Source organism: Hungatella sp. SL.1.14 (assembly GCF_024460495.1).
GTDB classification, from domain to species: domain Bacteria; phylum Bacillota; class Clostridia; order Lachnospirales; family Lachnospiraceae; genus Hungatella; species Hungatella hathewayi.
This window is the reverse complement of the sequence record NZ_JANFYJ010000022.1, coordinates 57291-114961: the sequence shown is the minus strand read 5'-3', so window position 1 is coordinate 114961 and position 57671 is coordinate 57291. Positions and strand designations below refer to the sequence as shown.

Sequence of the window (57671 nt, the reverse complement as noted above, 5' to 3'; positions counted from 1 at the left end):
GCTGACTACAGGAGGTTGTGAAGATGAAGGAACGCGTATTTTTTGAAGAATTTGAATCTCTGTATTATTTTCATGGCAGTACACAGAACTGGGCGATGCAGGGCTTTCATTTTCACAACCAATATGAGATTATTCTGTTCTTAAATGACGGTGCGCTGCTGGAAATCGGTGATCGAGTCTACCATGTAATGAAAGGTGATCTGTTTTTTATCAATAACAGGGAATACCACCGTACCAGCGGGGCGGAGGGAAAAGAGTACAACCGCTATGTTCTGATGTTTGAGCCGGAACTGCTGGAACCGATGACAAAGGCGTTCGGATATGATTTTACCATGTTTTTTGAGAACAGGGGAGATGACTTTGTCCACAGACTGTATCTGGAGGGAGAGAATCTGAAGCGGGTGGAACGGCTGCTGGCCAAAATCGAAACGAATATAGGAAGCGGCAGCAGCGAGGAGGCATCCGTAAAGATCCGCCTTTCCATTTTAGAGCTGATTACCGCAATTAACGAGATGTACAAATTTTTTATGAAGGAGAAGCACACTGCAGCAGATTCTGAGGAGCAGAAATGGAAGGAGGAGGACAGAAAATTCCGGGATCCGATTCTGTATCGGGAGCGGGTAGAGCAGATAAAAAAATATATTACCGCCCATGTGGAGGAGAAACTGGATCTGGATGAGATTGCGGGGAAATTTTATATGAACCGATATTATTTGAGCCACTATTTTAAAAAGGAAACAGGGTTTACGGTTCTGCAGTATGTGACGAATCAGAAGATCATTGCCGCGAAAGCGCTTTTGAAGAAAGGAACCTCAGTCACCGATGTGGCGCTCAAGCTGTCCTACAACAGTGACAGCCATTTTATATCGGTATTTAAAAAGAATACAGGAATCACACCGAAAAAGTATGCGCAGAATAAAAAGAACAATAATGTATGATTTTTGATGATTTATCTGCGATTAATTGTGCAAAATAACTGATAAAATGTAAGTATTAAGAGTAAAGGAGAGGATCTTATGAAGAAATGGTTATCAGTTCTGCTGGCAGGGGCTATGGTATTGGGGACGCTTAACGGCTGTTCCGGCGGGGGCAAGAAGGCCGAAAATGAAGTGAAGACGTTGGATGTCGTCTGGTTCAGTGATGGAAAAGAGGGGGAATCCTTCATGAAACTGGCCGACAAGTACATGGAGGAGAATCCGTCTGTCAAGATCGAGCTGATTGAAGTTCCGTATGCGGATCTCGAAAACAAGATTAAGAACATGATCAATGGTAAGGAAGCCCCGGCATTGGCCAGGCTTACGAATATCGGGCCGTTCCAGAATCAGCTTGTGGATTTGGGCCAGTATGTGTCGGATAAGGATGCGTTTCAGAACAGCTTTGGCGAGGGCTTAAAGTTTGTGTTTGACGGAAAAATTCTGGCGGCTCCCATGGATGTGACAGCCAATGGATTGATCTATAACAAGACGGCGTTCGAAAAGGCAGGCGTGGCTGTGCCGCAGTCAGAGGATGAGATCTGGACCTGGGACGAGTGGAAGGCAGCTATGAAGACCGTTATGGAAAAAAGCGACTGTAAGTATGGACTGGTCTATGACAAATCTCCACAGCGTTTTACAACGCTTCTGTATGAGGCGGGAGGCAGTCTGTTAAACAATGATTTGACAGCTTCCAATTTCAATACAGATGAGACAAAACGCGCAGTAAGCTTCTTCAAGGAGCTGCATGACGAGGGAATTATTCCGACATCGGTATGGCTGGGATCGGAAAACCCGAATAACATGTTCCGTACCGGCCAGGTTGCCATGCACTTTGCGGGAAGCTGGATGATTGCAAACTACAAGGAAGAGATTACGGACTTCGACTGGGGAGTTACCTACCTGCCGAAGGAAGCCATGCGATCCTCAGTGCCGGGCGGTAAATATCTGGCGGCTTTCCAGAACACCGGCGTGGAAAAGGAAGCGGCGGATTTCATCGAATGGATCTCAAAGGCTGAGAACAATGCCCAGTACTGTGTGGAGAACAGTTATTTGTCTCAGGTGAAGGGGAACGAGAGCCTGGATTATGAGTATGGAAAAGACTTCTTTACTATCTTTTCACAGGAATTGGCAGCTACCGGGCCGCAGCCGGGAGCTGAGTGGGGCTATCAGGCATTTACCGGTGCGATTCAGAACGATTTGAGAGATAAATTGATTGAAGTGCTGGCAGGCCAGCTGACGGTGGATCAGTATGCGGAAGATATGGATAAGCTGATTACCGATGCCCTGGAGGAACTGAAATAGTCTGTATCTGTTAATAGAGGAGCTGCCGTACCGGATGAGGGATTCAGATGGGACGGCGGCTTTTTTGAGGAGAGATAAAACGGAAAAGGTGATGTGGCATTCTGGACTTGTAATTTATAGATTGCAAAAAATATGTTTTTGTACTAAAATGATAAGTGGAAAGCACTCGCGACAGGAGTGGAAACCTCCCAGCCTTAAACCGGTTCGCCGGAATACATAGGAAGGAGGTGGCGCCCATGACAGTATACGAGATTATTACGATATTCATAGGGATATTAACCTTATTGATGTCTTTTGGCTGCTGGATTGTAGCGTTAATCGCCTTTCTCGATAAGAGAAATAAGCGTAAAAAATAAAAAGCCCACCCTGTCGGCCAACAGGGTGAGCGGTGTCCGTTAAGGACATGTAACTAATCATCTTGGGAGCCTCCACTTTTGGAGTGGGTGCTTTCTTTTATATTTCTATTATAAACAATACCTTCTTAAAATTCAAGTAATTTCTAAAAAAATCCCAATACAGTAACGGGCCGTGAACGGTAACTGGCACGGTTTCTTGTTTGACTTCCTGACACTTGATGTATTCTGATGACTTATTAATCTTATTTTAATATCTTCTGGTACAAAGGCCGGGCAGTACGTTTCGGGTTACGGCTTTATGCAAAGGCTGCTGTCTTTCGACAGATTGCTTTTGTGATAAAGAAAGAGATTAAATAAAATATAACTTATTAAAAATGTAAAAACAAAGTGCAGTTGCCATTTGCAATAAAAAACTGCAATACAATAGTGAATAGTATTGTATTAGGCGATTATTACAAAATAACTTTGTCTGTTTTGTTGAAAATATTGAAAAGAAAGATATTAAACTTAATTTAATAAATGCTATTGACAATGCTGATAAAGTGGCGTATATTAAGAAACAGGAAGAGTATTGAAACTTCTGACAAGTGAAAATTAAACTTAATTTAATGGAGGAGAAAGGCATGAGGAAAAAACTGATCGGATTATCAATCGCCACAGCACTTGGGATTATGAGTCTGACTGCATGCAAGAGCCAGCCGGCTGAGAACGCGGACACAAAGGGTGCTGCAGATACAACGGTTCAGGCGGAGGGGACAAAAGAGGAAGGCACGGCAAAAGAGGCCTCGGGGGATCGCGTTAAACTGGAAATATGGGACTGGTGGGGAGATGGTCAGTACAAATACGTCATTGAGCAGCTCTGCCAGAATTTTAACGAATCTCAGGATCAATATGAAGTAGTGCATGTCAACTATCCATGGGGGGATGTATGGACAAAAGCGCTGGCAGCTACCGCAGCGGGAAATCCTCCTGATGTGATTATTCAGGATATCCGCACCGTCACTCACAGGGCGGAAGCGAAGCAGGCGACAGATTTAACGGATCTGATCGCGAAAGAGGGCGATGGATTTACGGATCAGTTTTATCCTCAGTTGATGGATGCCATGATGTATGAGGGGCATGCATATGGACTGCCCTACGTAACGGATACAAGAATTCTTTACTATGATAAGGACGCTTTCGCGGAGGCGGGACTGGATCCGGAGGCACCGCCGGAAACATGGGCGCAGCTTGTGGAGTATGCCAGAAAGCTGGATGTGAAAAAGGATAACGGCTCCTATGAACGCCTTGGATTTTTCCCGGGGACCCTGGAGTGGAACGCATGGGCCTTCACCGCTGACGGGAAAGATTATACAGATGCAGATGGTAATGTGTACGTAAACACGCCTGAAAAGGTAAAGATGTTTGAGAATATTTACAATGACTTTTACCAGTACTATGGTAAGAAAGAGCTGGACAGCTTCTCTGCTGAATTTGGCAATGGCATGACGAATCCTTTTGTGGCCGGTAAGGTAGCTATGTGGGTGAATACACCGACCGAGTTTACAAAGGTACGTGATTACGCACCGGATAAGAATTACGGCGTGGCACTGCTTCCGTCCCTGGAAGATGGCGGTGAGCATTACTCCTGGGGCGGCGGTTTCTCTGTTGAGATCCCTTACGGAGCCAAGGATACAGAGGGTTCCTGGGAATTTGTTAAATTCATCACCAGTAAGGAATCCCAGATATACTGGGCATCCCAGGTTTACGATACCGTGGCAAATATTGAAGCGTCCCAGGATCCGTCTCTGATGGAAATTCCTGTATTTAAGATGGCACTGGAGGCAATGCCTACTACAGTTGTCACTCAGGACAGACTGACTGCGCCGGGCGCATCTGATATTGTGCTTCCGTATCTGGATGAAATCATTCTTGGCAGCAAGACGCCGCAGGAGGCACTTGACGAGGCTCAGGCCCAGGTTGAACAGCTGGTTTCAGACAATAAATAGCGGATACGTCGGGAAATGAGAACTGGTGACAGATAAGTAAGATACTGAAGATGGGTACTTCCTGTCATATGGAAGGCTGAGACACAGGGGGTGTCAAATGACAAAGATGAAACACACCATGACGAAGCGTGAAAGCAGAGAGGCGCGTGCGGGCTGGCTGTTTATCAGCCCGTGGCTGATCGGCTTCCTCTGTCTGACAGGAGGACCATTGCTTTTTTCGCTGTATGCATCATTTACAAATTATAACATGACTTCCAGGATGGATTTTATCGGACTTTCCAATTACATCAGGATGTTCACTAAGGATCCTGTATTCTGGAAGTCATTAGGCAACACACTTTACTATGTGGCGCTGGCAGTGCCGAGCTCCTGTATCTGTGCGATTTTTCTTGCGACACTGCTGAATCAGAAGGTGAAGGGGACGCCGCTGTTCCGGATGCTGTTTTACCTGCCGACCGTACTTTCCGGTGTGGCGGTATATCAGCTCTGGATGCAGCTTCTGGCACCTCAGAGCGGATTGATCAACTCTGTGCTGCGGCTGGTGGGAATCGAAGGCCCCTCCTGGCTCTCAGATCCGGCCTGGACGAAGCCGTCTCTGGTTATGATGCGGGTATGGGCGCTGGGAACCAGTATGCTGCTATACTTATCTTCCATGAATTCGGTCTCTAAAGATTTGTATGAGGCGGCTGATATCGATGGAGCCTCATTTTTACAGAAATTCCGGAAGATCACGCTTCCGCAGATTTCCCCTATTATCTTTTTTGATATCATTACCAATATGACGGGGGCATTTCAGGTATTTCAGGAGGCGCTGGTCATGAGCAAGAACGGAAAGGGAGATCCGGCAGGATCCCTTTTGTTCTACAACCTGCATATTTATCAGGAGGCATTTACCCATTACGACATGGGATATGCGTCTGCGATGGCATGGTTTTTGCTCCTGATCGTTATGACAATAACCGTGATCAATCTGGTCGCATCAAAATACTGGGTACATACGGAAGAAGGTGAGACGTAATGGCTGCTGATACGAAAACAGTAAAAAGAGGCGGACTGTCCAGCAGGCGCAGAAAAAAGGCAATTGTAAACGTGATCTGTTTTATTCTTCTGGCTGCTGCATCCCTGACTGTGATTATGCCGCTGTGGTTTATGATATCCACCGCTTTAAAAAGCATGGACGAGATATTTACGTATCCGATTACGTGGTATCCCCACGAACCGATCTGGAGTAATTTTAAGGACGCCTGGGCAAGCGCGGAATTCAGCCGGTGGTTTTTAAACTCCGTATTTGTAGCGGCATTTGCCATTCTCGGAGGTGTCCTTGCCAATTCCCTGGTGGCCTACGGATTTGCAAAGATACGCTTTCCGGGCAGAAATATTATGTTCTCCATTATATTGGCGACCATGATGATCCCGGAATTTGTGACGATGATCCCACAGTACGTCCTGTATGCAAAAATTGGCTGGGTTGGTACATATCTGCCGCTGATTGTGCCGCAGTTTATGGGATCGGCGTACTTTATCTTTATGCTGCGGCAGTTTTATGCGGGGATTCCCAACTCGGTGATCGAATCGGCACAGATCGACGGAGCCTCCCATTTCCGGATCTGGAGGAGTATTATGCTTCCCATGGCCAAGCCTGCGATTATGACAGTGGTGGTACTTTCCTTCAACTGGAGCTGGAACGACTTTTTAAAGCCACTGTTATATCTGATGGATACGAAGACCTTTACCTTGCAGCTGGGGCTTAAGATATTCGTGAGCCAGTCCAATACCCAGTGGAACTACTTAATGGCGGCCTCCTGTATTGTTTTGCTTCCGATTATCGTTGTTTTCATGTGCCTGCAGAAGTACTTTACGGATGGCATGAATATTGGCGGAGCGGTAAAAGGATAGTTGGCTGACGCTGCTCACTGTCTTTGGAACCTTTGGCGAATTGAAATATCGTTTGGCCTGAAGTATAATGGTAATATGAAATTCAGACAAATGAAAAGGGAAAAGGAAGAAATATGGCAGACCAGAATAATCAGGTACAGCTCAAGAATTTTAACAGAAGAACGGTGCTGGGGTATATCAGAAGAAACGGCACGGCGACAAAAGCGGGCCTTGCCAGCGTCACCGGCCTGACATTTATGGCGATCAAGAAGATCCTGGCAGAACTCCAGGAGCTGAATCTGATCCGTGACGGACAGATGGAATCGGGTGGCATGGGCAGAAAAGCAGTTTCCTATGTAATTAATGAGAATTACCGCTATACCATAGGCATCCATATCAATAAATTTATTACCGGCATTGCCCTCCTGAATCTGCGGGGACAGATTCTGGCCATTGAGCGGTATTCCATGGATAAGGAATTTGAGAATCAGAATGATTTTGTGACCATGCTGGCAGAGGCCGTGGAGCTGGTAATAGAAAAGTCCGGTGTGAAGCGGGAAGATATTCTGGGAATCGGGGTAGGCGCCCCGGGGCCTCTGGACTGTGAAAGCGGCGTGATCCTGACTCCGCCTAATATGCCGATGCTGGACTATCTTCCACTGAAGGAAACTCTGGAGGGGAGAACCGGTTTTCCTGTTTTTTTAAATAAGGATACGAATGTAATTGCATTTGCCGAGTACTGGTACAGAAATAACAGGGATTGCTCCAACCTGGCGTATGTGGAAGTGGACATGGGAATCGGCAGCGGTTTGATTATCGATGGAAAGCTGAATGTAGGTGCCAACTGTATCGCCGGTGAATTCGGACATATCACGATTGACATCAATGGTCCACTCTGCAATTGTGGAAATCGGGGGTGCTTAGAGGCCATGAGCTCCGGTATTGCAGTACTCCGGATGCTGGGAGAGCAGCTCGAGAATCAGAAGGATCACCCGCTTTACCATAAGAGGAACGCGCTGACGATAGAGGATGTATTTGAGATGACGGACAAAAAGGATCTGCTCACCATCTCTATCTTAAACCGTTCTGCCTTCTACGTGGGTGTGGCGGTCAGCAATCTGATTAATACCTTTGATCCGGAGATGATTATACTGGGCGGAATTTTGATACAGAAATATCCCATGTATTTTAATATTGTCCAGGACGTGGCGAATCAGAGAAAAGTGAAGGGAGCAAAGGAAAACTACATGGCGGTATCCGTATTAGGGGAAAATGCGGGTGTCATTGGTGCGGGTGAGATTGTGACGGATCACTTCTTCAATCAGTTTGTGAACGAAGTGTTTCATTAAAAAAGAAAAAAGGACGAAAAAGGGGTTCTATGTTTAGCAGCAGAAAAATAACTCAGTGTGATCAGATAGAATTGATTTGGGATGACAGAGTGGTTTTTCTGCTGTCTCTTTCTCCGGAGGAAGGGACAGCGGGAGAACTGCAGGGATCGGTATCGGAAGACACGGTACTCATTACGGTACGGGCGGAAAAGGAGGCGCGGGAGCCCTGCTTTGGACCGCAGGCATATTTTGATTCCCGGGAGGGCATCGTTTACCACCTGGATATTCCGGAGACGGAGCGTTTCCTTGCCGTCTATCAGCATAAGGACTGGTGGGTCAGACCCGCTTTTTTTTCGGACATAAAAGAGCTTCCGGACAGGACACAGCTCCTGCTGTTTCAGAGTGGAGCGACGTATTTTGCTGTTCTTTCCGTATGTGGAGAAGATAATCGGACGGATATGTGCAGTATGGACCGGTACCAATTGAACCGGTGCAGCCTGGAAACAGATGGAGTAAATCGTTCAGGAGCTGAGAATCGTCTGGCGGTCCGCATGGCGTCGAATACGGGAAACCGAAACCGCATGGAGGATTTGAGTCTGGCGATCGCCGGAGGGAGTGATCCGTATCTCTGTTGTGAGAGGGCGGTTCAAGCAGCTCTTGGCAGGCTGGGACGGAGCTCCATGCTTCGGAAAAACAGAAAATTCCCTGAAAAACTGGAGTTCTTTGGCTGGTGCACCTGGGATGCCTTTTATCACAGGGTTTCCCATGAGGGCGTGATGGAAAAGATGAAGGAGTTCCGGGCGAAACAGCTGCCGGTGAAATGGGTGCTGCTGGACGATGGGTGGCTTGATGCAGATTATGACAAAAAGGTGCTGATCGGACTGGATGCAGACAGAGAGCGTTTCCCGAAGGGGCTGAAAGGCTGTGTAAAGGAACTGAAGGAAACATGGAACGTGGACAGTGTGGGAGTCTGGCATGCCGTCATGGGCTATTGGAACGGCCTGGCCGGTGATTCGCCGGCGGATGAAACGCTGAAGGCGGGAACCAGAGTTTTACCGGATGGCCGGATACTTCCGGATCCGGAGGCCGGAAAGGCATTTACCTTTTTTGAAACATGGCATAAATATTTAAAAAACTGCTGCGGCATCGATTTTGTGAAGGTTGACGGTCAGAGCGCGGTTTCGCTGGCTTACGGAGGGATGGAGACTTATGGACACGCCTCCTGCGGAATTCAGAAGGGGCTGAATGCGTCGGCAGCTCTGTATTTTGATAATTGTATTATTAACTGCATGGGAATGGCCGGTGAGGATATGTGGAACCGTCCCAGCAGTGCCGTTGCAAGAAGCAGCGATGACTTTGTTCCTCAAGTGCCTCACGGGTTTAAAGAGCATGCGGTACAAAACAGCTATAATTCACTTCTTCAGGGACAGTTTTACTGGGGTGACTGGGATATGTTCTTCAGCAGTCACGAGGAAAACTGGCAGAACTCCATTCTCCGCGCGGTGAGCGGAGGGCCGGTCTATGTGAGCGATCGTGTGGGGGAGACAAATCCCGGCTTTATCCGGCCGCTTATCACAGAGACGGGCCTGGTTATCCGATGCAGGGAGGTGGGGATGCCTACGACGGACTGCCTGTTTGATAATCCGGCGGACACGCTGCGCCCGCTTAAGATATTTAACCGGTACGGAGAAAACTATGTGATTGGTGCGTTCCATATCTGTGAAAAAGACGATATCTGCCTGGGAAAACTTGAAATGTCTGATATCCCGGAACTTTCGGGACGAAACTGGCTGGTGTACGCTTATCAAGCGGGAACTGTATGCAGACTGGGAGAGTCCGGAATCAATTTTTCACTCCCGGAAGGCGGGGCAGAACTGTTTTTGCTCATTCCGGATAAAGGCCGGGGCAGGCTGATCGGCATTCTGGAAAAGTACATTTCCTGTGGCTGTCTGCGGATTCTGCGTGAGGAGGAGGACCGCGTGGCGGCGCTCGTTCTGGAAGCCGGTACGCTTGGATTTGCGGCGGATCGGCCGCCGGTCCGGGTGTGGATAGATGGCAGGGAACACGAAGCAGTATGTCATGGCGGCATGCTCTGGAGCGTTTACTGTGAAAAACCGGACTGCCTGGTGGAGATTGAGTGGCAGTCCGGCGGATTATGACTGAACAATACAGGGAAAGGTGAGGTTGTGCGATGATATCTTTGGGAATCGATATTGGGACTACTTCGATCTGCGCGGTCCTCTATGACCTGACAGAAGATAAAATAATCAAGAGTTTAAGTGTGCCTAATTCCTTTATCAATACGGGGAGCTATCTCCAGGATCCGGACAGAATCGTATCGCTGGCGAAGGAATTGCTCAAAGAATTGCTGATGGAATTTAAGGCGTGGGCCGGAGAACATGAAGCGAGGAACATCAGGAAGCCGGCCGGAGTGGGGATTTCCAGTCAGATGCATGGTATTTTGTATACAGACAGGACAGGGAGGGCGGTATCCCCGCTTTACACCTGGAAAAATGAGGATGGGAACCAGAGATACCGGGATGGCCTCACCTATGCACGTTATCTTGTGAAGGAGACGGGACTCCCGTTTTATACGGGTTACGGGAGTGTCACCCATTTTTACCTTCAGGAGAATCAGCAGATTCCGGATGAGGCAGTGGCATTTGTCGGGATTGGCGATTATGTGGCCATGCGTTTGACCGGAAGCCGTAAGGCAGTTGTTCATAAGACGATGGCTGCCAGCTTTGGAGGATATCACATGGCGGAGGGACGGTTTGAACTCGATAAACTTGCGGCTGCGGGTGTGGATATTTCCTGCTATCCGGCTGTCGCCCGGGAGGAAGGCCAGGCTGTCGGAACCATGGTAATGGAGCAGAAGGCGGTTCTGCCGGCTAGGGGAACCGCTGAACCGGAAGCGATACCGGTTTTCTGCGCGGTGGGAGATAATCAGGCCAGTTTTCTGGGGGCTGTCAAAGACAAGGAACACAGCGTCAGCATCAATGTGGGTACCGGTTCCCAGGTGTCGGTTTACAGCGGCGAATGGGATCCGGCGGCAGGAACTGATATCCGCCCCTGGATTGATCATGGTTATTTATATGTAGGCGCCTCCTTAAACGGAGGAAAGGTGTATGAGCGCCTGGCTGCGTTTTTCGAGGAGGTATGTGAGGAATTTGCAGGGCAGAAGGTGAACGCCTATGAAACCATGGAGCGCCTGGCGATGGAGGAACCGGAGACTGAGCTGCGTGCGGTTCCCAGCCTTTACGGAAGCAGGGAAGAGACGGACCGGGAACCGGAAGCGGGAATCTACGGATTAAACTCCGGGAATTTTCATCCCAAAGACTTAATCCGCAGCTTTACCACGGGCATGGCCCGCGAGCTGTTCGCCCTGTACAGCGCATTCCCGGAAAAGGCATGTGCTGGGAAGACACAGATTGTGGCGTCCGGCAATGGGATCCGCAAAAACAGGCTTCTGAGGGAAGATGTGGAAAAAGTATTTGGTCTGCCCGTTGTATTTACGGACAGGGAGGAAGAAGCGGCGTCCGGCGCGGCGCTGTACGTCCGCCAGGCGGTCATTGAAGGGGGAGCAGAATGCAGATAATTGCAGGAATAGATATTGGAGGAACGAAGAGCGCCGTCTCCTTTGCCCGTTATGCGGATGGGGGAATTGAGATCCTGGATAAGGTAAAAAGGCCTACAAGGACGGCGGATTATCACTCGGCTTTTCATGAGTATATCGAGATTATCCAGACTCAGTTAAAAGCCAGTCCGGACTGGCGGCTCTGCTCGATCGGTATTTCGTGCGGCGGACCGCTGGATGCGGAAAAAGGAATCATCATGGCGCCTCCCAATTTGCCGGAATGGGATAATGCGGATATTTTCACACCTTTGCGCAATGCATTCCGTGTGCCGGTTATGCTGCAGAACGATGCGGATGCGTGTGCTCTGGCGGAATGGAGGCTTGGCGCGGGGAAAGGGACGAAAAATATGGTGTTCTTAACCTTCGGAACCGGGATGGGTGCCGGCATGATCTTAAACGGCCAGCTGTATCAGGGAGCCACCTGTATGGCGGGAGAGGTAGGACATATCCGCCTGGAAAAGGATGGGCCTTATGGCTATGGAAAAAACGGCTCCTTTGAGGGCTTCTGCAGCGGAGGAGGGATCGCCAATTTAGGAAGGATGAAGGCACAGGAAGCCCTGGAAAAAGGTGTTGTTCCCTCCTTCTGCAAGTCGATGGATATGCTGCCGCAGGTAGACTGTAAGGAAATTGGCCGGGCACTGGAGGAAGGCGATGCCACGGCAAGGGAGATCTTTGATATCGTGGCGGAGTATCTGGGAAGAGGTCTTTCCATCCTGATCGATATTTTAAATCCGGATATGATCGTGCTTGGCAGTATATACGCCAGGCAGAGGGAGGCTCTGGAGCCGGGAATGCAGGCGGTCATTGCAAGAGAAGCCCTGGCTGCGTCGGGAAAAGCCTGTAAGATTGTACCGGCCACTCTGGGAGAGATGATAGGGGACTATGCGGCTGTTTCTGTAGGGATGAAAGCCTACGATGATTTTTACAGATAAGGGAAGAAAACGATGAAAAATAAGATTATGCTGATTACATATGCCGACAGCTTTGGAAAGAATTTAAAAGAGATGAAAGGGGTTATTGACCGGTATTTCAGAAGGGAGATTCATTCGATCCATATTCTGCCCTTTTTTCCGTCATCCGGGGACCGGGGCTTTGCGCCGATCAATTACCGGGAGGTGGATGAAGCCTTTGGAACCTGGGAGGACATAAGGGAAATTGCAGAGGATTACGAATTGATGTTTGACTTTATGATTAACCATCTGTCCAGAAGAAGTCCGGAATTCCTGGATTTTATTGAGAAGCATGATGAGTCGGAATACGCGGATATGTTTCTGCGCTTCCGTAAGTTCTGGCCGGGCGGGGAACCGACGGAAGAACAGGTGGAACTGCTGAACAAGAGGAAACCGTGCGCACCGTGTGAAGAAATTGCATTTCGGGATGGAACCACGGAAAAGATCTGGTGTACCTTTGATGATGAGCAGATGGATCTGGATCTTCGGAGTGAATCGGCATGGAACTACGTGGAACGCACACTGCGTTTTCTGATGGATCAGGGGCTTTCCCAGCTGCGCTTAGACGCCTTTGCCTTTGCCACGAAAAAAGTGGGCACCACCTGCTTTTTCCTGGAACCGGAGATCTGGGAGATGATGGACCGGATTCAGCGCGTGCTGGATGAGAAAGGGATTCCCATGCTGCCGGAGATTCATGACCATTATACCGTACAGCTTAAAATTGCTGAACACGGCTATGCAGTTTACGATTTTGTTCTGCCGGTTATGGTGCTTCATACGCTCTACTCGGGCAGCAGTGCCAGAATCAGACACTGGCTTGCCATATGCCCCAGGAATCAACAGACGACGCTGGATACCCATGACGGACTGGGAACCGTGGATGTCGTGGATTTACTCTCCCTGGAGGAGCTTCAGGCTGTGGTTGACCAGACCGAACAGTATGGAGCTAATTTTAAATGGGATTACAGCGGCGGCAACAGCAGCGGAGAGAAGGTGGTGTATCAGATAAACTGTTCCTACTATTCGGCTGTGGGGGAACGGGATGACAGCTATCTTCTGTCCCGTGCCATTCAGTTTTTCACCCCGGGGATTCCACAGGTCTACTACATGGGGCTCCTGGCCGGCGAAAATGATTATGAACTGATGGAACGCACCAACTATGACCGGAATATCAGCAGACATAACTATACTGTAGAAGAGATTGAACGGCTGGCGGAGAAGCCTGTCGTAAAGCAGCTGTGCGTGATGATGCAGTTTCGAAATGAATATCCCGTGTTTGACGGGGAGATGACAGTTCACAACACGCCGGATGAGCGCCTTTGGATTTCCTGGATGGCGGGACCGTGCCGGGCGGATTTGAAGGCGGAATTAAAGAGCCATTCCTTTGTCATTACGTATCTCGACCGGGAGGGCTGTGAGAAGGCGCTGGATCTGGATCGTGATTTTAGCTTTTAATGGCAATGGCCGTCTGATCGGCCGTCAGGAGAGGAAAACAGATGGGATTTGAGCTGGGACAGGAAATTCTGAAGCCGGAGTCCCCCGACCGGTGGAGAGAGACAGGATATCTGATAACCGGTAATACGCTGGAGGCGGTGAAACGGTCAATCTGTCTGGCGCGCCGGGGCGAAAGGGTGCTGCTGGCTGTGGAGGAGACCTTCCTCGCCGCAGATATAGGCAGTTACTTAGATTATGAAAGCAGTCCGGAACTGCAGGGATTTTTTCCGGATTCTCTCTGGGGGAACGGCTGTCTGCATCCGGATGGATATAAAAAGTATCTGGAGCGGTTATGCCGCGAGCAGGGAGCAGAATTCTGCTACGGGTTGTATTTTATGGACGCGGTTTCTGAGGAGAAGGAGAAAATTGAAGTAAGATTTGCCTCCAAGGGGGGACTGTATGGAGTCCGGTGCCGTTATCATGAGAAGTTTAGCCAGACGAATAAAGGGGGAAGGACGGTCTGTGCGGCCTGGATAACCGATGAAAAAACCGGTAAAAACCGGATTCTGAAGGCGCCGTTTCTCTGGAAGCCGAGAGCGACGGAAGCGGAGAATCTGCTGGCTGGAAGGAGAGAGCTGCTTCTGGCCTTTGAGAGATCAAAGGCGGAAAATCCGGCTCTCAATCTGGGACGTTTTGCTCTCCGGGCAGGAAAAGGGGAAAAATCCTGCTCAAACCTGAAAGAGGCACCGTTTGACGTGATCGTCGTGGGAGGCGGCACAGCCGGGGCCATGGCGGCGCTGTATGCCGCCCGGGGCGGCGCCGGGACGGTTCTGATTGAACCGCAGTATGATTTGGGGGGAACCGCCACGTTAGGGGGTGTCAGTACTTACTGGTTTGGAAAACGTTACAGGGATGTGGAAGAGATTGATCTGGAGACGGACCGGCTGGAACAGCAGTATGGAATCAGCAGAAAACCGGGGCTGTGGAGTGAGTATGATGATTTCCATGCGGGGATAAGAGGATACGTGCTGTTAAAGCTGTGTCTTGAGGCCGGTGTATCCGTGGTCTTCGGACAGATTGCATACGATGTGGTAAAGGAGGGAACCCGCGTCTGCGGCGTAAAAACAGCGGGACACGCTGGACAGATAACCCTGAGAGGCTCTCTGATCATCGATGCAACGGGCGACGGAGATCTGGCGTATTTTGCTGGTGCGGAGACGGTCTATGGTTCTGGCCGGGACTGCTTTACGTACTGGGCTTCTCTGGCCCAGTATACGGGAACTGCCGGATACCGGAATAATTTTTCCTCCATGGTGATGGCATCTGATCCGGAGGACATGACCCGGTTTGCCGTTCTTGGCAGAGAGCGGGGGGAGGGGACGTTTGATCATGGGGCTTATGTGAGTATGCGTGAGAGCCGCCATATCACAGGGAAAAAAATGATCGATCTGCGGGACATATGCACGTTCCGGACGTATGATGACGGGATCTGCACCTTCTTTTCCAACTATGATCCAAAAGGAAAGCTGGATGCAGACATGGTATACTGCGGATATCTTCCGCCTCAGGTAAACATGCAGATTCCCTTAAGCGCATTGGTCCCGAAACACCGGGAGGGATACAGCCTGGAAGGACTGTATGTGGCGGGGAAGGCAGTCTCTGCTACCCATAACGCCTTTCCCGGGCTGCGTATGCAGCCGGATCTGATGCACCAGGGGGCAGTCCTGGGACTGCTTGCAGCCAGGGCGGCGAAATCCGGCTGTCTGATAGAAGCACTTTCCATTCCGCAGAGGCGGGCATGGATCAGGGAGGCGACGGGGGACAGTCTGACTCTTCCAGATAAAATCCGGTATCAAAGTGACAGCAGGAATATTCCGGATTATGCATTTTATGCAGGACAGGTAACGGGAGAGAGCCGTACACACTGGATTGACGTTCCGTTTACGTATGAGGAGACGAAGATTAGTCCGCTGCTGGCGCTTGTATGCGGTGAGAGCGAACATGTACTGCCCTGTATCCGTAAGCGGATACAGGCGCTGGAAGCGGATGAATATGGGCGGGACCAGGGAACGCTGGCGGTACTGAAACGGGCGGCGCTGTTTCATGGATGCAATGATTATATGGAAGATATGCAGCAGAGTATTGTGCGGAGGATTAATGAGGCAAAGCCCGGTCTGCCGGTGAGAAAAGGATCTGTGATGTGTGCACAGCTTCTCCCGGATCATGGAGTGATGCCGGAGCTTGTGTATGACTTAAATCTGCTGTCCGGCGGAGACGGATTTTCCATGGAACCATTTTATCTGGTGTTTGAAGTGCTGAAGAAGGAAGAGCGGGATTACATGGATATCAGAAAGGGGACGTATTCCTATCTGGAATGCTTTGCCTATGCGGCCAGGAGGAGCAGCCGTACGGAGTTTATTCCGCTTCTTAAGGGGCTGGCGGAACTGCCTGAGTTTCAGACTGCGCTGCAGGAAGAGAATCAGGTATCCCTGCTGGCGGAGCGTATGCAGATGCTTCAGCTTCTTCTGTACCAGTCGTTAGCCGGGCTGGGGGAGAGAGAAGGGGTAAAAGGTCTGGAACGGCTGAGCAAGGTCCGCTGTCTGGCGATCCGCAGATCGGCTGAGATGGTGAAGCAGTCTGTGGAAGAAGGGGACTTGGGCGGCGCAGAAAAAATATGGTGAGTGAGCAGGAGATGCATGATGGAGAAAAAACAGCTCTATATGATAGGAAATTCCCATATTGACCCGGTATGGTTCTGGGAATGGGAGGAAGGAATGCAGGAGGTAAAGGCCACGTTTCAGTCTGCCCTGGACCGGATGTGGGAATTTGAGGATTACAGGTTTACTTCCACGTCCACAGCATTCTTTCAGTGGATTGAAAAACTTCTGCCTGATTTATTCGAGGAGATCAGACAGCGGGTTCTGGAGGGCAGATGGGAGATAACGGGAGGCTGGTTCATCGAACCGGACTGTCTCCTTCCCTGCGGCGAAGCCTTTGCCCGCCATGGCCTGTACGGCCAGCGCTATTTAAAAGACCGCTTTGGGGAAATATGCCGGATCGGCTCCAATGTGGACAGCTTTGGTCACAGCGGCAGCCTTCCGCAGATATTAAAAAAGAGCGGCATGGATTCCTATGTGTTTATGCGCCCAAGACTGGATACCCCGGTCTTCCGGTGGGAAAGTCCGGACGGAAGCAGCGTGAATGCCATATGCCTTCCTGCGGAGTACACCACCTGGTTCCGGGAACCGACCCTGAAAAATATCAATGATACACTGGAACGTACAAAAGAATATGACAAAATGGTCTGCTGCTACGGCGTGGGTAATCATGGAGGCGGTCCGACGATTGAAAATATAGAAACAATCCGTGAACAGATAGAGGACTTTGACGGTGCAGAGCTGCATTTTGCTTCCTTTGGGGAGTTCCTGGAAGATATCAGGGACTGGAGACTCCCTGTAAAAATGGGACCGTTTGAAAAAATCAATCAGGGGTGCTATTCCAACGATTCGAGGTTTAAACAGTTGAACCGACTGGCAGAAGGACGGCTTATGGCCGCAGACACATTCCTGTCCATGGCGGCCGCGCTGACGGGAGTGTGGCCGGAGGAAACCGGGAAAATAGAAGACCTGTGGAACGGTCTGCATTTCAATGAGTTTCACGATACCATGGGAGGTACTACTATTAAGCCGGCGAGGGAGGAAGCGGTGATGCAGCTCTCGGCGGTATGTGCCAAAGCCGCATCAGTCAGAGAAACGGCGAAGCAGAGAATCGTGAACAGCCTGGATACCAGCGGAGAGGGATACCCCCTGTTCCTGTTTAACCCCCATGGCAAAGACTTTTCTGATTATGTGGAGGTGGAACTGGAATGGTTTTGCCAGAGTCCGCTTAAGCTGTCCGATCCCTTCGGAAATGAGGTACCGTATCAGAGAATACATACTGCGGCAAAAGTCCGCCACACGGTGTTGGGAGGAAGACGCCGCATCGTCTTCCATGCATCGGTTCCTTCCTGCGGCTATGCGGTATACAGGCTCAGGAAAGAGACGCCGTCCCTTGGCTTCAATCAGAACATGGAACTCGACAATCCGGATCCCTATACGCTGGAAAACCGGTTTTTACGGGCAGAGTTTGATCCGGAGACGGGAATGCTGTGTGCCCTGAAGGACAGGACTGCCGGATACGACGCCTTAAAAGGCCCGGCTTCTGTCCGGCTGTATGTGGACGAGCGGGATGCGTGGGGCGGTCTGCAGGGAAAGCGATTTAAAGACAGAAACGTAACCTTTCGGCTGGATTCCATCGATAAGGTAGAAAGCGGAGAGATTCGGGAGACTATCCGGGTCCGGCTGTCTTACGAGGGAACGAGACTGGAACAGCTCTATTCCCTGGGGGCTGATGAACGGGAACTGAGGGTGGAGAACCGGCTGTGTTTTGCGCATCCCCGCGCGCTTTTAAAAACCGCCTATCCGACGGGGGAGGGCTGTCTTATCACCCGGGCGGAGACTGCATATGGAATTGTGGAGAGAGATCATAAAGGGGATGATGGCGAATATAATATGCAGCGCTTTCTCGATGCGGCAGACGGAGCGGGACGAGGCCTTGCCGTCTCAAATGATGGAAAATACGCCTTTAACCTGACTGAGGGCAGAACGCAGATCACTGTAGCCCGGAGTGCGATTTATGCTCAGGGAAGCAGTCCGGACTGGGAGAATGAGATTGAGAGTTATGAATACATGGATATTGGAACGCAGACATTTCACCTGATATTAAAGCCTCACGGGAAACGGCTTCCCGCATCTGAGCTGTACCGCATTGCTGAGAAAGCAAATGGTTCTTATGAGTATCTTATGGACAGCGCCCACAAGCCGCTGACGAACGACGGCCGTGGCTCCATGGTCTTATCGATTGCGGGAACAGACCGGGATAACGTGGCAGTCCAGGTGATGAAGAAGGCGGAGGACGACGATGGCTTCATTCTGCGTCTGCTGGAACTGGAGGGAAAAGATACGGACTATCACCTGTACCTTATGGGAAATACGTATCCCCTGACGATTGGGCATCATGAGATACAGACCATCAAAACAGACAGGGAAGGCAGGAACATAAAAATAGTGAATCTGCTGGAATGGGAAGAGGAATGGGAAGAGGAAAGGGATCGGAATGGAGAAAGATAAAAAATTATACATGATAGGAAATGCTCATATTGATGTTGTCTGGCTCTGGCAGTGGCAGGAGGGGCTGCAGGAGGTAAAGGCAACTTTTAAATCTGTGCTGGACCGGATGAAAGAATACGACGACTTTATCTTTACCGGCAGTTCTGCCGCCTATTATGAATGGGTGGAGGAAAATGATCCATCCATGTTTGAGGAGATCAGAAGCCGGGTGAAAGAGGGAAGATGGGTGATCGTGGGCGGCTGGTGGACCGAGCCGGACTGCAACGCCCCATGCGGAGAATCCTTTGTGAGACAGGGGCTTTACGGCCAGAGGTATTTTGAGGAGAAATTCGGGGTAAAGGCGGTCTGCGGATACAATGTGGACAGCTTCGGCCACAACGGGAATCTTCCCCAGATATTGAAGAAATGCGGCATGGACAGCTATGTATTCATGCGTCCCGGCCGTCACGAAAAGGGGATTGCAGGGGAAAACTTTGTCTGGAAGTCTGCCGATGGTTCTGCGGTGAACGCATTTCGGCTTCCCTTTGAATACTGTACCTGGCCCGATCAGATCGAAGAGCATGTCAGACGGTGTGCCGGTGAGATCAAAAATTCCGATGGCGGTATCATGTGCTTTTACGGTGTCGGCAACCATGGAGGCGGCCCTACGAAGAAGAATATCGACAGTATCCATCGGATGAACGCCAGACCGGATATGCCGGAGCTTCAGCTGTCCTCCCCCAATGAATATTTTGAGGATGTAAAAAAGAGGGGGAGAGACCTGCCTGTGGTCTGCGGGGGGCTGTTCCACCACTCAAGCGGCTGTTACAGCGTGGAATCGAGAGTTAAGGCGTTAAACCGGGCGGCTGAGATGCGTCTGCTTATGGCGGAGCGGGTATCTGTGATGGCGGGACTCCTTACAGGCATAAGGTATCCGGCAGAGGAGTATCAGAAAGCATGGAAGAGCGTGCTGTTTAATCAGTTCCATGATATTCTGGCGGGGACTAGCTTACGGGAGTCGTACGAGGATGCGGCGGAGGATTACGGCTATGCGCTTCACGCAGCGGGAAGAGGCTTAAACAGTGCCGTTCAGTCGCTGTCCTGGCAGATTAATATCCCGATGGAAGAGGGAATGAAGCCTCTGGTCGTTGTGAATCCTAATGCGTTCAATACGAAAGCGGAAGTACAGGCAGAGTCCTGGACATTGAAAGAGGGCACGGTGCTCCTTGATGAGAATGGAAACCAGATTCCCTGTCAGCTGGTACAGTCAAGCGCAGCCTTACAGGGGAGGTGCCGCATCTGCTTTGTGGCAGATCTTCCTTCTCTGGGCTGGAGAACGTACCGGTTTGCGGTCAGGGAGAAGGCAGAGACGTTTCCGGAGGTGGCTGTATCGGAGTGCAGTGCGGAGAATCGGTGGTTTAAGCTTACCCTTGATCCGGAGACCGGTTATATTGCTTCTCTGTTAAAAAAGAACGACGGCACGGAATATTTTTCCGGTCTGGCGGCAGTTCCGGTAGTTATCAGGGACGAGAGCGATACGTGGTCTCATGCAGTGCGGATTTTTGATGAGGTAATCGGCAGGTTTAAGGCTGTTTCCGTCCGTACGGTTGAGAATGGTCCGGTCAAGAGTGTGATCCGTGTAACCAGTGTCTGGGGAAATTCCAGAATCATTCAGGATTTTTCGGTTTTCCAGGATCTGGATTATATTGCGGTCAAGACTACGGTAGACTGGCACGAGAAACAGGCCATGTTAAAACTTCAGTTTCCTATGAATATGAATTATATACGAACCAGCTGGGAAATACCGTATGGTATGGAACAGCGGGAGCCGGACGGAGAAGAGTATCCCATGCAGATGTGGCTGGATCTGGAGGGGACGAACCCTGGAATGGAGACTTCCATGAATGGGCTGTCCATCTTAAATGACGGAAAATTTGCAGGCAGCGCGGCGGGAAAGACGGCGTCGCTTACCGTGCTTCGGAGTCCGGTTTATACCCACCATGAGCCGTACCAGCTGCAGGAAAATCTGGAATATGTCTATATCGACCAGGGAACACAGACGTTTACGTATGGTCTCTATCCCCATGACGGAAGCTGGGAAAATGCGGCGACCGTGAGACGGGCGAAAGTGATGAACTGCCGGCCGATTGCTCTGTTTGAAACGTACCATGAGGGCCGTCTGGAACAGACGGGGTCCCTGATGGAGGTCAATCAGGAAAATATCGTTGTGGAAGTGCTGAAAAAAGCGGAAGACGGCAGCGGGGATTTGATCCTCCGGGCTTATGAGACAGCCGGCAGGGCGGTGAAGGCAGAACTGACAATCGGTGTACTGGAACAGACCATAGAGGCGGATTTCCAGCCGTTTGAAATTAAGACATTACGGCTGCCGGGCCAAAAAGGCGGAGAGGCTGTCTGGACAGATATGCTGGAAGAATGAGGCAGCTAACAGAGAAAGGGAGAGAGTATGGACCATTTAAAACGGCTTATGCAGCGTTTTCCCGTGTTAATTGATATGGAGGGAGAACTGATGCGTGCTTATGACCTTCTGGAAGATGCTTACTCACAGGGCGGAAAACTGCTGCTCTGCGGTAATGGAGGCAGCGCGGCGGATTGCGATCATATTGTTGGGGAGCTGATGAAAGGTTTTTATAAAAAACGTCCGCTTGGCAGTGCCGAAAGAGAGGGACTGGGAGATCTGGGAGACCGTCTGCAGGGAGCGCTTCCTGCAATCTCGTTGACGGGGCACAGCGCGTTGTCCACTGCATTTTTAAATGATGTGGCCCCGGAACTGGTATTTGCCCAGCAGGTATACGGCTATGGCAGGCGCGGTGATGTTTTGGCGGCAATCAGCACATCCGGTAATTCCGTAAATGTGTTAAACGCCGCCAGAGTGGCAAAGGCCAGAGGACTTTCTGTCATATCCATGACCGGAAAAACGGGAGGAGTCTTGAAGGGAATCAGCGACGTATGCCTGGCAGTTCCGGCGGAGGTGACAGCCGACGTGCAGGAACTGCATCTGCCCGTCTATCACACGCTGTGTGCGATGCTGGAGGAACATTTTTTTCCTGACACAGACGCAAAATAAAAGGAATCTCTTTGGTTTTCCACAGGAACAGTAAATAATCCGGTTCATGATTTGATTGCCGATATTGCTGAATAACGGTATAATATCCTTAAAACGTGGAGCTTGGGAGGTAACAGGATCATGAACAACAGACCAGTAACGACATTATTTATGCTGATGTCCGTAGATGGGAAAATCACTACAGGTGCATCCGATGAACTGGACGTAGACAAAAATTTTCCATGTATCAAGGGTGTGAAAGAAGGACTGCACCAGTATTACGAGTTAGAGCAAATGACAGATTTATGGTCATTTAATACGGGGAGAGTTCAGAAAAAATTAGGGGTCAACGAAAAAGAGTTTCCATCAAAATCACCGGTATCTTTTGTGCTTTTGGATAATCATCACTTAACAGAACACGGAGTTCGCTACTTTTGTGAATGGTCAAAGGAGTTTGTATTGATTACGCAAAATCCTGTCCATCCGGCATTTTCTGTCACGGCAGACAATTTACACATTATCAAACAGGATTCTTTGGATTTAGCGGACGCATTAAAAGTTTTAGAAGAAGAGTATGGCTGTAAACGGTTAACAATCCAGTCAGGCGGCACCTTGAATGGACTTTTTCTAAGAAATAAGCTGATTGATTATATAGACATCGTCGTGGCTCCTGTATTGATAGGAGGAAAAGATACCTCCACTCTTATTGACGGGAGTTCTATCACATCGATGGATGAATTAAATTTATTGGGAGTGCTGCAGCTCGAAACGTGTGAGGTTTTGGAAGATTCCTATATTCGTCTGAGATATCAAGTAACAAAATAGAAAATTAACAAATGTAAGAAGATTCTATGGAACATTAAGTGTGAAAGCACGGAATTCCATGGAATCTTTTTATTTTTTGCAGAAAGTGTAAAAACAGATACGATACAGCCATCCCTTTAACGGTTCACACTTTTATCACAAAAACATCAAAATATGAACACAGAATCATCACAATTATTTTTTACGCTATGTACTAACACCGGATATGCGGGGCATGCGGTGCGGGCAGCTTTTACGGCCCCACTCCTGCCGGCATAAGTCAAAAACCCGGCAGCCGCCAAATGGACGCGCCGGCGTGTCCGTTTGTCTCATTGCCGCGGAAATAAAAAATCAGGAGGAGAACGAGTTGATAGAAGTGAAGAATCTTGTAAAAGATTACGGCGGCCATCTGGCAGTGGACCATCTGAATTTTACCATAGAAGATGGTCAGATTTACGGATTTTTAGGGCCTAACGGCGCCGGAAAATCGACTACCATGAACATCATGACCGGTTATATCGGTGCCACGGAAGGAGATGTCCTGATTAACGGACACAACATACTGGAAGAACCTGAGGAAGCGAAGAAATGTATCGGCTATCTGCCGGAGCTTCCTCCTCTTTATGCCGATATGACGGTGATGGAGCAGCTGGATTTTGCAGCGGAATTAAAGCAGATACCGAAGAAGGAGCGGAAAGAGGCCATCGGTGAGGTGGTGGCTCTGGCGAAGCTGGAAGACGTGCAGGGCAGGCTGATCCGAAATCTGTCCAAAGGCTACAGGCAGCGTGTAGGGCTGGCTCAGGCCGTGCTCGGCATGCCTCCTGTCATTATTTTAGATGAACCAACGGTGGGACTCGATCCCAAACAGATCATTGAGATCCGTGATACGATCCGGGAACTGGGCGAAAAGCATACGGTAATCTTAAGCTCCCACATTCTGTCCGAAGTCAGCGCGGTCTGCGACCACATCCTGATTATTGACCATGGAAAGCTGATTGCCAGCGATACACCGGAGAATCTGGAGCGCCAGATGGCCGGCGCGTCCGGCATGGAACTGCTCGTGAAGGGACAGGAAGAAACGATCAGAGAGATCCTTGAGCCCATTCGCGGGGTGGAAGAAATCGCGGTAAACGAAAATGGCGGAGAAGATGTGAGAAAGGTGACCTTCCGGCTGGCGGCAGAGTCGGAGGGCTCAGACTACGCGGAAGCAGCCGCTTCCTCCCCGGATGGTGCCTCTCAGACAGACATCAGAGAGACCATATTCTTTGCGTTTGCAGACCGGAAAATCCCCATTCTCTCCATGCAGACCACAAAAGCATCTTTAGAGCAGGTATTCCTGGAGCTGACTGCCGAAGATACTTTGGATACGGCGGACGGCGAAGATGCTTCAGACGAAGACTCCGTGATGGAAACAGAAAAGGAGGAAGTATAAATGGCGGCGATTTATAAAAGGGAATTGAAATCGTATTTCCAATGTATGACCGGATATGTATTCATTGCTTTTCTGGTTCTGTTTGTCGGAATTTACTTTATGGCTTACAATCTGATGAGCGGATATCCGTATTTTTCCTATACGCTGTCCGGTATGGTGACCATAGTGATGATCGGAATTCCGGTTCTGACCATGAGAAGCTTTGCGGATGACAGAAAGACAAAGACTGACCAGCTTCTTCTCACGGCGCCGGTTTCGGTACCGAACATGGTGCTGGCCAAATATCTGTCCATGGTAACCGTATTTGCGGTCCCGGTCCTCATCTCCTGTCTTTGCCCGCTCATCATAAAGATGAACGGCACTGCGTATTTAAAGGCAGATTATGCGTCAATTCTGGCGTTCTTCCTTCTGGGCTGTGTCTATATTGCCATTGGAATGTTTATATCTTCCACGACAGAGAGCCAGATCATCGCGGCGGTGGGGACCTTTGGAGCCATATTACTGCTGCTTCTGTGGCCCAGCCTCGTGAATTTCCTTCCGACGTCGGCCTCCGGGTCGCTGGTCGGCTTCCTGCTTCTCTGGACACTGTGCGTGGTGATCCTCCATCGTGTAACGAGCCATAACCTTCTGGCAATTGTGCTGGAGGCGGCAGGAGTCGTTGCCCTGGTGGGAGCGTATGTTGCCAAAAAGAGCATGTTTGACCGTGCGTTTGTTACTCTTGTAGAAAAGATTGCGGTTACGGATGTGTTTCAGAATTTTGCCAGCAACTATATTTTTGACGCGGGTGGTCTCATTTACTATGTGAGCATTATATTTCTGCTGGTATTTCTGACCGTGCAGTCCGTGGAAAAACGCAGATGGAGCTAGTACAGCACTGTATAAGGAGGCTAAAATGACAAGAAAACTGAAAAAAGGCGGTTATGCTGCGATCCTTTCCGTGATCGTAATCGCCGCTGTCGTGCTGGTAAATATGATCGTAGGCCGTCTTCCCGAAAAGGTGCGCCGATGGGATTTAAGCGGTACACAGATTTATACAGTGGGAGATACGACGAAGGAGCTTTTGGCGTCTCTCGATAAGAACGTTACGATTTATGTGGTGGCGGATCCAACCATGGTGGACGACAGAATTACAAGCTTTGTAAACCGGTATGCGGACCTTTCCGATCATATTAAGGCGGAGACCGTAGATTCCGTTCTTCACCCGGACCGGGTAAAACAGCTGAATGTGGAAAACAATACGATTCTGGTGGTGTGCGAGGATAACGGAAAGACCGAAACGATCCAGATGAGCGATATTATTAAGTATGACCAGATGTCTTACTATTACTACGGCCAGACGAAGGAGACGGAGTTCGACGGAGAGGGCCAGCTGACCAGTGCGGTCTCCTACGTGACGAACGATGTGCAGAAAAATATCTATGTGACGGAGGGCCACGGGGAGGCAGCCTTAGGAACACTTACGTCCGATCTCCTGGAAAAGTCGGGCCTTACGGTAAATACCGTTAATTTACTGACCGGAGGCGGGATCCCGGAGGATTGTGAGCTTCTCCTGATCAATGCGCCGGTCAGCGATCTGGCAGACGACGAAAAAACCATGGTGACGGACTACTTAGACGGCGGAGGAAAGGTGCTTTTGATCGCCGGATATTCCGATAAGGACCGCCCCAACTTAAATGCCGTCTTAAACGCTTACGGTCTGAATATGGAACATGGACTGGCGGCCGATACGAAGAGCTGCTATCAGAACAATCCCTACTACATTTTCCCGACGCTTGTATCGGGCAGTGAGATAACGAACGGAATTGACAGAAAGAGCACCGCTCTGATCCTTCAGTCGTCTGCATTAAACCAGCTGGACACACTTCCCGACGGCGTTACGGTAGAGCCGTTTATGGAGACGACGGATGGCGGCATGCTTGTCACAGAGAGCAGTCAGACACCGGGGACGTATCTTCTCGGCGCGACGGCAGAGAAAACACTGGATTCCGGGACTGCAAGACTTACCGTATTCGGTACGCCTTCCCTGATTGACGACGGATTAAACAGTACCTTTTCGAATCTCACCAATTTAGACCTGTTTATGAATGCGGTAACGGCCAATTTCGAAGATGTTACCAATGTCTCCATCCCATCCAAGAGCCTTGAGGTTACCTATAACACCGTAACACATGGCGGCATGTGGGGAATCGTTTTTATTCTCGTTATCCCGGTGGCAACCGTGGCGGCGGGGCTTATGGTATGGCTGAAACGGAGACGTTTGTAGCAGGTTATGACGGATCTGCACGGTAAAATGAAAATGGAGGCGCGGCAATGAAGAAGAATTACGGACTGCTTGCAGGCTGTCTGGTGGTCGCGGCACTGGGCGTCATCTATGCCGGTGTCGGGGCGTATCAGGATCATACAAAGGAAAAGGAACGGCAGCAGGCGGAGACAGAAAAAATATATATGACCGATTTCTCTGATATAGAGGCCATTTCCTATGATAACGATGGAAATGTACTGGCATTTACAAAGGATGGCGATTCCTGGACTTATGATGGTGACGACCAGTTTCCGGTCAATACGACCCGCATGGATTCTCTGGCAGGAACGGTAAAGAAGCTTCCGGCAGTAAGAAGGCTGGAGGGGGGAGACGACCTTGCCGCATACGGCCTGGACACACCGCTGCGGCGGGTAACGGTATCGGCGGATGACGGGAAGACCGTTACCATACTCATTGGAGATAAGACGGACGGCGGTAATTATTATGCCGTGATCGACGGCCAGAATGTCCCCTGTCTCATCAGTTCCTCCCTGTTTGACGAGACGGCCTACGGGCTGGAGGACATGATGGCTCTGGAAGAGTTTCCGGCTGTCGTGGGGACCGATATTCAGTCGATCACGATTGAGAAAAACGGCGTCAGCGAACATTATGTGAAGAAGAAACTGGCTGAGGAGACCTCCCCTCAATCTGGTTCGGCGGGAAGTGAAGACGGAACCATCGCCTGGTACCGGGGGTCGGACGATACGGAAGACAACAAACTGCCGGACAACTCGGCGCTGAATGTACTGGCCGATTCGCTCAGCGGTCTCGTCGTGAAGAGCTGTGCAAACTATAAGGTGACGGATGAAGAACTGGCCGGTTACGGGCTGGATCATCCGCAGGCGGTGCTGAGCTACACGTACGAAAAGGACGGAGAAGATAAGACATTCAGCCTGTCGGTTGGCAATCCCGGCGAGGACGGAACCACCTACTATACGAGGACAGAAGATTCTAAGTATGTGAACGAAATCGACAAGACAGCTCTCGATCAATGCATGACCGCAGACACGGGAAATGATCAGTAGAAAAGCCCCTCCATATTGACAAATACCTGCCTTTCCACTTACAATAAAGGAACCAACAGGGAAGAGAGTGGGGCTATGGGCGTAGAGAAACGATATGAATTATTTTGTGAACTGTTAAAAACGCTGGATGAAGGCGTCGATGCGATTGAAGAATACGATTCGCTGCTCCATGATTATCGCGGAACCGTCCTCTACCAGGCAGAATCTCAGATTATTAAGGCCGTCGGGGACCAGCCGGGAATTACGGCTTCAGAACTGTCCCGGGTGTTTGATAAGACCAACAGCGCCTGCTCCCAGCTGATCCGCAAGCTTAAGAAAAAGGAATGGATCAGGCAGGAGCGGAACGAAAAGAATAACCGGGAATATAACCTCTATCTGACAGAGGAAGGGAAAGTGATTTATAAAAAGCATGAAGAGTTTGAGAATGCCTGCTATGAGAGGACGTATCATATGCTGGATGGGATCTCCGAGGAGGAGATGAGAACGTATATTGGAATTCAGAAGCAGTTAAACAGAGCGTTTAAGCTGGACGTAGAGGAAAGCCGGCAGCTGTCGGGAAACAGCGGGGCCGAATAAGAGACAGGGCCGCAGCGAAAGCATAGAACTTTCGCTGCGGCCCTGTCTGTCCTGTTACTTATGGATAAGATGTGATGCTTTGTCATAATCTGATTTCAAAACGTAGATTCGGTATTCTGTGCCGGCCGTGATATTCTCACCAAACTGCTGTATGGTGGCTCCCCGCGATCCAAAATTACGCATGAAAGTCCCTTTGGTATCGATGATGTATTTGATTCCTTCGGCCGCCAGAAGATTACGGATTCGTGCCTGCTCACTGATGGAATAAGTAATTGCCAGTTCTTTTCTGTTAAATATGGTGATCATCCTGGTACATCCTCCATGTTCTGGTTGCGGTTTGGCAGTTCCCATTACAGATAGTATGAATTACCTGTATCATACCATGGTTTACGGGCAGATTCAAGCGTTGAAAGATTTCAGTTGACAAACAGCAGGAACTGTATTAATCTGAGAGTATGATAGATAGTTAAGCAGATTAAATATTAATTGGCTTATGTAAAAAGTGGAACATGGGACAGGAGGCTGCAAGATGAAGTATGATTTTGACACACGGGTAGAGAGAAGAGGCACATACTGCTGCAAGTATGACACGATACCGGAGGAAGCCGGTGAGAATGCGATTCCGGTATCCATCGCGGATATGGACCTGCCTTGCGCGGAACCGATTATACGCGCTCTTCATGAACGGATCGACCAGAAGATTTTCGGTTATACGGTTTATGAGAATGAGGAGTGCAAACAGGCCGTTATGGGCTGGTACCGGAAGCGTTTTGGCTGGGAGATCGACAAACATGATATATTCTTCAGTCCGGGGGTCGTTCCGGCGCTGGCATTTTTAATTCAATTTCTGACGAAGGAAGGAGACGGGGTGATTATCCAGAGACCGGTTTACCATCCATTTACAGCAAAAGTGGAGGCTAACGGCAGGAAAGTGGTCAATAATCCTCTCATTAGAAAAGGAAATACCTACGAGATGGATTTCGATGATCTGGACAGAAAATTTGCCGATGACAATACAAAGGGAATGATTCTGTGCAGCCCTCATAATCCGGTTGGCCGTGTGTGGAGAGAGGATGAGTTAAGGAAGGTTGTCGACATTGCAAAGAAGTATGATAAATGGATTATTTCCGATGAAATTCATGCAGATTTAACGAGAATCGGAGTTACGCACACTCCGTTGTTAAAACTTGCGCCGGACTACAGCGACAGAATCATCGTCTGTACCGCTCCGAGTAAGACCTTCAACCTGGCCGGTATGCAGTTTTCCAACATTATAATACCCAATAAGGAGTACCAGGAGCAGTGGACAGAGGTCGTCTCGAACCGTTTATCCGTTGGCATGTGCAGTCCGTTTGGACTGACCGCCATCATCGCGGCTTATACGGAAGGGGAGGAATGGCTGGACCAGGCCAGAGCCTATATCGATGGAAATATCCGTTATATAGAAGAGTTTGTAAAGGAGAACCTGCCGAAGGTGGTGATGATGGACTGCCAGGGCACTTATCTGGTATGGCTGGATTTGAATGAATACTGCTCCGATTCTGAGAAGCTGGAAGCACTGATGGTCAGGAAAGCCGGCATTATCTTCGACGAAGGTTATATTTTCGGACCGGAGGGAAGCGGATTTGAACGGATCAATGCAGCTGCCCAGAGAAGTACGGTGGAAGAATGCATGAAGAGAATGAAAGCGGCGCTTGATACTTTATAAGGCACAACCGTTTGAGATAAGCAGAAACACGGTAGAAATCAGCAAAAAGAGGATGTCCCATCAGTCTGCGTTTACAGACTGCCGGATATCCTCTTTTCACTGCAAAGGTTTTTCGGGACTTTCGCTTTTCCTCCTGTTCCTGGGGGAAAATAATGGACAAGGAGCAGTGGAGGAAGAATGGTGTATAACTTCCATTTATAGTACTAATTCCAATCTCATATAGTATTTTGCAGAAAAATCCCGTAATATAGTTGAAAAATCCCTTTAAATGTTCTATGATGAAGGGAAATACATCAGCATGGTACAGTGACAGAACAGAATTGTGAAGAGGGAGACGATAAAGATGAGTTATAATATAGCGGTAATTCCCGGTGATGGGATTGGGCCGGAGATCATTAGAGAGGCAAGAAAAGTCCTGGACAGGATCGGAACCGTGTACGGCCATGAGTTTTCTTATACCGAGGTTTTGATGGGAGGAGTATCCATCGACGCGTACGGTGTTCCTCTTACGGATGAAGCATTGGAGACAGCAAAAAAAAGTGATTCCGTTCTTCTCGGAGCAGTCGGAGGAGACGTGGGAAATTCGAGATGGTACGACGTGGCACCGAACTTGAGACCTGAGGCGGGCCTGTTGGCAATCCGCAAGGGTCTTAATTTATTCGCCAATATCCGTCCGGCTTATCTCTACGAGGAACTGGCAGAGGCCTGCCCTTTAAAAAAGGAGATCATCGGCGATGGATTTGACATGGTCATCATGAGGGAACTGACCGGCGGTCTGTATTTCGGAGAGCGCCATACGACGGAAGTGGACGGCGTGATGACAGCCGTGGATACCCTTACATATAACGAGAACGAGATCAGAAGAATTGCCGTAAAGGCATTTGACATTGCCATGAAACGCAGAAAGAGCGTGATCAGTGTAGATAAGGCCAACGTACTGGATTCTTCCAGACTGTGGAGAAAGGTCGTCGAAGAGGTTGCCAGGGATTATCCGGAAGTGACGCTTACGCATATGCTGGTCGATAACTGTGCGATGCAGCTGGTGATGAATCCGGGCCAGTTCGATGTAGTCTTAACCGAGAACATGTTCGGAGATATTTTATCCGACGAAGCGAGTATGATTACCGGTTCCATCGGTATGCTGTCATCTGCCAGCATGAATGAAGGCAAATTCGGCATGTATGAGCCGAGCCACGGCTCCGCACCGGATATTGCGGGACAGAACATTGCCAATCCGATTGCCACGATTCTGTCGGCGGCCATGATGCTTCGTTTTTCCTTTGATCTTGACCGGGAAGCGGATGCGGTGGAAGCGGCTGTTCAGAAGGTATTGTCCGAGGGCTTCAGAACGGGCGATATCATGTCGGAGGGCTGCAAGAAGGTTTCCACCAGTGAGATGGGAGATTTAATCGCAGAGCGGATTTAACCTGATACAAGTACATAGAAAAGGAGTGTCATAATATGAAGAGTGATTCAGTAAAAAAGGGCATGCAGCAGGCGCCTCACCGCTCCCTGTTCAATGCCCTCGGAATGACGGAAGAAGAGATGGAGCGTCCGCTCGTCGGTATCGTCAGTTCCTATAATGAGATTGTACCGGGCCATATGAATCTGGATAAGATCGTTCAGGCCGTTAAGATGGGAGTTGCCATGGCGGGAGGAACCCCGGTCATGGTTCCGGCCATCGCCGTCTGTGATGGAATCGCCATGGGCCACATCGGCATGAAGTATTCCCTGGTAACGAGAGATTTGATTGCGGATTCCACAGAATGTCTGGCGAAGGCCCACGCGTTTGACGCTCTCGTCATGGTTCCCAACTGCGATAAGAATGTCCCCGGACTTTTAATGGCAGCGGCGCGCATTAATGTACCCACAGTGTTCGTCAGCGGCGGACCAATGTTAGCGGGCCATGTGCAGGGACATAAGACCAGTCTTTCCAGTATGTTTGAGGCGGTAGGCGCCTATACAGCGGGCACCATGTCAGAAGAAGAGGTCAGAGAGTACGAGTGCAAGGCATGCCCGACCTGCGGCTCCTGTTCCGGTATGTATACAGCCAACAGCATGAACTGCTTAACCGAGGTTCTGGGCATGGGATTGCAGGGAAATGGAACGATTCCTGCGGTTTACTCCGAACGTCTGAAGCTGGCAAAGCACGCCGGCATGCAGGTCATGGAGATGTACCGGAAAAACATAAAACCCAGCGACATTATGACGGAAGCCGCATTTAAGAATGCGCTTACCATGGATATGGCCCTGGGCTGCAGCACCAACAGCATGCTTCATCTGCCGGCCATTGCACACGAGGCCGGCGTGGAGTTAAACGTGGACATAGCCAATGAAATAAGCGCGAAGACTCCGAATCTCTGTCATCTGGCGCCGGCGGGTCCTACTTATATAGAAGATTTGAATGAGGCCGGCGGTATTTACGCTGTTATGAAGGAGATCAGCAAGCTGGGACTCCTAAACCTGGACTGCATGACAGTAACCGGCAAAACAGTCGGTGAGAATATTAAAAATTGTGTCAACTTAAATCCGGAGGTGATCCGCCCGGTAGAAAATCCATACAGCAGGACCGGCGGCATCGCCATCTTAAAGGGCAATTTAGCTCCTGATTCCGCAGTGGTGAAGCGTTCCGCGGTGGCTCCTGAGATGTTGAAGCATGAAGGTCCGGCCAGAGTCTTTGACTGTGAAGAAGACGCGGTGGCGGCGATCAAAGGCGGAAAGATCGTGGCAGGTGACGTGGTTGTGATCCGTTACGAGGGACCGAAGGGGGGCCCGGGAATGAGAGAGATGCTTAACCCGACTTCCGTCATCGCAGGCATGGGACTTGGCTCAGAGGTGGCGCTGATCACGGACGGCCGGTTCTCCGGCGCATCGAGAGGCGCATCGATCGGCCATGTGTGCCCGGAAGCCGCAGCAGGCGGACCGATTGCGTTAGTCGAAGAAGGTGACATGATCTGTATTGATATCAATAACAACCGTCTGGACGTGAAGATTTCCGATGAGGAGATGGCGGCAAGAAAGGCGAAATGGCAGCCGAGAGTACCGGAGGTAACGACCGGATACTTAGCGCGTTATGCTGCTATGGCAGCACCGGCAAGCAAAGGGGCAATCCTGGAGGTACCGGGGAATTAAGAGAAAGGGAGTAAGGCGTATGAATAAATTGACAGGAGCAGAAATCGTAATTGAGTGCCTGAAAGAACAGGGTGTAGATACAGTATTTGGATATCCGGGAGGAACGATTCTCAATATTTACGATGCACTTTATAAACACCAGGATGAAATCACCCATATCCTGACCTCTCACGAGCAGGGGGCGGCCCATGCGGCGGACGGCTATGCGAGAGCCACCGGTAAGGTGGGCGTCTGTATGGCGACATCCGGACCAGGTGCTACCAATCTGGTAACGGGGATCGCGACCGCGTGTATGGATTCCATTCCGGTTGTGGCGATCACCTGTAACGTGGCGGTCAGCCTTCTCGGCCGTGACAGCTTCCAGGAAATCGACATTGCGGGCATTACCATGCCGATTACGAAATATAATTTTATTGTCAAGGATATAACGAAACTGGCGGACACCATAAGACGTGCCTTTACGATCGCGCAGACCGGAAGACCGGGCCCTGTGTTAATTGATATTACGAAGGACGTTACTGCCAATACCTGTGATTACGAGTACAAGGCTCCCGAGCCGATTGTGCGCCAGAATTCCACAATCCGCGAAGAGGACATGGAAAAGGCACTTTATTTGATCCGAAATGCGAAAAAGCCGTTCATCTTTGCAGGCGGCGGCGCGGTGATTGCGGATGCGGCAGATGAGCTTAAGGCCTTTGCCCATAAGATTCAGGCCCCGGTGGCAGACAGCCTCATGGGAAAAGGTGCATTTGACGGAACCGATGAGCTCTACACCGGTATGGTGGGCATGCATGGGACGAAGACCTCCAACTTCGGAATCACGGAATGCGACTTACTGATCGTTGTGGGCGCGCGTTTCAGCGACCGTGTGACGGGCAATGCGGCCAAATTTGCTCCCAATGCGAAGATTCTCCAGTTTGACGTGGATCCGGCTGAGATCGACAAGAACGTGAAGACGTACGCCAGCGTGATCGGTGATGTGAAAACGATTCTCAAGAAGTTAAACGCACGGCTCGATCCGGTCAATCACGACGAGTGGCTGGCTCATATCGACCGGATGAAGGATATGTATCCGCTCCGCTACGACAAGAATCTGTTAACCGGCCCTTACGTGGTGGAACAGATATATGAACTGACCCAGGGCGACGCGATCATTACCACCGAGGTAGGACAGCACCAGATGTGGGCCGCGCAGTTCTACAAATACAAACACCCCAGAACCTTTGTCACATCCGGCGGATTGGGAACCATGGGATACGGTCTGGGCGCTGCGTTAGGCGCCAAGATGGGATGCAAAGACAAGACCGTGATCAATATCGCCGGCGACGGCTGCTTCCGCATGAACATGAATGAGATCGCAACCGCGACACGCTATAATATCCCGGTGATCCAGGTGGTATTAAACAATCATGTGCTCGGAATGGTACGTCAGTGGCAGACTTTGTTCTATGGAAAGAGATATTCTCATACAGTATTAAATGATGCGGTTGATTTTGTTAAGGTAGCAGAAGGAATGGGGGCAAAGGCCTACCGGGTAACCAGCAAAGAGGAGTTCATGCCGGTTCTTAAGGAAGCCATCGGACTTAACATTCCTGTTGTTATAGATTGTCAGATTCATTGTGATGACAAGGTATTCCCGATGGTTTCTCCGGGAGCGCCGATTCAGGATGCATTCGACGAAAATGATCTGAAGATATAGCAGATTAAAAACCCTATCAAAGAGGAGGAAAGAGATATGAGCAGAGTGTACAATTTTTCCGCAGGACCGGCTGTACTGCCGGAAGAGGTCTTAAAGGAAGCGGCCGATGAGATGATGGACTACAGGGGATGCGGCATGTCGGTTATGGAGATGAGCCACCGTTCCAAGATGTTCGAAACCATTATCAATGAAGCGGAAGCTGATTTAAGAGACTTAATGGGCATTCCGGACAACTACAGGGTGTTGTTCTTACAGGGCGGCGCTTCCCAGCAGTTTGCCATGGTACCGATGAACTTAATGAAGAACCGCGTCGGCGATTACATCATCACAGGACAGTGGGCAAAGAAGGCATATCAGGAGGCACAGCTTTATGGAAAGGCGAACGCCGTTGCCTCCAGTGCCGATAAGACCTTCAGTTATATTCCGGATGTTTCCGATCTGCCGATATCCGAGGATGCGGATTACGTTTATATCTGTGAAAACAACACGATCTATGGTACAAAGTACAAAACGCTGCCGAATACAAAAGGAAAAACACTGGTAGCTGATATCTCCTCCTGTTTCTTATCAGAACCTGTCGATGTGGAAAAATACGGTCTGCTCTTCGGCGGCGCACAGAAAAACGTGGGCCCGGCAGGGGTGGTGATCGCCATTATCAGGGAAGATTTAATCACGGAAGACGTTCTTCCGGGTACGCCTACCATGCTGCGCTATAAGACTCATGCAGACGCGGCGTCCTTATACAACACTCCGCCGGCATACGGCATCTACATCTGCGGCAAGGTCTTCAAATGGTTAAAGAACCGCGGCGGCTTAGAAGCGATGAAGGAGTATAATGAGAAAAAGGCGAAGCTTCTGTATGATTTCCTGGATAACAGCAGGATGTTTAAGGGCACGGTAGAGAAGAAAGACCGCTCCTTAATGAACGTGCCGTTCGTAACCGGAGACGCCGATTTAGACGCTCTGTTTGTAAAGGAAGCGAAGGCGGCAGGCCTTGAGAATTTAAAGGGCCACAGATCCGTAGGCGGCATGCGCGCAAGCATCTACAATGCGATGCCGATGGAAGGCGTGGAAGCGCTGGTTGCCTTTATGAAGGATTTTGAAGCCAGAAATGGTAAATAGGGAAGGGAGAGACGCGGAATGAAGAAGATATATTGCCTGAATGCCATTTCCAGCAAAGGAACGGCTTTGTTAAATGAGGAGTATGAGTTAACCGAGAATATGAAAGAGGCCGCCGGAGTGCTGGTCAGAAGCGCCTCCATGCATGAGATGGAGCTTCCTGATGACCTGCTGGCTGTAGCCCGCGCGGGCGCCGGAGTCAACAACATTCCTCTGGATGCGTGTGCAGACAAAGGAATCGTGGTATTTAACACACCAGGGGCCAATGCCAACGGCGTAAAGGAACTGGTAATCGCCGGACTGATGCTGGCCTCCCGTGACGTGGTAGGCGGGATCAACTGGGTAAAGGATAATAAAGAAGACGAAAATATTGCTAAATCCGTGGAAAAGGCCAAGAAGGCATTTGCTGGATGCGAGATCAAGGGAAAGAAACTGGGCGTCATCGGACTGGGAGCGATCGGTGCGGAAGTAGCCAATGCGGCTGCATCCCTCGGTATGGAGGTCTACGGATACGACCCGTTTATCTCGGTCAATGCGGCATGGATGCTTTCCAGAAATGTAAGGCATATCACTTCCGTGGAGACGATCTACCGTGAGTGCGACTACATCACCATTCATGTGCCGCTGTTGGACAGCACGAGAGAAATGATTAAGCGTGAATCCCTGGCCCAGATGAAGAACGGCGTGGTAATCTTAAACTTCTCCCGCGACGTGCTGGTGAATGAGGATGACATGGCGGAAGCTCTTGCCTCCAAGAAGGTAAAATGCTATGTAACGGATTTCCCGAATACAAAATCTGTCAACATGGAAGGCGCCATTGTGATTCCGCATCTTGGGGCATCCACAGAGGAGTCGGAAGATAACTGTGCGAGAATGGCTGTCGAAGAGATCATGGATTACATAGACAACGGCAATATCCGCAACTCCGTTAATTTCCCGGCATGTGACATGGGCGTGTGTCAGATGGCAAGCCGTGTTGCGGTTCTTCATCTGAATATTCCGAACATGATCGGCCAGGTAACCGGAACACTGGCAGCCGGAAACGTCAATATTTCCGATATGACCAACAAGAGCCGCGATAAATACGCGTACACCCTTCTGGACTTAGAGTCTGTTCCGGACAGCATGACGATTCAGAAGCTGAATGCGATCAAGGGCGTGCTGAGAGTGCGTGTAATCAAATAAACGGTACATAAAAACTACAATTCAGACGGGGCATGGAAGTATCCATGGCCCGTTTGGACGTAAAATCAAAGGAGAATAGAATGGCTGTTGTAAAACCATTTCCGTGTGTGAGACCGGACAAAAAGTATGCTGCCTGCGTGGCCGCGCTTCCTTATGACGTGTATAACCGGAAGGAGGCGAAGACCGCCGCCTCCGCCAATCCGAAATCATTTTTAAATATTGACAGGCCGGAGACCCAGTTTCCGGATGAGTTGGATATGTATGACGACCGCGTCTACGATAAGGCAAAGGAGATGCTGGAGAGCTGGATTGCAGACGGCACTTTTGTGAAGGACCCGCTGGCGGCTTATTACATCTATGAGCTTACGATGGATGGAAGAAAGCAGACAGGGATCGTGGCGTGCTCCTCCATCGACGATTATGTAAATGGAGTGGTAAAAAAACACGAGAATACCCGTGAGGAAAAGGAACTGGACCGAATCAGACACGTGGATGCCACGGATGCGCAGACCGGCCCGATCTTTCTGGCGTACCGTTCCAATGCAATGATTAATAAGGTCGTCGATTTAAAGACAGGAACAGAGCCGTTATATGACTTTACCGCAGAGGATGGGATTCGCCACCGCGTATGGGAGATTGGAAATGCAGATTCTATCCTGACGGTGGAAGAGGCGTTTGCCGGTATTCCGGCTACCTATATCGCAGATGGACACCACCGTGCGGCTTCCGCGGTTAAGGTCGGACTGAAAAGGCGGGAAGAGCATCCGGACTATACGGGGAATGAGCCGTTCAACTATTTCCTGTCAGTCTTATTTCCGGATGATCAGTTGATGATCATGCCTTATAACCGTGTAGTAAAGGATTTAAACGGCATGACGGAGGAGACATTCCTTAAGCGTGTAGAGGAGGCCGGGTTTACGGTGGCTTCCATGGGGACAGAAGGCTTTGCCCCTGTGGAAAAAGGGACCTTTGGAATGTATTTGTGTGGACAATGGTACTGCCTTACGGCCGCAGAGCGCCTTTTGACCAGCGATCCGGTGAAGGGGCTGGATGTTTCCATTCTCCAGGATCACTTACTGGGACCGGTTCTGGGAATCGGGGATCCGCGGGTAGATAAGAGGATTGATTTTATCGGCGGAATCCGGGGACTTTCAGAGCTTGAAAAACGGTGTAGAGAAGATATGACTGTGGCCTTCTCCATGGTTCCGACTTCGATTGAAGAGTTGTTTAGCGTGGCCGATGCAGGCCTGTTGATGCCGCCGAAATCCACGTGGTTTGAGCCAAAGCTGCGGAGCGGGCTGTTTATACATTTATTGAGCAAGAGGTAGCGTGAAGTGAGAGCAGGTACGGTTTTAAACGGGAATGGAACGGGGAGGTAAATATGAATAATTTTGAGTATTGTGTCCCGACCAGAGTGATTTTCGGCAGAGACACGCAGAAACGGGCAGGAGAACTCATAAAAGAGTATGGTTTCCGGAAGGTCATGATCCACTATGGCGGCGGCAGTGTAAAGAGAAGCGGCCTTTTGGATCAGGTGACGGCATCGCTGAGAGAAGCGGGCATTGAAACGGTACTTTTTGGCGGAGTCCAGGCGAATCCTACGCTGTCTAAAGCGTTAGAAGGCATGGAGATCTGCCGCCGGGAGGGCGTGGACTTTATTCTGGCTGTAGGCGGAGGAAGTGTCATCGATTCAGCAAAGTGCATTGCGGATGGGGCGCCGAATCCGGAAATTGATCCATGGAAATTTTTCATGAAGGAAGCTGTTCCGCCGAAAGCGCTTCCACACGGCAATATCCTGACGCTGTCCGCCTCGGGAAGCGAGACGAGCCAGTCCTGCGTGATTACCAATGAAGAGAATGGCTTAAAGCGCGGCTTTAACTGCCCGGCTCACCGGCCGCTTTTTGCTGTCTGTAATCCGGAACTGACCTTTACGGTGAGCCGGTTCCAGACAGGCTGCGGGACTGTGGATATTCTGATGCATACGCTGGAACGGTATTTAGGCGGAACCACAAAGGACACGGCGCTGACGGACCGCATCGCAGAGGGGCTTATGAAGGCTGTGATTGAGGCGGGGACAGCGGCGGACTTAAATCCTGAAGATTATGAGGCGAGAGCGACACTGATGTGGGCGGGAAGTCTTTCCCATAATGATTTAACCGGATTGGGACGGGAGGTCATGATGACCGTTCATCAGCTGGAACATGAACTGTCGGGAAAATATCCTGAGGTAGCCCACGGAGCTGGTCTTTCTGCGCTCTTCTGTTCCTGGGCCAGATATGTCTGCAGAGATGATCCCATGCGCTTCGCCCAGCTGGCGGTCCGTGTCTGGGATGTGGAGATGAATTTCGAGAACCCTCTAAAGACTGCACTGGACGGCATTCAGAGAATAGAAGACTATTTTAAGAGTCTGAATATGCCGGTTCGTCTCTCGGAACTGGCGGCGGATGTGAAGGAAGCAGACTTTGACGAGATGGCGGAAAAATGCACGAACTTTGGCAGACGGGTGCTTCCGGGAATCAGGGAACTTGGGAAGCGTGAGATGATGGAGATCTATCGGATGGCACTTTAGGGGCAGAGATAAGGCAGACGGATTACGCCGTTTAACGGCGTTTTCCGTCTGCCTTATCTACATCCCGGAAGGCTTCTGCCTGCGGGCCGGAAATATGCCCGGCAGCCATGCCTGGCTAATCGGGAATATGCTGTTCCTCCGGTAAGGGAGCGTGGGGGACGAAGTTTTCCGGGATATCCGGATCCTTCATATCGTAAATGCGGTCGTACTCTTTGGTTTCCTGATCCTTAAGCGTCTCAGAGCGGTTCATGGACAGGAACTTTGTGAGTTCGTAGCAGTCCACCCAGATTTCGTTGTTTCCCTCCTTCTGAGATTCGTCAAAAATAAGCTGAAGGCCGAAATGCAGGTGGGCCTCATCAATATTGTTGGTGTTCTCCGTCCGGCTGTAACCGGTCCGTCCCAGATAACCGATGACGTCGCCGGCTGTGATGATGCTTCCCTGTTTCAGCGATTTATGGTAGGGATAGTTTTTTCGTAAATGTGCGTAATAGTAGTAGCGTTTTCCGTCAAAGCTGCGGATACCCAGCCTCCAGCCGCCGTACTGGTTCCAGCCGATGGCTTCTACATATCCGGACTCCACGGCGATTACGGGGGTTCCGACCTGGCCCATCATATCGTGGCCCAGATGCTGGCGCTTATAGCCGTAGGAACGGGAGACGCCGAAGTCATCATAGTCCTGATAGGGAAATCCCTTGGCAATGGGAGAGAAGGCCTTTAAACCGTATTTCGTGACCCACACCCGGTCCGGGTCCGCCGTACCGTCGGCATTGACCACGGGGGAGGCGAATAAAGGCGCATTTTCCGCGGCGATCTGGATGTCGTACTGGCCGACAAGGCCGTCTAAAACAGCGCCGTAGGCCTGACGGTAATAGGAATAATACTTCATGTTTGCCGTCAGCTCCTCCATGGTTTTTCCGGACAGAAGCTGTTCTGCCAGTGTGTCCAAGTCTTTAGTGGAATATCGGGAAAAGTCACCGCCGTACCTGGCACCCAGATAGGAGAGCAGCTCCACCCAGTTTAAGTGCGGGCTGGACTGGCACGTATTGACATCGTACCGGAAGGCCTCCTGCATGGCTTTGGAGGTAACCTTAAAGTCCACCCATTTAATATAGTTCCGGGCCTCAGAGGACGTGGCTTTTCCGTCCTGATTCGATGCGGGAAATGAGAACCTTCCCTCCGGGCTGATCAGAAAAAGGGAAACTAAAAGGCACGTCAGTACAATGACCTCTATGTATATAATAATGTGATGCAGAGTCTCCGGCGATTCTGCGATTCGTTCTTTCCATGATTTCATAAGAAAATCTCCTCCATCTCATCCTATGCGGGAGACGGAGAGAATATGAAATTTTATGAAAGAGGAATGATGTCTTCATCGCAGGGAACAAAGATTCCGCCATGGAACCATTCAGCCGCTTCTGCCGTGTAACGCTCTCTGCGGTGGTCTAAATCCGTGTCCTCAGTGTGCCACAGTACGATATGTTCCACCTTCATATCCTGGGCGGTCCGGGCAGCGTCCCTGGCAGTACTGTGGTGTTTTTCATACGGTTTAAACCGGTCCCTGTCCTCATACAGGCAGAATGCCTCATGGAGCAGCCAGGCGCTGTTTTCCACGTAGGGGGCACAGAGCGGGTGAAACGGCTCATCTCCGCAGCAGGTCAGCCTTCGTCCGTCTGAGAGAACGGCGGTGAAACCGAATTGCTTCGCTTTGGTGGAATGGATGTCAAAGAAGGTAACGTCCATGCCCAGAATCTGCCGCTGTTCTCCGTCAGAGACGGGAATCAGCACGATGCGGTCCCCGATGAGCCGGCACAGCTTCTCCTGAAGCGTCAGCCGGCACAGGGTTTCAATCGCCGGCAGTAAGTCCTCATGGCTGTATAAATGCAGCTGTCCCTCATAGGAACCGTTTAAAATCCTGGTACCGATAAAGCGCACCATCCAGACGATCCCCAGGATGTGGTCTGTGTGGCTGTGCGTGACGAAGATATGGTGAATGCGGGTCATGTCCACATTCATGTCCTGGAGAATCCTCAGTATGCCGTTGCCGCCGCCTGCATCTGTCATGAAAAATTCTCCGTCCTTTTCTACGGCAAAGCACGTATTATAACACCGTGTCACGGCGGCGTGACCGGTTCCGAATACATATAACTGTTCCATCTTCTGCCTCCTGATTTCCGACAGCCGGGAATGGGCTGTCCTGTGTATGAATGATCCTGTGTATGAATTGTCCTGTATGCAGGTTTTCCTGTAAGTATGTTACTACAACTGAAAGAAACCTGCAAGTCTATCCGGCCATGGATTCCGTAATTGCCGTCTGTTGAATTTACGCGGTTTCTGCCAGGCTAAAGGGGCTTTCAAAAGGCAGTGTTTTATGTTACTATTATTTTATTAGAAATGCAGCTGAACGGCGTGTAACAGGAGAGGAGGCGTATTGCGGTACTGCCGGCAGCGGCATGATGGGTGAGGAGAGAGGATTATGAGAGACTTAGCTTACTTGAAGCTGATGGCGCGGGAGTATCCGACGATCAAGGCGGCCTCCAGCGAGATTATTAACTTAACGGCGATCCAGGGGCTTCCGAAGGGGACAGAATACTTTTTCAGTGACCTGCATGGAGAGTATGAGGCATTTATCCATCTGCTCCGCAGTGCATCCGGTATTATCAGGGAAAAGATCACGGAGACCTTTGGACACATCATTCCGGAAAAAGAAGAGGTGGAACTGGCAAACATGATCTACTATCCCGAGCGGGTGGTAAACCAGATGCAGTTAAAGGGAATGGCTACTGACGACTGGCAGAGAGTGGCCATCTACCGTCTGGTTCAGATCTGCAAGGTGGTTTCTTCCAAATACACCCGTTCCAAGGTGAGAAAGAAGATGCCGCCGGAATTTGCCTATATCATCGATGAACTTCTTCACGTGGATTATAATGACGACAATAAACGGGTATACTACAGCGAGATTATTCGTTCCATCATCGACATCCGGGTCGGAGATAAATTTATCATCGCGCTGTGCGAGCTGATTCAGAATCTGACGATTGACAGTCTGCATATCATTGGCGATATCTTTGACCGGGGGCCCAGGGCCGACATTATCATGAAGGAACTGATGCAGTTCCACGATGTGGATATCCAGTGGGGAAACCATGATATCTCCTGGATGGGGGCAGCAACCGGCAATCTGGCCTGCATCTGCAATGTGCTTCGCATTGCGATCAGCTATAACAGCTTCGATGTGCTGGAGGACGGTTACGGGATTAATTTACGGCCGCTCTCCATGTTCGCGGCTAAAGTTTACCACAATGATCCGTGCGAGCGCTTTGTTCCGCAGATTCTGGATGAAAATATTTATGATGCGGTAGATCCGGGGCTGGCGGCGAAGATGCACAAGGCGATCGCCATCATTCAGTTTAAGGTACAGGGACAGATTATCGGGCGTCATCCGGAGTATGAGATGGATGACAGGAGGCTTTTAGAGGCCGTGGATTTCGACCGGGGAGTGGTGGTGCTGGAGGGAAAGGAATATCCCATGCTGGATTTATCCTTCCCTACGGTGGATCCGAAGGATCCGCTTGCATTGACCGCGGAGGAGGAAGAGCTTCTTCATACGCTCCAGCTTTCGTTCAGGCATAATGAGCTTCTGCACAAGCATATCCGTTTCCTCTATTCCCACGGAAGCCTGTACAAATGCTATAACTCAAACCTGCTCTACCATGGCTGCATCCCGATGAAGGAGGATGGAAGCTTTGATGAGATCGTGGTGGACGGCATCTCCTATTCGGGACAGGCACTGATGGACTATGTGGACAGGAAGGTGCAGAACGCGTATTTCATGGCGGAGGAATCCCCGGAAAAGGAGGACGCCATGGACTTTATGTGGTATCTGTGGTGCGGAGCCAAATCGCCGGTTTACGGCAAGGGAAAGATGACGACCTTTGAGCACTATTTTATCGAAGATCCGGCCACTCATAAAGAACCGATGAACCCGTATTACCGGCTCAGCGTGAAGGAAGAGACGTGTGACCGGATTCTGGAGGAATTCGGGCTTCCAAGGTCCGGTTCCCATATCATCAACGGCCATGTGCCGGTTAAAATCAAAGAGGGAGAATCCCCCGTGAAGGCGGGCGGAAAGCTCTTTATCATTGACGGCGGCCTATCCAAGGCGTACCAGTCCAGGACCGGGATTGCCGGATATACGCTCATTTATAACTCCAATCATCTGGCTCTGGCGGAGCACAAGCCGTTCGATCCGGAGAAGGAGAGCACGCCCAGGGTCTCCATTGTGGAGAATATGCATAAGCGGGTTATGGTGGCAGACACCGACAAGGGCGTGGAGCTGGCAGGACGTATCGCAGACTTAAAGGAACTGGCAGGCGCTTACAGAGAAGGCATATTGAAGGAAAAAGTAGAATAATTATGAAATTTTAATAATTAATTTACAGAAGATTCCTTTACGAAGCCAGGGGGAAATGGTATACTAGGAAAGGTCAGTTACTTTACTGAAGGAGGCTTCAATGAGCAGACAGGAATTTTTACAGCGTTTGCGGGACACGCTGACCGGCGAAGTGCCTGGAAATGTGATTGAGGAAAATATAAGATACTATGACGATTATATCAGAACGGAGACCGCGAACGGCCAGTCGGAAGACGAGGTGACCGGTGCGATCGGTGATCCCAGGCTGATTGCCAAGACGATCATGGAGGCCACGGAGAACGCCAGAGAGGGCGGCAGCCGTCAGTCCGCATATGATACGTATCGGAACGAAGGCCGGACGGTGTATGAGGAAGAGGCCGGACCGGACCGCCATTTCCATTTTGTCGATCTAAACAAATGGTACTGGAAGCTCCTGGCTGTAGTCGTGACAGTGTTATTCTTCTTCCTGGTCGCAAGTATCGTGACCGGTATATTCAGCATTCTGATTCCTCTGATGGGACCGCTGCTTCTGATTCTTCTTGTAATCTGGCTGATCCGGGGCCCCAGGCGGTAAAGGAATATATTAAAAACAAATTATAAATATTACAAAAGTGTAACGGCAGTTATACCGGAAAAATCGGTGTAACTGCCGTTTTTGCTGATTTTTACTTGACATATGGCGATGAGTAGAGTATACTGATTTTTGTAACATTTATGTAACATATTACATATTGATAAACAAACGAAATAAAAACGTAAGAATCAGGAGTTGGAAAAACATGGGAAACAAAACCTGGAAAGTGCTGGGGGTTATCGGCCTCTATGCGGTTCTGGCCTGGAATTCACCAGTTACCGCAAAAGCGGCAGAGATTGAAGTGGAAACGAGTACAACACTGTATGCGAAGATAGATGCGCCGGACGTCGTGGTACGGAAGGCTAAGAATGCGGGCGGAGAGGCGGTTACAAAAGTATCGCGGGGACAGACTTATGAAGTTGCCGCACCGGCAGAAGGCGGCTGGGTGAAGATCAGCACCGCAGAAGGAGAGGGGTACATACCGAGTAACCGGGCGACCCTGATTGAGAAGACAAAGGAAAAAGTCGATGAGAGCGTGAAGCTGCGCCAGGACGTGGTCAATTATGCGCTTCAGTTTGTAGGGAACCGCTACGTATATGGAGGAACAGATCCGAATACCGGAGCCGACTGTTCCGGATTCACAAGATATATCATGCAGCACGCGGCAGGCATCTCCTTAAGCCACAGCTCCAGAGCGCAGTCGGGAGAGGGACGCAGCGTCAGCTACAGCGACAGGAAGCCGGGCGATCTGATCTTCTACGGCGGCAAGGGCTATATCAACCATGTGGCCATGTATATCGGCAACGGACAGATTGTACATGCTTCCACGGAGCGGACGGGAATCAAGATATCGAACGCAACGTACCGCACGCCTGTTAAGGTGGTCAGGGTTCTGGACTGATGGAGAAACCTGGAAAATAATGGAATGTTACCAGTTTGAAATAGTACTTGACTGAAAAGCAAGGTAAATGTATAATAAACGTAATGATTTTAACAATTACGTAATAATTAGAACGAAAAAGTAAAAAACAGGAGTAATGTCCCAATGATAAAAAATGCATGGAAAACGTTAAGCCTCCTGGCTTTCTGTGGAGCAATTGTACTTGCCAATCCGGCAGATGCCAAAGCGGATGAAGTTTCCGGACCAGGACTCAGTTCAGGTAATTATATCGCAACAGTTGAAGCAGAGACTGTGAATATCAGTACGGATGAGAGCGGCCAGGAGGTATTGATGGCAGCTTCTAAGGGATCTTCCTTTCAGGTCGTGGAAGACATGGGCGACGGATTTGTAAAAGTAAAGGTGAAGGATACATACGGATATCTTCCGGTCGACGGGAATGCGACTGTTACCCAGACCGATGAAGCTACCATTGCCGCACTGGAAGCAGCATATGATGCTCCTGCGGAGTTCCGGCAGAGTGTTGTCAATTACGCACTGCAGTTTGTAGGCGGACGATACGCCTATGGCGGCAGTGATCCCCATACCGGAGTGGATTGCTCCGGATTTACGAGATACGTCATGCAGCATGCGGCAGGTATCTCACTGAACCGTTCTTCAGGCGGACAGGCTTCCCAGGGAGTTGCTGTGAGTTCTGACCAGATGAAGCCGGGAGATTTGATTTTTTATGGAAACGGAAGGTCGATCAATCACGTAGCCATGTATATCGGCAACGGACAGATCGTACACTCCTCCACCTACAAAACGGGAATTAAGGTTTCTCCGTGGAATTACCGGACTCCCGTCAAGATCGTCAATGTCATTGGCGAATAATGGACAAGCGGATAACTGGATTTTCGATAAGGGATATAAGACTCCCGGCACTGGCTGCCGGGAGTCTTCTGCATCCGGTGGGCTCCGGAATCGTACGATAAAAAGGAAAAGCCCGGATAGGGGAGCTATCCGGACTCTTCTGAGGGGAGTATAAATAATTAATAAGGATGAGGAAATCTAATTCCTCACTTTAATTATAATATAGGCAGATAAAAAAAGCAAAGTTATTTTAAAATTTTTTTTGTATATTATTTGAACAGTCAGCCATACTAACGGTGTAACAAAAAATCCGACAGGAGGTATCATAAGATGTCCAATAACAACTACAATGATAACTACAACGATTGCAGCAATTCTTCCAGAAACAACAGCCAGAACAGCAATCAGAACAACAGCCAGAACAGCAGCAAGAACAACAGCCAGAACAGCAGCAAGAACAGCAGCCAGAACAACAGCCAGAACAGCAGCCGCAACAACAGCCAGAACAGCAGCCGCAACAACAACCAGAATAACAGCCAGAATAAGTCTGACTATTAATCTGTCTGGCAGTACGAAAATAACAGCCTGTCAGTAGGCTTGTGATTTCGTCAAAAAGCACAGGGATACGATGCTTATAAGCATAATCTCCCTGTGCTTTTTGCTGTTCTCTTACCTTTTATGCGGCGATGACCAGAAAGATAAACTTTTCACGGGGAGTGAATATAATGGTATTAGAAAGGACAGGTGATTGTATGTTCAAGACAATACCGATTGGTGAAGTCGATTATTATATAGAAAACGAAAACGATATGATGGTGATTGACCTGCGTAACGCCGCATCGTATCAGAGAGCCCACATAAATGGGGCTGTCAATATCCCGTATGAAGAGATCGATCAGAGGATTTCAGAACTGCCCAGGGATAAAATTCTGGTTTTTTACTGCGCAAGAGGCGGACAAAGCATGATGGTATGCCGCTATCTGTCCCGCATGGGATATTCGGTACTGAATGTGGCCAACGGAATCGCCTATTATCGGGGAAAATATCTGGTTCGGGGGTAAATTCATTGACAGATGCGCCCTGTAAGACTTAAAATATACCTATTAATGCAAGAAGGAGAATTTACTTATGAAATATATGATTGCGTCCGATATCCACGGTTCCGCGTTCTACTGCAGAAAGCTGCTGGAAGCGTTTGAGGAATCAGGAGCGAATCGCCTTGTTTTACTGGGAGATATCCTTTATCACGGACCAAGAAATGACCTTCCAAAGGAGTATGCCCCCAAAGAAGTGCTTGCCATGCTAAACGGCTGCAAAGACAGGATCTACTGTGTCAGGGGCAACTGTGATACGGAGGTGGACCAGATGGTGCTGGAATTTCCTGTGATGGCGGACTATGCGCTGCTGGCGATTGATGGAATCACCATCTATGCCACACATGGCCACGTTTATCATGAGAATCACCTTCCACCCATGCAGAAGGGGGATGTGCTGCTTCATGGGCACACCCATGTGCTCCGGGCGGATCGGTGCGGGGATATTACCATCTTAAATCCCGGTTCCGTATCCATACCGAAGGAAGGCAATCCGCCGACATACGCGATTCTGGAGGATGGGATCTTTCGGATCCTGGATTTCGAGGGACGCGTGATTAAAGAGAAGAACCTGGGAGAATAAAGTGAAAAAAACATTTGAACTCATTGCACCGTGCCATTTTGGCATGGAAGCTGTATTAAAAAGAGAAATTACGGATCTGGGCTATGATATCACGCTGGTGGAAGACGGCCGTGTGACATTTATCGGAGATGAGGAGACCATCTGCCGCGCGAACATATTTCTGCGCACGGCAGAGCGGATCCTGCTGAAGGTGGGAAGTTTTCATGCGGAAACCTTTGAAGAGCTGTTTCAGAATACGCGGAATATTCCGTGGGAGGAATATCTTCCCCAGGACGGTAAGTTCTGGGTTGCAAAGGCGTCCTCCATTAAAAGTAAGCTGTTCAGCCCCTCCGATATCCAGTCGATCATGAAGAAAGCCATGGTGGAACGGATGAAGAAGGCGTACGGTCTGGAATGGTTTCCGGAGACGGGAAGCAGCTATCCGCTTCGTGTATTTTTGTATAAGGACGAGGTGACGGTCGGCATCGATACTTCGGGAGAGTCGCTTCATAAGAGAGGCTACCGTACCCTTACCAGCAAGGCTCCCATCACGGAGACTCTGGCTGCGGCCCTGATCATGATGACGCCGTGGAACCGGGACAGAATTCTGGTGGATCCCTTCTGCGGAAGCGGCACCTTCCCGATTGAGGCGGCGATGATCGCAGCCAACATGGCACCGGGGATGAACCGTTCCTTTCTGGCGGAAGACTGGAAGAATGTGATCCCGAGGAAATTCTGGTATGAGGCCATGGATGAGGCGGCGGATCTGCTGGATACAGAGGTGGAAGTCGATATTCAGGGTTACGATATTGACGGGGAGATCGTGAAGGCAGCGAGAGCCAACGCGGAGTCTGCCGGAGTGGATCATCTGATTCATTTTCAGCAGAGGCCGTTGAGCGCCCTCAGCCATCCGAAGAAGTATGGATTTATTATCACAAACCCGCCCTACGGCGAGAGAATTGAGGAGAAGGAGAATCTACCGGCGCTGTATAAGGAGATCGGTGAACGGTTCCGCGCGCTGGATTCCTGGTCTCTCTATATGATAACCGCTTATGAGGAGGCGGAACGGTACGTTGGAAGAAAGGCGGACAAGAACCGGAAGATCTACAATGGTATGATGAAGACGTATTTCTACCAGTTTATGGGACCGAAACCTCCAAAGCGCAAAACAGGAGATTAATTGATTGAAGGCAGGAAAATGGTTGGGAACGGCGGCCGTTCTGGTGCTTGCCGGTACGGCTGTGATCTGGATTAACGGCCGGTGGCCGGAATTAAGCGGTCCGGGGCAGGAATCGGCCGTTACAGGTACCGGAGAGACAGGCACAGAATCCCAGGAGGACAGTGGAGAGCAGGAAAGCGCAGGACGGAGCAGCAGGGAGAGTCACGGACCATTGGAGCCGGAGTCAGAAAGCAGCGCGGAACGTGACGGGGCAGTATGGGAGGATCCGGTGCACCAGGTGCTTCCGTCGGCTTATGACGGCCGTACAACCGGCCGGGCGCCTTCCATTAAGAATCAGGGCTCTCTCGGAACCTGCTGGGCATTTGCATCGCTGATGGCGCTGGAAGCGCGTTTGCTGCCCGATGAGAACTATGACTTTTCCGAGGACCACATGTCCCTGAATAATGGATTCTGTATTCCGCAGAGTGATGGAGGGGAGTACACCATGTCTATGGCCTATCTCCTGTCCTGGAAGGGGCCTGTCCTGGAAGCGGATGATCCCTATGGAGACGGGGTCTCACCCGATGGCCTGAAGGCAGTAAAGCATGTCCAGGGAGTGGAGCTGGTGCCAGGAAAAGATTATGAGAAGATTAAGCGGGCTGTCTTACAGTACGGAGGCGTACAAAGCTCCCTCTATACTTCCATGACGAACGAGGAAAGCAGGTCCGCCCATTATAATGAGGATCAGTACGCCTACTGCTATATCGGATCGGAACCGCCGAATCACGATTCTGTGATCATCGGCTGGGATGACGGGTATCCGCGGGAGAATTTTAATACGGAAGTTAACGGCGACGGGGCCTTTATCTGCATGAACAGCTGGGGAGACGATTTTGGAGACGACGGATATTTTTACGTGTCATATTACGACTCCAATATCGGGCTGAACAATATTATATATACGGACGTGGAAGATCCGGATCATTACGATCATAACTACCAGACGGATTTAAGAGGCTGGGTAGGACAGCTGGGATACGGTTCCGATACGGTATGGTTCTCCAACGTTTATGAGGCGCAGGGGAAGGAGACGCTAAAAGCTGTGGGTTTCTATTCCACGGACAGGCATTCTTCCTATGAGGTCTATGTTGTGAGACAGCCTGGAGATGAGGAAGCCATAAAGTCAGGCGACGGTTTCCGGAACCGGCGGCTGGCGGCGTCGGGAAATCTCGATTATGCGGGCTTTTATACGATTCCTCTGGAAGCAGAACCGGAGGAAGGGCTGGAGCTTGAACCGGGGGAGCGGTTTGCCGTGATGGTAAAGCTGACGACGCCGGACAGCGTCCATCCGGCTGCGATCGAATACGATGCGGGGGATGGAAAGACCATTGTGGACATCAGTGACGGTGAGGGATATATCAGTCCTGACGGGGTGAATTTTACCAGGGTCGAGGAGGAGCAGAAATGCAATCTCTGCCTGAAGGCCTATACCACGGACAGACGATGAATCGTTACTGTTCACGGCCAGTCCGGCACCCACCGCCTGCTCTGGCTCTGGCGCTTCCCACGGCCCTTCCAGTTCCGGTTTCGGGCATAAGCACTTCTAAACGTGCAGAATTTTTCTAAAAACCAGTGAAAATCCCCAAACTCGCTGCGCTCAGACAGGTGGGGATTTCCCCTGAACGGAAAATTATGCGCGTTAAGAATTGCTAATGCCCTGCAAAGTCACAGGAAGGACCGTGGGAAGCGCCAGAGCCAGAGCAGGCGGCGGGTGCCGGACTGGCCGTAAACAGTAACGATGAATCCGTTTTATGAAGGAGAGTATACAGATGAGTGAGAACAGGATCGTATTTGCCACAGGCAATGCGGGAAAGATGAAGGAGATCCGGCTGATTCTGGCCGATCTGGGAATGGAGATTTTATCCATGAAGGAAGCCGGAGCGGATCCGGTGATCGTTGAGAACGGGAAAACGTTTGGGGAGAACGCGGAGATCAAGGCGAGAGCCGTGTGGGCCGAGACGGGGGGAATTGTCCTTGCGGATGATTCCGGCCTGGTGGTGGACTGCCTGGGAGGTGAGCCGGGGATCTATTCAGCCAGATATATGGGCGAGGATACGTCCTACGAGATCAAGAACCAGACCATTATTTCCCGGGTTAATAAGGCGCCCGGGGACGACAGAAGCGCCCGGTTCGTCTGTAATATCGCGGCCGTTCTGCCGGATGGGCGTGTCCTTCATACGGAGGAGACCATGGAGGGAATCATCGCAGAGAAGGCCGCAGGAAACGGCGGCTTTGGATACGATCCGATCCTGTTTTTACCGGAGTTCGGAGTGACCAGTGCAGAGATTACCGTGGAACAGAAAAACAGGATCAGCCATCGCGGAAAAGCGCTTGAGGCAATGAAGCGGAAATTGGAAGAGCTCTATAAGGGGGATGTACGATGAAGATATTAATTGTGAGCGATACACACCGGAAAGATGACAACTTAAAAAACGTGATCGAGAAGACATCTCCGCTTGATATGCTCATCCATCTCGGCGATGCGGAAGGCAGTGAAACGAAGATCGCCGGCTGGGTCGGAGAAGGCTGTGATCTGGAGATGGTACTGGGAAACAACGACTTCTTTTCCAATCTGGACAGAGAAAAGGAATTGAAGATCGGAGAATACCGGGTTTTACTGACCCACGGCCACTACTACAATGTGTCTCTGGGCGTGGAGCGTCTGGAACAGGAAGCGAGAGACCGCCGGCTGGATATCGTCATGTACGGCCATACCCACAGGCCCTTCTATGAGGTGCGGGGAGGTGTGACCATCTTAAATCCCGGAAGTCTGTCTTATCCCAGACAGGATGGAAGGAAGCCGTCGTTTATGATTATGGAACTGGATGATCAGGGAAAGGCACATTTTACCTTAAACTTTCTGGAGCCGCAGTACCATTAGAGGCTTTGGAAACCAGTGCCAGTACTTTTTTATAGTCCTCCGGCGTGTCCATATCGATGATACAGGTCTCATCTTCTGCGGAGAAATACTCCGCCCCGCCGTTAAACGGTGTCAGCGCCCCCTTGAGTCCCGCGCCGCCCTGATAAGAGAGAATCCCAGGAATGCAGGCAGACGAAATAACCGGAGGATGGCCCTTGCGCATGGAGAAAGAGGGATACAGGACGAGGGGCTCCGAACGCTGAAATTCTTCTATCAGATCTGCAATCAGTTTACGCGTTACCAGCGGGTAGTCTACCGGCAGAATCAGAAATGCCGATACGTCCCGGTCAAGAGCCAGAATCCCGGCCTTTACGGAGGTGAACATCCCTTCCGCAAAGGCCGGATTTCTGACTGTGTCTGCATGGCAGCCGGATAAATGCGCTTCTACTTCCTCTCCGCGGTAACCGGTTACCACGATGGTCCGGTCGGTCAGCCCATGAAGGATATCAGCCTGCCTCCGGATCACCGTGGTTTCCCCTATGGGCAGAAGTGGTTTTAAACGTCCCATCCTGGAAGAGTAGCCTGCGGCTAACAGTATTGCTTCGATTCTGCCCATCTGTGCACCTCCTATCTGGCATTCAGCAGGGAATTGCGTACCAGTGTTTTTGCTATTTGAACTTTATAACCGTTCCGTGAAAGCGGCAGTGCTCCTGAAAGGGCGATCTCCGCTGCTTCGGCAGCCAGTTCCTCTGTGACTGTTTTCCCTGTGATATAGGCTTCTGCCTCTCTGGCGCGCAGCGGGATCGGAGCTACGGCGCCCAGTACAATCCGGGCATCGGTAATGACGCCCTCCTGCATCTTATAAGCGGATGCGACGCTGACTACGGCGAAATCATGGGAATCCCTGACTCGGAATTTATCATAGCCAACCCGGTATTCCTTTGCCGATGCCGGAATGCGGATCTCAGTTACGATTTCATCCTCCTCAACCAGACGGCAGTGGGATTCCTTCATCATTTCTTCGATTGGCTCTTTTCGTTTGCTGGTTACGATCTCCGCATCCATTGCGGTGAGTACGGTGGCTACATCGGAGGGATTCACAGCGAGACAGCCGCAGTTAAAGCAGCGTTTTGCCTCTTCCTGCACCTGTTCCCACGTAAGTCCGTAGGAATCTTCCAGATGAAGTCCGCGCTCCTCCTTCGGGCGTTCCGGAAGCCTGGCTCCCTGGGAATGGCCGGTACAGGAGGCGTCAAACGTAATCAGGCCTCCAAGCGGATGCTTCGCATCTCCTTCCGGCTCTCCGGTCATAAAGCAATGGACTGCGACCGAAGCTTTCTTGCCGTCTGCGATGGCGTCCACTACTGTTTTGGGCCCGGTTGTGACATCACCGACAGCAAAGACCTTATCTACGCTGGTCTTCATGGTTGCGGGGTCTACAGAAATCAGTCCGCGGCTGACCTCCAGCTCCAGTGCCTCGCCCAGGAAGGAGAGGTCGGTTTTCTGGCCTACGGCCATAAGGATAGAGCTGCCGTGAAGCGTGGTGGTCTCATGATCATCGTAAGACGGGGCAAAATGACCCTGCTCATCAAAGACGGCAGTACACCGTTTTAAAACAAGTCCCACGATTTCTCCGTGGTCGCGGAGAATCTCTTTCGGTCCCCAGGACGGCAGGATTGTGATTCCTTCTTCTCTGGCCCGGTTGAGTTCTTCCTCGCTTGCCGGCATCTGATGCTCCGGCTCCAGACACGCCATGACGACATTGGCAGCACCCAGACGTTTCGCTGTGATTGCCACGTCTACAGCCACGTTTCCGCCGCCTACAACGATGATGTCTCTGCCGATCTTGCTCTCCATCCATTTATTGACTTCAATCAGGAAATCCAGGCCAAAGGTGGTGAGCTCTTCCCCATCGAGTCCGATAAGGGGCCGCTTCCATGCACCTGTATTTAAAAATACGCTGTCATACTGTTCCACCAGATCGTTGACCGGTATATCCTTTCCGATTTCAATACCGGTCAGGAATTCGATTCCCATGTGTTCTAAGGAGGCGATTAAGTTTCTGACGATATCTTTAGGAAGACGGTATTCCGGGATCGCATAGCGGAGAAGTCCGCCTGCTTCCTCCATTTTGTCGTATACACGGACGCTGTGTCCGCGGCTTCTTAAATAGAAGGCAGCGGTTAAACCGGCAGGGCCGGAGCCTACGATGGCAACACGTTTTCCGCTGTCTGTTTTTGGCGGCGCCATAAAACGATTGCTGTGTTCCAGTATGTAGTCGCCCACGTACCGCTCCATGCCTCCAATATTGACGTGTTCGTCGTATTCCTTCCGCTTGCAGTTCATCTGACAGAAATGGGTACAGACACGGGAGGTGACAGCAGGAATCGGGTTGGCTTCCAGCAGGATCGAGGCAGCTCCGTCCATGTCTCCGGCGCGCAGCTTAGCCAGATATTCCGGGATGTCCACATGGGCGGGGCAGTTGGAAGAACAGCCGCTTAAATGGACTTTTCTGGCCCCAAAGATGGAGTGGTTCTTATTTTCTCCGGTCATGGCGTTGCAGGTATCTCCACCCTTTCGGAGACACTGAATTCTGCCGCCGATCTCGTCGGGATAGCGGTAATACCAGCACCGGACTTCCTGACAGAGATTGCCGCCGATGGTGGCTAAGTTGCGGATCAGGGGGGTTGCCACGCTTCTCGCAGCGTCAGCCAGCGCGCCGTATTCTTCGCGGATCAGCGGTGAGGACGCGATATCACAGAGTTTGGCAGTTGCCCCGATCTTTAAGCCGTCTTCGTCCTCCTCTATGCGGTCCAGTCCGTCGATGGATTTGATATTGACAATTGTTTCCGGGTAATCCGGTTCTAATTTATGTTTCAGAACGCTGAGCAAGTCCGTACCGCCTGCGATAATCCGGGCATTGTTCTGTTCGTCCTTTAAAATGCCGGCGGCCTGGCTTAAGCTCTCCGCATCCGTATGGTTAAAATTTTTCATTTGGTGTTCACCTCGCCTTTCCTAACGCTTTCAGGATTTGATCCGGTGTCAGAGGATAATCCATCAGCTGAATGCCGATTGCATTGGAAACCGCCATTATGATGGCACCCGGTAACGGAGCACCGGATATCTCTCCAACTCCGATTCCTCCAAATGCGCTTAAATCGTTGGGGGTTTCTTCAATATGGGTTTCAAAGGCCGGAAGATCCGGGAAGACTCTCCATTTAAAGTCAACCAGGTTGTTGGTCAGGAACTTTCCGGTCTTTTCGTCGAGAATCATTTCCTCGTTGATGGCACTGTCGCTTCCGCAGCTTCCCAGGCCGCCTTCCAGCTGCATCTTTAAGGAAAACGGGTCGATAACCTGACCGACGTCGGTGCCCTCTACCACGCGCACAATTCTCACATCGCCGGTGTCGGTATCCACCTCCACCTCTACGAATGCGATCATGAAACACGGCTTGGAGTGATCCATCTCGAAGACGCCGTGGCCGGATATGGTGTTCATCGGGCCTAAAACGGCAATCCACGGAAGCGCCACCTCCGGATTATCCTTCATGAAGATGATTCCGTCCCGTGTATCCAGCATTTCCGCAGGGCAGTGGAGAATGGCGGATGCGGCTTCTAAAAGCTGCTTTCTGGCGCTTCGGGCAGCGTCGCCTACCATACGCCCGTATACAAGGGTGCCCCGCGAACCGGCCAGTCCCCAGTCCCATGGATTGTCCTGGCTGTCGGGAGTCGATATGGTTACTTTATCCAGCGGCAGATTCAATATTTCAGCAGCCATCTTTACGACGGCAGACCTCTGTCCCATGCCGGATTCCGCGATGCAGACGTTAATATTGGCTGTTCCCCATCCGTCCAGCTTGACGAAGGCCTCGCCGTGAAGCATTCCGCAGTCGGCGCTTCCATGGACGCAGCAGCCTGCGCCGTACTGTTTGCTTCCTTCGGTTTTGTACGGCTTTAGCCAGCCGGGGAATTTCTCCTTCCAGCCGAAGTGTTCGGCCGCGTGATCCATGACATCGTTATAGCTTAAGAAATGATTTTCCCACCAGTGTCCCTCGACCCAGTAGTAACCGCCGTTGATGTCACACATATTTTTCTTGAAAAAATCAACCGGATCCAGATTCATTTGCGCCATGGCCATGGACAGAACCGGAACGAGTGATGCGTAGGATTCCTGTCCGCCGAATCCGCGGATACCGCCGGAACGGCAGCGGTTGGTGGCTACCAGGTGGGGCTGATAATTCCAGTGTTTGCACTTGTTGAGCAGAAGCATGGCGCGTCCCAGGCCATTGGCAATCTGGCCCTGGCCGAAATCGGAGTGAACTCCGGAACCGACCAGCCACGTTCCCTCATAGGCGTGAACCGTTCCGTCGGCCAGCAGTCCCACTTTAGCGGTCAGACGGCTGCCTAAGCGGAGCATATAGGTGGAGAGATGCGCTTCCTTGGAGATGACCAGCTTCACCGGTCTGCCGGAGGCTTTAGCCAGGGCGGCACAATAGAGTCCCTCCATGGGAACCGTGTTTTTGCTTCCGAAGCTTCCTCCGACATTGGCAGAGATGACGCGGACATTGACATTGGGCATGGCAATCTGCATGATCATTTTCTGGATGTTGGGGCTCTGGAAGCTGCCTTTCATATTGCACTGGTTTGGTCCGTCCCACCAGGCAACGAGACCGGGACTTTCAGCCGGAAGCGGATTGGATATGGTCTCATACTTTGAGGTCCCTTCCACGACGACGGAACACTCCTCAAAGCCTTTTTTGGTGTCGCCAATGACCAGCTCCTGAAGCGCTTTGGGGCCGAAAGGCGGGCAGCCCCGCTCTATGATATTGCCCGGGAACTGCTCATACAGCTGGGGGGCTCCGTCGGCGATGGCCTCGTCTAAGTCCTGGACGGCGGGAAGCACCTCATACTCCACTTCAATCAGTTCAGCAGCCTCCTCGGCAATCCGGTTTGATGTGGCGGCGATCAGTGCCACCGGATCGCCGACAAAACGCACATGACGATCCAGAAGCCTTTTCTGTGCCGGCATACCCGTAACCCAGTCAAAGGCATTTTCGTAGGTCATGATGGTTCTGACGCCGGGCAGCTCCAGGGCTTTGCTCACATCGATCTTTGTAATCATGGCGTGAGGATGGGGGCTCATTTTAATCCGTCCGTAGAGCATTCCGTGCATATGTATGTCGTTCGCGTACTCCGCGGAACCTGTTACAATGGCCTTGCCGTCTATTCGGGGAGTCGGCTTGCCCACATATCTGAATTCCTTACCCATATCATTCACTCCCTTCCCTGGCGGCCTGCTTCACGGCCTCCAGCACCTGGTAATGGCTGATGCATCTGCAGTAGTTTCCGGCCAGAGCTTCCTTGATCTCTTCTTCATCCGGATGCGGGTTTTCCGCCAGCAGCGCTTCTGTCGTCATGATGATTCCCGGCGTGCAGTATCCGCACTGAAAAGCGGAGTGATCGACAAATGCCTGCTGCACCTTATCCAGCTCTCCCGTATTCGGGTCCTGGAGTCCCTCGATGGTGCGGATGTCGGCGCCGTCACATTCGATGGTCAGCACCGTACAGGACGGTATGGCTTTCCCGTTCATGATGACG

The 57671-nt window shown here is 50.6% G+C and carries 46 protein-coding genes (1 of these 46 only partly in view); 39 read left to right on the top strand and 7 right to left on the bottom strand.

The genetic code is table 11. The features are described 5' to 3' along the window. Positions 1-23: 23 nt before the first annotated feature. The 20 genes from NE473_RS21920 (at position 24) to NE473_RS21825 (ending at position 28194) form a co-directional block, all read left to right on the top strand. Positions 24-938, top strand: coding sequence for an AraC family transcriptional regulator (locus tag NE473_RS21920; protein ID WP_256265385.1), 915 nt, complete (start codon positions 24-26; stop codon positions 936-938). A 78-nt stretch (positions 939-1016) separates the two neighbouring features. Continuing rightward, on the top strand, positions 1017-2276 hold the full coding sequence (locus NE473_RS21915) for an ABC transporter substrate-binding protein (protein ID WP_055651467.1): 1260 nt from the start codon (positions 1017-1019) through the stop codon (positions 2274-2276). Between the two features lie 979 nt (positions 2277-3255). Further along, on the top strand, positions 3256-4620 hold the full coding sequence (locus NE473_RS21910; RefSeq protein ID WP_055651466.1) for an ABC transporter substrate-binding protein: 1365 nt from the start codon (positions 3256-3258) through the stop codon (positions 4618-4620). A 97-nt stretch (positions 4621-4717) separates the two neighbouring features. Beyond that, on the top strand, positions 4718-5638 hold the full coding sequence (locus tag NE473_RS21905) for a carbohydrate ABC transporter permease (protein ID WP_006770675.1): 921 nt from the start codon (positions 4718-4720) through the stop codon (positions 5636-5638). Then, positions 5638-6516 carry a carbohydrate ABC transporter permease gene (locus NE473_RS21900; RefSeq protein WP_006770674.1) on the top strand — a complete coding sequence of 293 codons (879 nt, stop codon included), beginning with the start codon at positions 5638-5640 and terminating at the stop codon, positions 6514-6516. Before NE473_RS21905 ends, NE473_RS21900 begins: the two co-directional genes overlap by 1 nt. 113 nt (positions 6517-6629) lie before the next feature. After that, positions 6630-7844, top strand: coding sequence for an ROK family transcriptional regulator (locus tag NE473_RS21895; RefSeq protein ID WP_006770673.1), 1215 nt, complete (start codon positions 6630-6632; stop codon positions 7842-7844). Between the two features lie 29 nt (positions 7845-7873). Then, a complete protein-coding gene (locus NE473_RS21890) occupies positions 7874-9982 on the top strand; it encodes a Sip1-related alpha-galactosidase (protein ID WP_055651465.1) in 2109 nt (702 codons plus the stop codon). 32 nt (positions 9983-10014) lie between these two features. Further along, complete coding sequence (locus NE473_RS21885) at positions 10015-11421, top strand: sedoheptulokinase (RefSeq protein ID WP_055651464.1); 1407 nt, start codon at positions 10015-10017, stop codon at positions 11419-11421. Beyond that, positions 11412-12392, top strand: coding sequence for an ROK family protein (locus tag NE473_RS21880; RefSeq protein WP_006770668.1), 981 nt, complete (start codon positions 11412-11414; stop codon positions 12390-12392). The genes NE473_RS21885 and NE473_RS21880 overlap by 10 nt, the downstream gene beginning before the upstream one ends. Before the next feature lie 12 nt (positions 12393-12404). Further along, positions 12405-13865, top strand: coding sequence for a sucrose phosphorylase (gene gtfA / locus NE473_RS21875; RefSeq protein WP_055651463.1), 1461 nt, complete (start codon positions 12405-12407; stop codon positions 13863-13865). Between the two features lie 41 nt (positions 13866-13906). Continuing rightward, a complete protein-coding gene (locus NE473_RS21870; protein ID WP_055651462.1) occupies positions 13907-16525 on the top strand; it encodes an FAD-dependent oxidoreductase in 2619 nt (872 codons plus the stop codon). Between the two features lie 15 nt (positions 16526-16540). Next, the gene (locus NE473_RS21865) at positions 16541-19012 is read left to right on the top strand and encodes a glycoside hydrolase family 38 N-terminal domain-containing protein (protein WP_055651461.1); all 2472 of its coding nucleotides are present in this window, start codon (positions 16541-16543) and stop codon (positions 19010-19012) included. Further along, the gene (locus NE473_RS21860; RefSeq protein ID WP_055651460.1) at positions 18999-21428 is read left to right on the top strand and encodes an alpha-mannosidase; all 2430 of its coding nucleotides are present in this window, start codon (positions 18999-19001) and stop codon (positions 21426-21428) included. Before NE473_RS21865 ends, NE473_RS21860 begins: the two co-directional genes overlap by 14 nt. 27 nt (positions 21429-21455) lie before the next feature. Beyond that, positions 21456-22076, top strand: a complete 621-nt coding sequence (locus tag NE473_RS21855) for a D-sedoheptulose-7-phosphate isomerase (RefSeq protein WP_055651459.1) — start codon at positions 21456-21458, stop codon at positions 22074-22076. A gap of 120 nt (positions 22077-22196) precedes the next feature. After that, positions 22197-22880 (top strand): dihydrofolate reductase family protein, encoded by a 684-nt coding sequence (locus NE473_RS21850; RefSeq protein ID WP_022033392.1) that lies wholly within the window; start codon positions 22197-22199, stop codon positions 22878-22880. 346 nt (positions 22881-23226) lie between these two features. After that, a complete protein-coding gene (locus tag NE473_RS21845) occupies positions 23227-24291 on the top strand; it encodes an ABC transporter ATP-binding protein (RefSeq protein ID WP_055651458.1) in 1065 nt (354 codons plus the stop codon). Beyond that, complete coding sequence (locus NE473_RS21840; protein WP_022033394.1) at positions 24292-25158, top strand: ABC transporter permease; 867 nt, start codon at positions 24292-24294, stop codon at positions 25156-25158. A gap of 25 nt (positions 25159-25183) precedes the next feature. Beyond that, entirely contained in the window at positions 25184-26554 is a 1371-nt protein-coding gene (locus NE473_RS21835) for a GldG family protein (protein ID WP_055651457.1), read from the top strand. A gap of 47 nt (positions 26555-26601) precedes the next feature. Beyond that, positions 26602-27618, top strand: a complete 1017-nt coding sequence (locus NE473_RS21830) for a DUF4340 domain-containing protein (RefSeq protein ID WP_055651456.1) — start codon at positions 26602-26604, stop codon at positions 27616-27618. A 75-nt stretch (positions 27619-27693) separates the two neighbouring features. Next, positions 27694-28194: a MarR family winged helix-turn-helix transcriptional regulator gene (locus NE473_RS21825; protein WP_006770656.1), complete on the top strand. Its 501-nt coding sequence runs from the start codon at positions 27694-27696 to the stop codon at positions 28192-28194. A gap of 54 nt (positions 28195-28248) precedes the next feature. On the opposite strand, the gene NE473_RS21820 is transcribed toward NE473_RS21825, so the two are convergent. Then, positions 28249-28500, bottom strand: coding sequence for a hypothetical protein (locus NE473_RS21820; RefSeq protein ID WP_022033397.1), 252 nt, complete (start codon positions 28498-28500; stop codon positions 28249-28251). Positions 28501-28723: 223 nt separating this feature from the next. Here NE473_RS21820 and NE473_RS21815 point away from each other — a divergent pair, with 223 nt between their 5' ends. From NE473_RS21815 to NE473_RS21780, 8 genes are all read left to right on the top strand, one after another. Then, the gene (locus NE473_RS21815; RefSeq protein WP_055651455.1) at positions 28724-29902 is read left to right on the top strand and encodes a MalY/PatB family protein; all 1179 of its coding nucleotides are present in this window, start codon (positions 28724-28726) and stop codon (positions 29900-29902) included. Between the two features lie 343 nt (positions 29903-30245). Next, complete coding sequence (leuB, locus tag NE473_RS21810) at positions 30246-31328, top strand: 3-isopropylmalate dehydrogenase (RefSeq protein ID WP_022033399.1); 1083 nt, start codon at positions 30246-30248, stop codon at positions 31326-31328. A 35-nt stretch (positions 31329-31363) separates the two neighbouring features. Further along, positions 31364-33034, top strand: a complete 1671-nt coding sequence (gene ilvD, locus NE473_RS21805; protein ID WP_006770651.1) for a dihydroxy-acid dehydratase — start codon at positions 31364-31366, stop codon at positions 33032-33034. A 19-nt stretch (positions 33035-33053) separates the two neighbouring features. Further along, positions 33054-34733 (top strand): biosynthetic-type acetolactate synthase large subunit, encoded by a 1680-nt coding sequence (gene ilvB, locus NE473_RS21800; protein WP_006770650.1) that lies wholly within the window; start codon positions 33054-33056, stop codon positions 34731-34733. 36 nt (positions 34734-34769) lie between these two features. After that, positions 34770-35855, top strand: a complete 1086-nt coding sequence (serC, locus tag NE473_RS21795; RefSeq protein WP_006770649.1) for a 3-phosphoserine/phosphohydroxythreonine transaminase — start codon at positions 34770-34772, stop codon at positions 35853-35855. 18 nt (positions 35856-35873) lie between these two features. Next, on the top strand, positions 35874-37037 hold the full coding sequence (locus tag NE473_RS21790) for a phosphoglycerate dehydrogenase (RefSeq protein WP_006770648.1): 1164 nt from the start codon (positions 35874-35876) through the stop codon (positions 37035-37037). Between the two features lie 80 nt (positions 37038-37117). Continuing rightward, positions 37118-38365: a DUF1015 domain-containing protein gene (locus NE473_RS21785; RefSeq protein ID WP_055651454.1), complete on the top strand. Its 1248-nt coding sequence runs from the start codon at positions 37118-37120 to the stop codon at positions 38363-38365. 53 nt (positions 38366-38418) lie between these two features. Beyond that, entirely contained in the window at positions 38419-39606 is a 1188-nt protein-coding gene (locus NE473_RS21780; protein ID WP_055651453.1) for an iron-containing alcohol dehydrogenase, read from the top strand. A 115-nt stretch (positions 39607-39721) separates the two neighbouring features. On the opposite strand, the gene NE473_RS21775 is transcribed toward NE473_RS21780, so the two are convergent. Then, the gene (locus tag NE473_RS21775) at positions 39722-40900 is read right to left on the bottom strand and encodes a M23 family metallopeptidase (protein WP_006770645.1); all 1179 of its coding nucleotides are present in this window, start codon (positions 40898-40900) and stop codon (positions 39722-39724) included. Positions 40901-40953: 53 nt separating this feature from the next. Continuing rightward, a complete protein-coding gene (locus NE473_RS21770; protein ID WP_055651452.1) occupies positions 40954-41760 on the bottom strand; it encodes an MBL fold metallo-hydrolase in 807 nt (268 codons plus the stop codon). Positions 41761-42079: 319 nt separating this feature from the next. Here NE473_RS21770 and NE473_RS21765 point away from each other — a divergent pair, with 319 nt between their 5' ends. The 11 genes from NE473_RS21765 to NE473_RS21715 all read left to right on the top strand — a co-directional run bounded on the left by NE473_RS21765 (position 42080) and on the right by NE473_RS21715 (position 52097). Then, positions 42080-44017 carry a fructose-bisphosphatase class III gene (locus NE473_RS21765; RefSeq protein ID WP_006770643.1) on the top strand — a complete coding sequence of 646 codons (1938 nt, stop codon included), beginning with the start codon at positions 42080-42082 and terminating at the stop codon, positions 44015-44017. Between the two features lie 100 nt (positions 44018-44117). Further along, the gene (locus NE473_RS21760) at positions 44118-44591 is read left to right on the top strand and encodes a DUF1700 domain-containing protein (protein WP_022033405.1); all 474 of its coding nucleotides are present in this window, start codon (positions 44118-44120) and stop codon (positions 44589-44591) included. A gap of 205 nt (positions 44592-44796) precedes the next feature. Beyond that, on the top strand, positions 44797-45492 hold the full coding sequence (locus NE473_RS21755; protein WP_006770640.1) for a C40 family peptidase: 696 nt from the start codon (positions 44797-44799) through the stop codon (positions 45490-45492). 144 nt (positions 45493-45636) lie between these two features. Next, on the top strand, positions 45637-46362 hold the full coding sequence (locus NE473_RS21750) for a C40 family peptidase (RefSeq protein ID WP_006770638.1): 726 nt from the start codon (positions 45637-45639) through the stop codon (positions 46360-46362). Between the two features lie 309 nt (positions 46363-46671). Next, positions 46672-46899 carry a hypothetical protein gene (locus NE473_RS21745; protein WP_055651451.1) on the top strand — a complete coding sequence of 76 codons (228 nt, stop codon included), beginning with the start codon at positions 46672-46674 and terminating at the stop codon, positions 46897-46899. A gap of 194 nt (positions 46900-47093) precedes the next feature. After that, the gene (locus NE473_RS21740) at positions 47094-47402 is read left to right on the top strand and encodes a rhodanese-like domain-containing protein (RefSeq protein ID WP_055651475.1); all 309 of its coding nucleotides are present in this window, start codon (positions 47094-47096) and stop codon (positions 47400-47402) included. Positions 47403-47469: 67 nt separating this feature from the next. Beyond that, positions 47470-48018, top strand: a complete 549-nt coding sequence (yfcE, locus tag NE473_RS21735; RefSeq protein WP_006770635.1) for a phosphodiesterase — start codon at positions 47470-47472, stop codon at positions 48016-48018. A gap of 1 nt (position 48019) precedes the next feature. Beyond that, entirely contained in the window at positions 48020-49177 is a 1158-nt protein-coding gene (locus NE473_RS21730) for a THUMP domain-containing class I SAM-dependent RNA methyltransferase (RefSeq protein WP_022033407.1), read from the top strand. Between the two features lie 4 nt (positions 49178-49181). Continuing rightward, positions 49182-50663, top strand: coding sequence for a lectin like domain-containing protein (locus NE473_RS21725; RefSeq protein ID WP_055651450.1), 1482 nt, complete (start codon positions 49182-49184; stop codon positions 50661-50663). Positions 50664-50985: 322 nt separating this feature from the next. Further along, positions 50986-51600 (top strand): RdgB/HAM1 family non-canonical purine NTP pyrophosphatase, encoded by a 615-nt coding sequence (rdgB, locus tag NE473_RS21720; RefSeq protein ID WP_055651449.1) that lies wholly within the window; start codon positions 50986-50988, stop codon positions 51598-51600. Next, the gene (locus tag NE473_RS21715; protein WP_006770628.1) at positions 51597-52097 is read left to right on the top strand and encodes a metallophosphoesterase family protein; all 501 of its coding nucleotides are present in this window, start codon (positions 51597-51599) and stop codon (positions 52095-52097) included. The genes rdgB and NE473_RS21715 overlap by 4 nt, the downstream gene beginning before the upstream one ends. Here the strand turns inward: NE473_RS21715 and NE473_RS21710 are convergent. The 4 genes in view from NE473_RS21710 to NE473_RS21695 are tightly spaced (at most 11 nt apart) and all read right to left on the bottom strand, a layout consistent with a single transcriptional unit that may run on beyond the window. Beyond that, complete coding sequence (locus NE473_RS21710; RefSeq protein WP_006770627.1) at positions 52063-52692, bottom strand: nucleotidyltransferase family protein; 630 nt, start codon at positions 52690-52692, stop codon at positions 52063-52065. The genes NE473_RS21715 and NE473_RS21710 overlap by 35 nt on opposite strands. An 11-nt stretch (positions 52693-52703) precedes the next feature. Further along, entirely contained in the window at positions 52704-55067 is a 2364-nt protein-coding gene (locus tag NE473_RS21705) for an FAD-dependent oxidoreductase (protein WP_055651448.1), read from the bottom strand. A gap of 7 nt (positions 55068-55074) precedes the next feature. After that, positions 55075-57342, bottom strand: coding sequence for a xanthine dehydrogenase family protein molybdopterin-binding subunit (locus tag NE473_RS21700; protein ID WP_055651447.1), 2268 nt, complete (start codon positions 57340-57342; stop codon positions 55075-55077). Position 57343: 1 nt separating this feature from the next. Further along, a protein-coding gene (locus NE473_RS21695) for a (2Fe-2S)-binding protein (protein ID WP_006770624.1) crosses the window boundary here: on the bottom strand, positions 57344-57671 show its 3' portion. 179 nt of this gene lie beyond the right edge of the window; the window shows 328 of its 507 coding nt (coding positions 180-507); its start codon lies off the right edge, out of view; the stop codon is at positions 57344-57346.

What these genes read in the sequence shown, in the direction of transcription:
- NE473_RS21865 (WP_055651461.1), top strand. Translation starts at nt 16,541, where the DNA reads ATGATGGAGAAAAAACAGCTCTATATGATAGGAAATTCCCATATTGAC.
- NE473_RS21755 (WP_006770640.1), top strand. Translation starts at nt 44,797, where the DNA reads ATGGGAAACAAAACCTGGAAAGTGCTGGGGGTTATCGGCCTCTATGCG.
- yfcE (WP_006770635.1), top strand. Translation starts at nt 47,470, where the DNA reads ATGAAATATATGATTGCGTCCGATATCCACGGTTCCGCGTTCTACTGC.
- rdgB (WP_055651449.1), top strand. Translation starts at nt 50,986, where the DNA reads ATGAGTGAGAACAGGATCGTATTTGCCACAGGCAATGCGGGAAAGATG.
- NE473_RS21825 (WP_006770656.1), top strand. Translation starts at nt 27,694, where the DNA reads ATGGGCGTAGAGAAACGATATGAATTATTTTGTGAACTGTTAAAAACG.
- NE473_RS21870 (WP_055651462.1), top strand. Translation starts at nt 13,907, where the DNA reads ATGGGATTTGAGCTGGGACAGGAAATTCTGAAGCCGGAGTCCCCCGAC.
- NE473_RS21815 (WP_055651455.1), top strand. Translation starts at nt 28,724, where the DNA reads ATGAAGTATGATTTTGACACACGGGTAGAGAGAAGAGGCACATACTGC.
- NE473_RS21920 (WP_256265385.1), top strand. Translation starts at nt 24, where the DNA reads ATGAAGGAACGCGTATTTTTTGAAGAATTTGAATCTCTGTATTATTTT.
- NE473_RS21760 (WP_022033405.1), top strand. Translation starts at nt 44,118, where the DNA reads ATGAGCAGACAGGAATTTTTACAGCGTTTGCGGGACACGCTGACCGGC.
- NE473_RS21840 (WP_022033394.1), top strand. Translation starts at nt 24,292, where the DNA reads ATGGCGGCGATTTATAAAAGGGAATTGAAATCGTATTTCCAATGTATG.
- NE473_RS21785 (WP_055651454.1), top strand. Translation starts at nt 37,118, where the DNA reads ATGGCTGTTGTAAAACCATTTCCGTGTGTGAGACCGGACAAAAAGTAT.
- gtfA (WP_055651463.1), top strand. Translation starts at nt 12,405, where the DNA reads ATGAAAAATAAGATTATGCTGATTACATATGCCGACAGCTTTGGAAAG.
- NE473_RS21700 (WP_055651447.1), bottom strand. Translation starts at nt 57,342, where the DNA reads ATGGGTAAGGAATTCAGATATGTGGGCAAGCCGACTCCCCGAATAGAC.
- NE473_RS21830 (WP_055651456.1), top strand. Translation starts at nt 26,602, where the DNA reads ATGAAGAAGAATTACGGACTGCTTGCAGGCTGTCTGGTGGTCGCGGCA.
- NE473_RS21860 (WP_055651460.1), top strand. Translation starts at nt 18,999, where the DNA reads ATGGAGAAAGATAAAAAATTATACATGATAGGAAATGCTCATATTGAT.
- NE473_RS21835 (WP_055651457.1), top strand. Translation starts at nt 25,184, where the DNA reads ATGACAAGAAAACTGAAAAAAGGCGGTTATGCTGCGATCCTTTCCGTG.
- ilvD (WP_006770651.1), top strand. Translation starts at nt 31,364, where the DNA reads ATGAAGAGTGATTCAGTAAAAAAGGGCATGCAGCAGGCGCCTCACCGC.
- NE473_RS21895 (WP_006770673.1), top strand. Translation starts at nt 6,630, where the DNA reads ATGGCAGACCAGAATAATCAGGTACAGCTCAAGAATTTTAACAGAAGA.
- NE473_RS21715 (WP_006770628.1), top strand. Translation starts at nt 51,597, where the DNA reads ATGAAGATATTAATTGTGAGCGATACACACCGGAAAGATGACAACTTA.
- ilvB (WP_006770650.1), top strand. Translation starts at nt 33,054, where the DNA reads ATGAATAAATTGACAGGAGCAGAAATCGTAATTGAGTGCCTGAAAGAA.
- NE473_RS21740 (WP_055651475.1), top strand. Translation starts at nt 47,094, where the DNA reads ATGTTCAAGACAATACCGATTGGTGAAGTCGATTATTATATAGAAAAC.
- leuB (WP_022033399.1), top strand. Translation starts at nt 30,246, where the DNA reads ATGAGTTATAATATAGCGGTAATTCCCGGTGATGGGATTGGGCCGGAG.
- NE473_RS21905 (WP_006770675.1), top strand. Translation starts at nt 4,718, where the DNA reads ATGACAAAGATGAAACACACCATGACGAAGCGTGAAAGCAGAGAGGCG.
- NE473_RS21790 (WP_006770648.1), top strand. Translation starts at nt 35,874, where the DNA reads ATGAAGAAGATATATTGCCTGAATGCCATTTCCAGCAAAGGAACGGCT.
- NE473_RS21765 (WP_006770643.1), top strand. Translation starts at nt 42,080, where the DNA reads ATGAGAGACTTAGCTTACTTGAAGCTGATGGCGCGGGAGTATCCGACG.
- NE473_RS21770 (WP_055651452.1), bottom strand. Translation starts at nt 41,760, where the DNA reads ATGGAACAGTTATATGTATTCGGAACCGGTCACGCCGCCGTGACACGG.
- NE473_RS21745 (WP_055651451.1), top strand. Translation starts at nt 46,672, where the DNA reads ATGTCCAATAACAACTACAATGATAACTACAACGATTGCAGCAATTCT.
- NE473_RS21710 (WP_006770627.1), bottom strand. Translation starts at nt 52,692, where the DNA reads ATGGGCAGAATCGAAGCAATACTGTTAGCCGCAGGCTACTCTTCCAGG.
- NE473_RS21910 (WP_055651466.1), top strand. Translation starts at nt 3,256, where the DNA reads ATGAGGAAAAAACTGATCGGATTATCAATCGCCACAGCACTTGGGATT.
- NE473_RS21855 (WP_055651459.1), top strand. Translation starts at nt 21,456, where the DNA reads ATGGACCATTTAAAACGGCTTATGCAGCGTTTTCCCGTGTTAATTGAT.
- serC (WP_006770649.1), top strand. Translation starts at nt 34,770, where the DNA reads ATGAGCAGAGTGTACAATTTTTCCGCAGGACCGGCTGTACTGCCGGAA.
- NE473_RS21820 (WP_022033397.1), bottom strand. Translation starts at nt 28,500, where the DNA reads ATGATCACCATATTTAACAGAAAAGAACTGGCAATTACTTATTCCATC.
- NE473_RS21880 (WP_006770668.1), top strand. Translation starts at nt 11,412, where the DNA reads ATGCAGATAATTGCAGGAATAGATATTGGAGGAACGAAGAGCGCCGTC.
- NE473_RS21915 (WP_055651467.1), top strand. Translation starts at nt 1,017, where the DNA reads ATGAAGAAATGGTTATCAGTTCTGCTGGCAGGGGCTATGGTATTGGGG.
- NE473_RS21705 (WP_055651448.1), bottom strand. Translation starts at nt 55,067, where the DNA reads ATGAAAAATTTTAACCATACGGATGCGGAGAGCTTAAGCCAGGCCGCC.
- NE473_RS21780 (WP_055651453.1), top strand. Translation starts at nt 38,419, where the DNA reads ATGAATAATTTTGAGTATTGTGTCCCGACCAGAGTGATTTTCGGCAGA.
- NE473_RS21850 (WP_022033392.1), top strand. Translation starts at nt 22,197, where the DNA reads ATGAACAACAGACCAGTAACGACATTATTTATGCTGATGTCCGTAGAT.
- NE473_RS21900 (WP_006770674.1), top strand. Translation starts at nt 5,638, where the DNA reads ATGGCTGCTGATACGAAAACAGTAAAAAGAGGCGGACTGTCCAGCAGG.
- NE473_RS21775 (WP_006770645.1), bottom strand. Translation starts at nt 40,900, where the DNA reads ATGAAATCATGGAAAGAACGAATCGCAGAATCGCCGGAGACTCTGCAT.
- NE473_RS21885 (WP_055651464.1), top strand. Translation starts at nt 10,015, where the DNA reads ATGATATCTTTGGGAATCGATATTGGGACTACTTCGATCTGCGCGGTC.
- NE473_RS21750 (WP_006770638.1), top strand. Translation starts at nt 45,637, where the DNA reads ATGATAAAAAATGCATGGAAAACGTTAAGCCTCCTGGCTTTCTGTGGA.
- NE473_RS21890 (WP_055651465.1), top strand. Translation starts at nt 7,874, where the DNA reads ATGTTTAGCAGCAGAAAAATAACTCAGTGTGATCAGATAGAATTGATT.